Source organism: Rhodococcus sp. C26F, from assembly GCF_053345925.1.
In genome coordinates, this window is sequence record NZ_JBKFBA010000003.1 from 77053 (window position 1) to 134723 (window position 57671).

53 protein-coding genes and 1 riboswitch are annotated in these 57671 nt (G+C 69.2%); of the genes, 36 read left to right on the forward strand and 17 right to left on the reverse strand.

Features of this window, described 5'->3' with window-relative positions:
• The 7 genes from ACLBYD_RS05560 to tsaD form a co-directional block, all read left to right on the forward strand.
• On the forward strand, nt 1-994 hold a 994-nt coding region (locus ACLBYD_RS05560; protein ID WP_447815698.1), incomplete at its 5' end, for an NAD(P)H-hydrate dehydratase.
• A gap of 58 nt (nt 995-1052) precedes the next feature.
• Nucleotides 1053-2225, forward strand: coding sequence for an alanine racemase (gene alr, locus ACLBYD_RS05565; protein ID WP_277370032.1), 1173 nt, complete (start codon nt 1053-1055; stop codon nt 2223-2225).
• Nucleotides 2226-2229: 4 nt separating this feature from the next.
• Entirely contained in the window at nt 2230-3288 is a 1059-nt protein-coding gene (locus ACLBYD_RS05570; protein WP_447815699.1) for an alpha/beta fold hydrolase, read from the forward strand.
• A gap of 22 nt (nt 3289-3310) precedes the next feature.
• Entirely contained in the window at nt 3311-3769 is a 459-nt protein-coding gene (tsaE, locus tag ACLBYD_RS05575; protein WP_033097002.1) for a tRNA (adenosine(37)-N6)-threonylcarbamoyltransferase complex ATPase subunit type 1 TsaE, read from the forward strand.
• 79 nt (nt 3770-3848) lie between these two features.
• Nucleotides 3849-4517 (forward strand): tRNA (adenosine(37)-N6)-threonylcarbamoyltransferase complex dimerization subunit type 1 TsaB, encoded by a 669-nt coding sequence (gene tsaB / locus ACLBYD_RS05580; protein WP_006550066.1) that lies wholly within the window; start codon nt 3849-3851, stop codon nt 4515-4517.
• Nucleotides 4514-5044: a ribosomal protein S18-alanine N-acetyltransferase gene (gene rimI / locus ACLBYD_RS05585; protein ID WP_447815700.1), complete on the forward strand. Its 531-nt coding sequence runs from the start codon at nt 4514-4516 to the stop codon at nt 5042-5044. The genes tsaB and rimI overlap by 4 nt, the downstream gene beginning before the upstream one ends.
• A 44-nt stretch (nt 5045-5088) precedes the next feature.
• A complete protein-coding gene (gene tsaD / locus ACLBYD_RS05590) occupies nt 5089-6117 on the forward strand; it encodes a tRNA (adenosine(37)-N6)-threonylcarbamoyltransferase complex transferase subunit TsaD (RefSeq protein WP_447815861.1) in 1029 nt (342 codons plus the stop codon).
• A 39-nt stretch (nt 6118-6156) separates the two neighbouring features.
• Here the strand turns inward: tsaD and ACLBYD_RS05595 are convergent, their stop codons facing one another.
• Nucleotides 6157-7878, reverse strand: a complete 1722-nt coding sequence (locus ACLBYD_RS05595) for an Hsp70 family protein (protein ID WP_447815701.1) — start codon at nt 7876-7878, stop codon at nt 6157-6159.
• A gap of 311 nt (nt 7879-8189) precedes the next feature.
• Here ACLBYD_RS05595 and groES point away from each other — a divergent pair, with 311 nt between their 5' ends.
• Complete coding sequence (gene groES, locus ACLBYD_RS05600; protein WP_006550071.1) at nt 8190-8492, forward strand: co-chaperone GroES; 303 nt, start codon at nt 8190-8192, stop codon at nt 8490-8492.
• 87 nt (nt 8493-8579) lie between these two features.
• A complete protein-coding gene (gene groL, locus ACLBYD_RS05605; RefSeq protein WP_277370028.1) occupies nt 8580-10190 on the forward strand; it encodes a chaperonin GroEL in 1611 nt (536 codons plus the stop codon).
• Between the two features lie 258 nt (nt 10191-10448).
• Here groL and ACLBYD_RS05610 read toward each other — a convergent pair whose 3' ends face one another.
• Nucleotides 10449-10742, reverse strand: a complete 294-nt coding sequence (locus ACLBYD_RS05610) for a WhiB family transcriptional regulator (RefSeq protein ID WP_006550073.1) — start codon at nt 10740-10742, stop codon at nt 10449-10451.
• A gap of 523 nt (nt 10743-11265) precedes the next feature.
• Here ACLBYD_RS05610 and ACLBYD_RS05615 point away from each other — a divergent pair.
• The 3 genes from ACLBYD_RS05615 (at nt 11266) to ACLBYD_RS05625 (ending at nt 14038) form a co-directional block, all read left to right on the forward strand.
• Nucleotides 11266-12261: a hypothetical protein gene (locus tag ACLBYD_RS05615; RefSeq protein WP_447815702.1), complete on the forward strand. Its 996-nt coding sequence runs from the start codon at nt 11266-11268 to the stop codon at nt 12259-12261.
• Nucleotides 12262-12390: 129 nt separating this feature from the next.
• Nucleotides 12391-12969, forward strand: a complete 579-nt coding sequence (locus tag ACLBYD_RS05620; RefSeq protein ID WP_019288580.1) for a sigma-70 family RNA polymerase sigma factor — start codon at nt 12391-12393, stop codon at nt 12967-12969.
• Complete coding sequence (locus tag ACLBYD_RS05625) at nt 12962-14038, forward strand: anti-sigma-D factor RsdA (protein ID WP_447815703.1); 1077 nt, start codon at nt 12962-12964, stop codon at nt 14036-14038. Before ACLBYD_RS05620 ends, ACLBYD_RS05625 begins: the two co-directional genes overlap by 8 nt.
• Nucleotides 14039-14118: 80 nt before the next feature.
• Here the strand turns inward: ACLBYD_RS05625 and ACLBYD_RS05630 are convergent, their stop codons facing one another.
• Nucleotides 14119-14529, reverse strand: a complete 411-nt coding sequence (locus tag ACLBYD_RS05630) for a DUF5319 domain-containing protein (protein WP_006550077.1) — start codon at nt 14527-14529, stop codon at nt 14119-14121.
• A 260-nt stretch (nt 14530-14789) separates the two neighbouring features.
• Here ACLBYD_RS05630 and guaB point away from each other — a divergent pair, with 260 nt between their 5' ends.
• The 4 genes from guaB to guaA all read left to right on the forward strand — a co-directional run bounded on the left by guaB (nt 14790) and on the right by guaA (nt 21067).
• Nucleotides 14790-16313: an IMP dehydrogenase gene (gene guaB, locus ACLBYD_RS05635; RefSeq protein WP_447815704.1), complete on the forward strand. Its 1524-nt coding sequence runs from the start codon at nt 14790-14792 to the stop codon at nt 16311-16313.
• A 71-nt stretch (nt 16314-16384) separates the two neighbouring features.
• Entirely contained in the window at nt 16385-17518 is a 1134-nt protein-coding gene (locus ACLBYD_RS05640; protein ID WP_447815705.1) for a GuaB3 family IMP dehydrogenase-related protein, read from the forward strand.
• 182 nt (nt 17519-17700) lie between these two features.
• Nucleotides 17701-19425: a GMC oxidoreductase gene (locus tag ACLBYD_RS05645; protein WP_447815706.1), complete on the forward strand. Its 1725-nt coding sequence runs from the start codon at nt 17701-17703 to the stop codon at nt 19423-19425.
• A 67-nt stretch (nt 19426-19492) separates the two neighbouring features.
• Nucleotides 19493-21067 (forward strand): glutamine-hydrolyzing GMP synthase, encoded by a 1575-nt coding sequence (guaA, locus tag ACLBYD_RS05650; protein ID WP_024101587.1) that lies wholly within the window; start codon nt 19493-19495, stop codon nt 21065-21067.
• 67 nt (nt 21068-21134) lie between these two features.
• On the opposite strand, the gene ACLBYD_RS05655 is transcribed toward guaA, so the two are convergent.
• Both ACLBYD_RS05655 and ACLBYD_RS05660 read right to left on the reverse strand, forming a co-directional pair.
• A complete protein-coding gene (locus ACLBYD_RS05655; protein WP_006550082.1) occupies nt 21135-21368 on the reverse strand; it encodes a hypothetical protein in 234 nt (77 codons plus the stop codon).
• The gene (locus ACLBYD_RS05660) at nt 21361-22854 is read right to left on the reverse strand and encodes a PspC domain-containing protein (RefSeq protein ID WP_447815707.1); all 1494 of its coding nucleotides are present in this window, start codon (nt 22852-22854) and stop codon (nt 21361-21363) included. Before ACLBYD_RS05660 ends, ACLBYD_RS05655 begins: the two co-directional genes overlap by 8 nt.
• A 97-nt stretch (nt 22855-22951) precedes the next feature.
• Here ACLBYD_RS05660 and ACLBYD_RS05665 point away from each other — a divergent pair, with 97 nt between their 5' ends.
• Nucleotides 22952-24274 (forward strand): ATP-binding protein, encoded by a 1323-nt coding sequence (locus ACLBYD_RS05665; RefSeq protein ID WP_229565257.1) that lies wholly within the window; start codon nt 22952-22954, stop codon nt 24272-24274.
• Nucleotides 24271-24957: a response regulator gene (locus ACLBYD_RS05670; protein WP_120279934.1), complete on the forward strand. Its 687-nt coding sequence runs from the start codon at nt 24271-24273 to the stop codon at nt 24955-24957. Before ACLBYD_RS05665 ends, ACLBYD_RS05670 begins: the two co-directional genes overlap by 4 nt.
• A gap of 13 nt (nt 24958-24970) precedes the next feature.
• Here the strand turns inward: ACLBYD_RS05670 and ACLBYD_RS05675 are convergent, their stop codons facing one another.
• Nucleotides 24971-26119, reverse strand: coding sequence for a serine/threonine-protein kinase (locus ACLBYD_RS05675; RefSeq protein WP_447815862.1), 1149 nt, complete (start codon nt 26117-26119; stop codon nt 24971-24973).
• A 274-nt stretch (nt 26120-26393) separates the two neighbouring features.
• Here ACLBYD_RS05675 and ACLBYD_RS05680 point away from each other — a divergent pair, with 274 nt between their 5' ends.
• The 4 genes from ACLBYD_RS05680 to ACLBYD_RS05695 are packed head-to-tail and all read left to right on the forward strand — an operon-like array spanning nt 26394 to nt 30450.
• A complete protein-coding gene (locus tag ACLBYD_RS05680; protein WP_447815863.1) occupies nt 26394-27155 on the forward strand; it encodes a hypothetical protein in 762 nt (253 codons plus the stop codon).
• Nucleotides 27152-28732, forward strand: a complete 1581-nt coding sequence (locus ACLBYD_RS05685; protein WP_447815708.1) for a DNA polymerase Y family protein — start codon at nt 27152-27154, stop codon at nt 28730-28732. Before ACLBYD_RS05680 ends, ACLBYD_RS05685 begins: the two co-directional genes overlap by 4 nt.
• Nucleotides 28733-28747: 15 nt before the next feature.
• Complete coding sequence (locus ACLBYD_RS05690; protein WP_447815709.1) at nt 28748-29524, forward strand: alpha/beta fold hydrolase; 777 nt, start codon at nt 28748-28750, stop codon at nt 29522-29524.
• A gap of 11 nt (nt 29525-29535) precedes the next feature.
• A complete protein-coding gene (locus ACLBYD_RS05695; RefSeq protein ID WP_271036869.1) occupies nt 29536-30450 on the forward strand; it encodes an exodeoxyribonuclease III in 915 nt (304 codons plus the stop codon).
• Between the two features lie 76 nt (nt 30451-30526).
• Here the strand turns inward: ACLBYD_RS05695 and ACLBYD_RS05700 are convergent, their stop codons facing one another.
• Nucleotides 30527-31633 carry an alcohol dehydrogenase catalytic domain-containing protein gene (locus ACLBYD_RS05700; RefSeq protein ID WP_447815710.1) on the reverse strand — a complete coding sequence of 369 codons (1107 nt, stop codon included), beginning with the start codon at nt 31631-31633 and terminating at the stop codon, nt 30527-30529.
• A gap of 51 nt (nt 31634-31684) precedes the next feature.
• Between ACLBYD_RS05700 and ACLBYD_RS05705 the strand changes: the two genes are divergently transcribed.
• Both ACLBYD_RS05705 and ACLBYD_RS05710 read left to right on the forward strand, forming a co-directional pair.
• Entirely contained in the window at nt 31685-32242 is a 558-nt protein-coding gene (locus ACLBYD_RS05705; protein WP_447815711.1) for a hypothetical protein, read from the forward strand.
• 55 nt (nt 32243-32297) lie between these two features.
• Nucleotides 32298-33176 (forward strand): sucrase ferredoxin, encoded by an 879-nt coding sequence (locus ACLBYD_RS05710; protein WP_447815712.1) that lies wholly within the window; start codon nt 32298-32300, stop codon nt 33174-33176.
• 103 nt (nt 33177-33279) lie between these two features.
• On the opposite strand, the gene ACLBYD_RS05715 is transcribed toward ACLBYD_RS05710, so the two are convergent.
• The 4 genes from ACLBYD_RS05715 to ACLBYD_RS05730 form a co-directional block, all read right to left on the reverse strand.
• Nucleotides 33280-35403: an MMPL family transporter gene (locus ACLBYD_RS05715; protein WP_447815713.1), complete on the reverse strand. Its 2124-nt coding sequence runs from the start codon at nt 35401-35403 to the stop codon at nt 33280-33282.
• 285 nt (nt 35404-35688) lie between these two features.
• On the reverse strand, nt 35689-37218 hold the full coding sequence (locus ACLBYD_RS05720) for a multicopper oxidase family protein (protein WP_447815714.1): 1530 nt from the start codon (nt 37216-37218) through the stop codon (nt 35689-35691).
• A gap of 74 nt (nt 37219-37292) precedes the next feature.
• Entirely contained in the window at nt 37293-38432 is a 1140-nt protein-coding gene (locus tag ACLBYD_RS05725) for an RNA polymerase sigma factor (protein WP_447815715.1), read from the reverse strand.
• Nucleotides 38433-38434: 2 nt separating this feature from the next.
• Nucleotides 38435-38842 (reverse strand): YciI family protein, encoded by a 408-nt coding sequence (locus ACLBYD_RS05730; RefSeq protein ID WP_447815716.1) that lies wholly within the window; start codon nt 38840-38842, stop codon nt 38435-38437.
• Nucleotides 38843-38954: 112 nt separating this feature from the next.
• Between ACLBYD_RS05730 and ACLBYD_RS05735 the strand changes: the two genes are divergently transcribed.
• Nucleotides 38955-39860, forward strand: a complete 906-nt coding sequence (locus ACLBYD_RS05735) for a D-isomer specific 2-hydroxyacid dehydrogenase family protein (RefSeq protein ID WP_060651258.1) — start codon at nt 38955-38957, stop codon at nt 39858-39860.
• Here ACLBYD_RS05735 and ACLBYD_RS05740 read toward each other — a convergent pair.
• Together ACLBYD_RS05740 and ACLBYD_RS05745 are read right to left on the reverse strand one after the other, a co-directional pair.
• Nucleotides 39854-40186 (reverse strand): ArsR/SmtB family transcription factor, encoded by a 333-nt coding sequence (locus ACLBYD_RS05740; protein WP_006550100.1) that lies wholly within the window; start codon nt 40184-40186, stop codon nt 39854-39856. The genes ACLBYD_RS05735 and ACLBYD_RS05740 overlap by 7 nt on opposite strands.
• The gene (locus ACLBYD_RS05745) at nt 40173-40631 is read right to left on the reverse strand and encodes an ATPase (protein ID WP_447815717.1); all 459 of its coding nucleotides are present in this window, start codon (nt 40629-40631) and stop codon (nt 40173-40175) included. The genes ACLBYD_RS05740 and ACLBYD_RS05745 overlap by 14 nt, the downstream gene beginning before the upstream one ends.
• A 187-nt stretch (nt 40632-40818) precedes the next feature.
• Between ACLBYD_RS05745 and ACLBYD_RS05750 the strand changes: the two genes are divergently transcribed.
• Genes ACLBYD_RS05750 through ACLBYD_RS05760 form a run of 3 tightly spaced genes read left to right on the forward strand, consistent with a single transcriptional unit; the run spans nt 40819 to nt 45240 of the window.
• Complete coding sequence (locus ACLBYD_RS05750; protein WP_447815718.1) at nt 40819-44070, forward strand: error-prone DNA polymerase; 3252 nt, start codon at nt 40819-40821, stop codon at nt 44068-44070.
• Between the two features lie 11 nt (nt 44071-44081).
• Nucleotides 44082-44939, forward strand: coding sequence for a DUF4349 domain-containing protein (locus ACLBYD_RS05755; RefSeq protein WP_447815719.1), 858 nt, complete (start codon nt 44082-44084; stop codon nt 44937-44939).
• Complete coding sequence (locus ACLBYD_RS05760; RefSeq protein WP_447815720.1) at nt 44932-45240, forward strand: rhodanese-like domain-containing protein; 309 nt, start codon at nt 44932-44934, stop codon at nt 45238-45240. The genes ACLBYD_RS05755 and ACLBYD_RS05760 overlap by 8 nt, the downstream gene beginning before the upstream one ends.
• Before the next feature lie 57 nt (nt 45241-45297).
• On the opposite strand, the gene ACLBYD_RS05765 is transcribed toward ACLBYD_RS05760, so the two are convergent.
• Complete coding sequence (locus ACLBYD_RS05765) at nt 45298-46497, reverse strand: MFS transporter (protein WP_447815721.1); 1200 nt, start codon at nt 46495-46497, stop codon at nt 45298-45300.
• A 329-nt stretch (nt 46498-46826) separates the two neighbouring features.
• The gene (locus tag ACLBYD_RS05770; RefSeq protein WP_447815722.1) at nt 46827-47291 is read right to left on the reverse strand and encodes a tRNA (cytidine(34)-2'-O)-methyltransferase; all 465 of its coding nucleotides are present in this window, start codon (nt 47289-47291) and stop codon (nt 46827-46829) included.
• 148 nt (nt 47292-47439) lie between these two features.
• Here ACLBYD_RS05770 and ACLBYD_RS05775 point away from each other — a divergent pair, with 148 nt between their 5' ends.
• The 4 genes from ACLBYD_RS05775 (at nt 47440) to ACLBYD_RS05790 (ending at nt 50737) form a co-directional block, all read left to right on the forward strand.
• Nucleotides 47440-48144 (forward strand): excalibur calcium-binding domain-containing protein, encoded by a 705-nt coding sequence (locus ACLBYD_RS05775; protein ID WP_447815723.1) that lies wholly within the window; start codon nt 47440-47442, stop codon nt 48142-48144.
• Between the two features lie 155 nt (nt 48145-48299).
• Nucleotides 48300-49331 carry an aldo/keto reductase gene (locus tag ACLBYD_RS05780; RefSeq protein WP_447815724.1) on the forward strand — a complete coding sequence of 344 codons (1032 nt, stop codon included), beginning with the start codon at nt 48300-48302 and terminating at the stop codon, nt 49329-49331.
• 1 nt (nt 49332) lies between these two features.
• The gene (locus tag ACLBYD_RS05785; protein WP_447815725.1) at nt 49333-50061 is read left to right on the forward strand and encodes a GNAT family N-acetyltransferase; all 729 of its coding nucleotides are present in this window, start codon (nt 49333-49335) and stop codon (nt 50059-50061) included.
• Between the two features lie 61 nt (nt 50062-50122).
• Nucleotides 50123-50737, forward strand: coding sequence for a maleylpyruvate isomerase N-terminal domain-containing protein (locus tag ACLBYD_RS05790; RefSeq protein ID WP_447815726.1), 615 nt, complete (start codon nt 50123-50125; stop codon nt 50735-50737).
• 10 nt (nt 50738-50747) lie between these two features.
• Here ACLBYD_RS05790 and ACLBYD_RS05795 read toward each other — a convergent pair whose 3' ends face one another.
• Nucleotides 50748-51962 carry a glycosyltransferase gene (locus ACLBYD_RS05795; protein WP_447815727.1) on the reverse strand — a complete coding sequence of 405 codons (1215 nt, stop codon included), beginning with the start codon at nt 51960-51962 and terminating at the stop codon, nt 50748-50750.
• Between the two features lie 119 nt (nt 51963-52081).
• Here ACLBYD_RS05795 and ACLBYD_RS05800 point away from each other — a divergent pair, with 119 nt between their 5' ends.
• The 3 genes from ACLBYD_RS05800 to ACLBYD_RS05810 are packed head-to-tail and all read left to right on the forward strand — an operon-like array spanning nt 52082 to nt 54722.
• Complete coding sequence (locus ACLBYD_RS05800; RefSeq protein WP_447815728.1) at nt 52082-53557, forward strand: wax ester/triacylglycerol synthase domain-containing protein; 1476 nt, start codon at nt 52082-52084, stop codon at nt 53555-53557.
• A 5-nt stretch (nt 53558-53562) separates the two neighbouring features.
• Nucleotides 53563-54417: a bifunctional methylenetetrahydrofolate dehydrogenase/methenyltetrahydrofolate cyclohydrolase gene (locus ACLBYD_RS05805; RefSeq protein ID WP_271036854.1), complete on the forward strand. Its 855-nt coding sequence runs from the start codon at nt 53563-53565 to the stop codon at nt 54415-54417.
• A gap of 26 nt (nt 54418-54443) precedes the next feature.
• On the forward strand, nt 54444-54722 hold the full coding sequence (locus ACLBYD_RS05810; protein ID WP_447815729.1) for a DUF3017 domain-containing protein: 279 nt from the start codon (nt 54444-54446) through the stop codon (nt 54720-54722).
• On the opposite strand, the gene metX is transcribed toward ACLBYD_RS05810, so the two are convergent.
• Entirely contained in the window at nt 54719-55846 is a 1128-nt protein-coding gene (gene metX, locus ACLBYD_RS05815; protein ID WP_447815730.1) for a homoserine O-acetyltransferase MetX, read from the reverse strand. The genes ACLBYD_RS05810 and metX overlap by 4 nt on opposite strands.
• Before the next feature lie 134 nt (nt 55847-55980).
• Nucleotides 55981-56092, reverse strand: a riboswitch (SAM riboswitch).
• A 269-nt stretch (nt 56093-56361) separates the two neighbouring features.
• Here metX and ACLBYD_RS05820 point away from each other — a divergent pair.
• The gene (locus tag ACLBYD_RS05820) at nt 56362-57579 is read left to right on the forward strand and encodes an NADP-dependent isocitrate dehydrogenase (RefSeq protein WP_006550117.1); all 1218 of its coding nucleotides are present in this window, start codon (nt 56362-56364) and stop codon (nt 57577-57579) included.
• Nucleotides 57580-57671: the final 92 nt, after the last annotated feature.

The window sequence follows — 57671 nt, forward strand, 5'->3', positions numbered from 1 at the left end:
CCCGAGCGGTGTCGACCCCGATACCGGTGCCGTCGACGGACCGGCGATCACGGCCACGGTGACCGTCACCTTCGGCGCCTACAAGCCGGTCCATGCACTCGCCGCCGCGCGCTGCGGTCGCGTCGAACTCGTCGACATCGGACTCACACTCCCGGAGGCCGGGCTGGTCGCGGCGGAACCGTCCGAGATCGGCGCGATCTGGCCGGTGCCGGGCGCCGAGGACGACAAGTACTCCCAGGGTGTGGTGGGTATCCGTGCCGGCAGCGCCCGGTATCCGGGGGCGGGTGTGCTGTGCACGGGAGCGGCCGTCGCCGCGACCTCCGGCATGGTGCGCTACGCCGGGTCGGGTGCCTCCGAGGTGCTCGCGCGGTTCCCCGAGGTCGTCGTGTCGCCCTCGGTGGCCGAGACCGGGCGGGTGCAGGCCTGGGTCGTGGGGCCGGGTGCCGGTACCGACGATGAGGCCTGCGCGAACCTGCGCGACATCCTCGCCACCGACCTGCCGGTGCTCGTCGACGCCGACGGACTCACGCTCCTCGCCCGCGAACCCGGTCTCGTGCGGGGCCGGTCCGCGCACACCCTGCTCACCCCGCACGCCGGCGAGTTCGCACGCCTGACCGGGAACCGCCCCGAACCGGACCGGGTCGCGGCGGTACGTTCCCTCGCCGCCGACTGGGGAGTGCACGTGCTGCTCAAGGGGCGCGCGACGCTCGTGGCACGGCCCGACGGGCATGTCTTCGTCAATGATGCGGGCGGGTCGTGGGCGTCGACCGCGGGTGCCGGGGACGTGTTGGCCGGTGTCATCGGGTCGTTGCTCTCGTCGGGCATGCCGGTGGACCTGGCCGCGGCGGCCGGTGCTCGGGCCCACGCCCTCGCCGCGAACCTGGCCGCGCAGGACCCGGAGTCCCCCGGAGCGGCGCCGACCTCGGCGAGCGCGATCCTCTCGCGACTCGGCGACTCGATTCGTCTGCTGCGCACCCACATTGCCGAATCGTGACGTGGCACACGGGGACACGACGTCGGCGTCCGACGGCACAGTGGCAGGATCGACAGACGTGACCACGACCCAACGCACCCCGCGACCTGCACGTACCGTCCTTCCCCAAGCCGAAGCCGTCATCGATCTCGATGCCGTGGCGGAGAACGTACGAGCGCTCCGGGAGTACGCGGGTCCGGCTGCGGTCATGGCCGTCGTCAAGGCCGACGCCTACAACCACGGGGCCGTGCCGGTCGCGCGTGCCGCGCTCGCCGCAGGCGCCCGCGAACTGGGTGTGACGACGCTCGGCGAGGCCCTCGAACTCCGCGCCGCGGGTATCGAGGCTCCGATCCTGTCGTGGCTGCACACCGCCGACTCCGATTTCGCTCCCGCCGTCGAGGCCGGGGTCGAACTGGGCCTGTCCTCGCCGCGGCATCTCGCGGCCGTCGTCGAGGTGGCGCGGCAGGTCGGGGTCACCGCGACCGTCACGGTCAAGGTCGACACCGGCCTCAACCGCAACGGTGTCGCCGTCGACGAGTGGGACGACATGCTGCGCGACCTGGGCCGGGCACAGGCCGAAGGTGTCGTGCGCCTGCGTGGAGCCTTTTCGCACCTCGCCCACGGCGACGAACCCGAGCATCCGGGCAACGCCGAGCAGCGCGACCGGCTGAGCAAGGCCGTCGCGGATCTGCGGCGGCACCATCTGGCTCCCGAAGTGGTGCACCTGTCGAATTCCGCGGCCACCGTCACCCGTCCCGACCTGCGATTCGACATGGTTCGGCCCGGAATTGCGATGTACGGGTTGACACCGATCCCGGAACTCGGCGACCTGGGCTTCCGGCCGGTGATGACCGTGCGGGCGAGGGTGGTGCTGGTGAAGAAGGTGAAGGCGGGAGACGGCGTGTCCTACGGGCACACCTGGACTGCTCCCGCGGATACGACGGTGGCGCTGCTGCCCATGGGATATGCGGACGGGATCCGCCGCAATCTCAGCGGGCGCATCGAGGTGCAGCTCGGCGGGCGCCGGTGCCCGCAGATCGGGCGCGTGTGCATGGATCAGGTCGTCGTCGACCTCGGCCCCGATGGGGCAGGAGTAAGCGAGGGCGACGAGGCGTTGTTCTTCGGTGACGGGCGTCACGGAGAGCCGAACGCCCAGGACTGGGCCGACAAGCTGGACACGATCAACTACGAGATCGTGACCGGCATCGGCGGACGGACCGTCCGGACCTATGTCGGAGCGAAGGGAGCGTGACGTCATGTCCCTCGTGAACAGGATGGGACTCCTCGGTGCGAGCCTTGCGACGCTCGCATCGTCGGCGGGACTGTACGCGGTCAAGACCGCGGGCGCGCCCGCCCACGAGATCTATCAGAACGAGGACTTCGACGAGATCCTCCGGCTCCCGCGCCGCATCGTGACCACCGAGGGCGGTGTCCCGCTCGTGGTCCGCGAGTGCGGCTCGGCCCTGGCTCCGCTCACCGTCGTGTTCGTCCACGGCTACTGCCTGCGCATGCAGGCCTGGCATATGCAGTACCGCCACCTGCGCGAACAGTGGGGACGTGACGTGCGTGCCGTCTTCTACGACCAGCGTGGTCACGGCGAATCCGGTTTCTCCGGTGCCGCGACGTGCACCATCGCGCAGCTCGGCCGCGACCTGGGCCGGGTGATCGACGAGGTCGCGCCCACCGGTCCGGTGGTGGTGGTGGGCCACTCGATGGGCGGCATGACCGCGATCGCGCTCGCCTCCCAGCGACCCGACCTGTTCGGTGAACGCATCGTGGGCGTCGGTCTCCTGGCGACCACCGCGGCAGGGCTCAGCAAGACCGGTATCGGACGCAATCTCGAGAACCCGGTGATCGACGCGTTCCGGTACGCGGCGCGTACCGCACCGGGATTCGTGCAGTTCGCGCGCGGCGCGGCCCGTGCCGTCGTGACACCGATCCTGCGTGCGGCGTCCTACGGCACGGTCGTGAGCCCCCGCCTGGTGAAGTTGTCCGACCGGATGCTCGACGAGACGTCGGTGCTCACCATCGTCAACTTCCTCCGCACCCTCGAACTGCACGACGAGTCCGCGGCGCTTCCGGTCCTGGGCACCGTGCCCGTGCTGGTGCTGTCCGGCGACGCCGACATGGTCATCCCGTACGCGAGTTCCGAGGCGCTGGCGGAGGAACTGCCCGACGTCGAACTCAAGCGGGTACGTGGTGCCGGGCACCTCGTGCAGCTGGAGTTCCCCGAGGTGGTCGACCGTGCCCTCGATCGTCTGATCCAGCGGAGTTTCACGCAGGGAGTGAACGGAAGGCAGATCGCAATTGGGTGAGTCGCAATCGAGTGGGCCGCAGGTGGGGGAGCAGACCATCGAACTGCCGACCGTGGAGGACACCGAGGCGTTCGGGCGCAGGCTTGCAGCCGAGCTGCGGGCCGGCGACCTCGTCGTGCTCGACGGGCCGCTCGGCGCGGGAAAGACGGCACTGACCCGCGGAATCGCCGCCGGCCTCGGGGTGGAGGGACGCGTGACCTCCCCGACCTTCGTCATCGCCCGCGAACACCGTCCCGGTAGTCCGGAGGGACGCGAACCGGTCGGGCTCGTCCACGTCGACGCCTACCGTCTCGGCGACGGACCGAACGCCCTCGACGAACTCGACGCGCTCGACCTCGACACCGACCTGACCGACACCGTCGTGGTGGTCGAATGGGGCGGTGGCCTGGTCGAACAGCTCGCGGAACGGCATCTGAGGGTCCGGCTCCGGCGCGACCCGGGCACCGACGTCCGCCGTGCCTCGTGGGAATGGATCGGCTGAGCCACCGGCAGCCCGCATGCCGGTGGCTTCCGTCACTGCACACCGACCGGGCAGGTCGCGCGGGGTAAGCTGGTACATCGTGCTCGTGCTCGCTGTCGATACCGCCACCCCCGCCGTGACCTCGGGAGTCGTCCGTCTCGACCGTGGTCGGGACGATGCCCGACCCGAGACGGTCGCTGCGCGCGTGCTCGACAATCCGCGAGCGCACGCCGAAGTCCTCACCCCGCAGATCCTCGAATGCCTCGCCGAGGCCGGCGCTGCCCCCACCGATCTCGACGCGATCGTCGTCGGCATCGGACCCGGCCCGTTCACGGGTCTCCGCGTCGGCATGGCCACTGCTGCGGCCTTCGGTGATGCGCTCGGCATCCCCGTGCACGGTGTGTGCAGCCTCGACGCGATCGCCGCGGACGTCCACCGGGAACACGGTACGGACGACGATCTGCTCGTCGTCACCGACGCCCGTCGTCGCGAGATCTACTGGGCACGCTATTCCGGCGGCCGCCGCGTCGAAGGGCCCGAGGTGCGCAAGCCCGCCGACGTGCCCGCCGAGCCGTCGGTGCGGGTGGCGGGCTCGTCGTCGCACGTCGCGCTGTTCGACCTTCCGGCGGTGGACGTGCAGACGCCGTCCCCGGCGGGCCTGGTAACCGTCGCCGCCGACGCCCTGCGCGCGGGCGCCGAACCGGAGCCGCTCGTGCCCCTGTACCTGCGTCGTCCCGACGCGGTGGAGACCGCGAACCGCCGAGCATGAACGCCACACCCGACGAGAATCCGGCCGACGAGAATCCCGCCGCCGCGAACGCGGTCGTCATCGACGCACTGCGCCCCGAGGATGCACCCCGCTGCGCCGAACTCGAACAGATCCTGTTCCCCGGCGACGACCCGTGGAGCGCCGACGCCTTCCGTTCGGAGCTGGCCTCGCCCCACAACCGCTACTTCGCGGCACGCGACCCGCAGGGCCGGCTGATCGGTTACGCGGGACTCGCGCGACTCGGTACGGCCATCGAACCCGAATCCGAGGTGCACACCATCGGTGTGGACCCCGCGGCGCGCCGCCGGGGGATCGGCGGAGCCCTCCTGGGGGAGTTGCTGGCCGTCGCCGACCGCTGGGGAGGGCCGGTCTTCCTCGAGGTGCGCACCGACAACGACGCGGCGATCGCCCTGTACCGGCGCGAGGGCTTCGAGATCGTCGGAACCAGGAAGCGTTACTACCAGCCGAGCGGCGCGGACGCGTACACGATGCGTCGTCCGGATCCGCGAGAGGAGTCACCGGCGTGAGCACCACCAGCCCCCGATTCGAGCTGCCCGAGCGCCCCGTCGTGATGGGCATCGAGAGTTCGTGCGACGAGACCGGTGTCGGCATCGTCCGCTGGGTGGGTGACGGCACCCTCGAGCTGATGGCCGACGCCGTCGCGTCGAGCGTGGACGAGCACGCCCGCTTCGGTGGTGTGGTGCCGGAGATCGCATCCCGCGCCCACCTCGAAGCCATGGTGCCGACGATGCGGCGCACCCTCGACGAGGCCGGGATCGAGAAGCCGGACGCGGTGTGCGTGACCATCGGGCCGGGTCTCGCGGGAGCACTTCTCGTCGGTGTCGCCGCCGCCAAGGCCTACGCGGCAGCGTGGAACGTGCCGTTCTTCGCGATCAACCACCTCGCGGGCCACGTCGCGGTCGACACCCTCGAGCACGGACCGATGCCGCCCTGCGTGGCGCTGCTCGTCTCCGGTGGTCACACCCACCTGCTGCACGTCGAACATCTCGGCAAACCCATCGTCGAACTCGGCACCACCGTCGACGACGCCGCCGGGGAGGCCTTCGACAAGGTCGCGCGACTGCTGGGGCTCGGTTATCCGGGCGGTCCCGAGGTCGACAGGCTGGCCCGCCAGGGCGACCCCTCCGCGGTCGTCTTTCCGCGGGGTATGACCGGTCCGCGCGACGCGCGTCACGACTTCTCGTTCTCCGGTCTCAAGACCGCGGTGGCCCGCTTCGTCGAAGCGAAGGAACGTGCGGGCGAGCCGGTGCCGGTCGCCGATGTCGCCGCGGGCTTCCAGGAGGCGGTGGCGGACGTGCTCACCATGAAAGCTGTGCGGGCCGCCCAGGATCTCGGTGTCGACACGCTCGTCCTCGGTGGTGGAGCGACCGCCAACAGCCGGTTGCGCGCACTCGCCGAGGAACGGTGCACTGCCGCGGGTATCACCCTGCGCGTGCCGCGACCGAAGCTGTGCACCGACAACGGCGTCATGATCGCGTCGCTGGGCGCGCATCTCCTCGCCGCGGGGGCGCAGCCGTCCTCGCTGGGCGCTGCGACGGATCCGGGCCTGTCGGTGTCGGTGTCGCAGGTCGTGGCCTGACCGTCCCGACCGACCCCCACCCGAGGAGGGGCGCGCTGCCTAGGTGGGGGCGATCTCCGAGGTCCCGGATCCGGTGGTGGTCTCCCCGGTGGTCGTTTCCCCCGTCGTGGTCTGTCCGGTGGACGGCACGGTCGTGCCCTCCTCCGTGACGGACGCGATCGTGGAGGACACGTCGGTCGGATATGCGCCGGTGGACGACGCGGACGGCGTCTCGGTCGGCGATGTGGTCGACGGGGGTGTCGGGCTCACATCGGTGCTCGGTTCGGTCGTCTCCGGATCGGTGGGCGCAGGGCTCGTCGTCTCCGGCGGCGTGGTCGGCTCGGTGGTGTCGGGAGCCGTCGTGTCGGGAGCCGTGGTGTCCGGAGCGGTCGTGTCCGGAGCCGTGGTGTCCGGATCGGGCCTCGGTGCGGTCTCGGAATCCGGCGACGTGAACGGTCGGTCCGTGTCGGACTCTTCCTTCGCTGTCGACCCGGGGGTCGGCACCTGATCGATCGGCGTGGGTGTCACGGTGGTGCTCGATGACTCGGGCACAGTGGGCCACGGATCCTGGGTCGACGGAACGGTGTGCTCGACGGTCGGCAACGGCCAGGGAACCGTCGTCGGCGCGGGTGCGTCCTGGGTGCTCCGGGACGTCACGGGTTCGGGCGGCGGGTCGTGGGACGGGACGGCCGACTCGCTGGGACCGGCCTCCTGCGTGGGGACGTCGCCGCTCGTGAAACGCGGCGACACCTGGGCGTCGCTGCTGTCGCGTTCGGTGAAGTGCTGGGTGGCGAAGCCGGCCATGATCGCACTGAGCACCAGGAGCCCGGCGACCGCACCGGAGACACGACCCGAGGACCGGTTGCCGGTGCGCGACAGGGCGCCGACCACGGTGTATCCGACCGAGGACGGGGAATCGGCCGACAGCGCCGCACCGATCGCGGCAGCCGCTCCCGGTTCGGGGACGGTGACGATCTCGCCGTCGAACTCCGCCGAGATCGCCGCGGCGAGGACGGGGGAGGCGGCCGCGCCCCCGATGAGGGCCATGGTCTCGGGGACCGGATCGGTGCTCGAGCAGATGCGCCGCGTGAACGCCGCCGCTTCGTCGGCGAGATCGGTCGTCAGTTCGTCCAGTTGCGCTCGGGTGAGGGTGACCGTCGCGTCGGGACCGGCTTCGGCGATGTCGATGCGGGTCGTCGTCGCCGAGGAGAGTGCCTCCTGGGCGCCCTGGCACCGGGCCGCCAGCAGGCCGGGGTCGATCTGCCTCCGGGTGCGCATCCGCTCGGTGGCGTTGCGGACATGATCGAGCACACGTGCGGTCAGGGCGTCGCCGCCGACGGTCTCGGTACGTGCGGACCGCAGCAGGGTGCCGGTCTCGCGGTCGAGGACGGAGACGGTCGTGCCGGTGGCTCCGATGTCCACGAGCGCGATCGCGCCGGGTTCGCGACGGACCCCCACGGTGTAGAGGTATTCGAGGGCGGCGGTGGTCTCCGGAACGAGGCGGACCATGTGGCCCGTCCGCTCGGCGGCCGTGCGGATCTCGTTCGCCTGTTCCTCGGTGCGGTATGCGACCGTGATGATGTCGGGACTGTCGGCTCCGCGGGCGGTCCCGCGAGGAGACGTGAGCGAGACGGCGTCGAAGACGAGATCTCCGAGATCGCGCCCGGGCTGCGACTCGGAGGCGAGTCTGCGGAATTCCGTTGTGGGCGCGTGTGCAGCATCGACGCGCAGGGCCGAGCCGACGCCGGAGGCGCCGACGGAGATGCCGAGCGACGTGGGCATTGTTCACCTTCCGTGCGTGATCGACGACCAGGCGTCCAGGGCCTACCTCGGCTGAGGTCACCGAACGATCACGCTCATGGGTTTCCGTTATTCAACCGTAACATGACGTCGGGTTCCACGCAGGTCGGCGTGTTTGCACCCGTTGCTCTTGAGCGCTGGCACTCTCGTGTATAGAGTGCTAGTGACACCGAGCGCCGGCCCGGCACCCGCGACGACGGGACGCGTGCGGAGTCACCGTGATGACTGAACACACCCGTGTTCGAGAACACCGGTTCTCGGACCCCATTACCCCTGAAAGTGGAGGGCTCATCGTGGCGAGCGTGAATATCAAGCCGCTCGAGGACAAGATCCTCGTCCAGGCCAACGAGGCCGAGACGACGACTGCCTCCGGCCTGGTCATCCCGGACACGGCGAAGGAGAAGCCCCAGGAGGGCACCGTCGTCGCCGTCGGCCCCGGCCGCTGGGACGAAGATGGCGACAAGCGCATCCCGTTGGACGTCAAGGAAGGCGACGTCGTCATCTACAGCAAGTACGGCGGAACCGAGATCAAGTACGCCGGCGAGGAGTACCTGATCCTGTCTGCGCGCGACGTCCTGGCTGTCGTCGCCAAGTAGGCCGCTTGCATTCCGCCCCGGTGTCCCGTTTCGGACCCGGGGCGGAATACGTTGGGGAACATCCGAGTCCAGGAGTAGTCGCAGAACATGTCCAAGCAAATCGAGTTCAACGAGACCGCGCGGCGGGCTCTCGAGCGCGGTGTCGACCAGCTGGCCGACGCCGTCAAGGTGACGCTCGGCCCGCGTGGCCGGCACGTCGTGCTCGCCAAGGCCTTCGGTGGTCCCACCGTCACGAACGACGGTGTGAGCATCGCCCGTGAGATCGAGCTGGAGGATCCGTTCGAGAACCTCGGCGCCCAGCTCGTCAAGAGTGTCGCGACCAAGACCAACGACGTCGCGGGTGACGGCACCACCACCGCGACCGTTCTCGCCCAGGCGCTCGTCAAGGCCGGCCTGAAGAACGTTGCCGCAGGCGCCAATCCGATCGCGCTCGGTGCCGGTATCGCCCAGGGTGCCGACAAGGTGAGCGAGGCTCTGCTCGCTGCCGCAACTCCCGTCGAGGGCAAGACCGCCATCGCGCAGGTCGCCACCGTGTCCTCGCGCGACGAGGAGATCGGTGAGATGGTCGGCGAGGCGCTGACCCGAGTCGGGGAGAACGGTGTCGTCACCGTCGAGGAATCCTCCACGCTGAGCACCGAACTGGTCGTCACCGAGGGCGTGCAGTTCGACAAGGGCTTCCTGTCGCCCTACTTCATCACGGACATCGACGCGCAGGAAGCCGTCCTCGAGGACGCGCTCGTCCTGCTGTACCGCGAGAAGATCAGCTCGCTTCCCGACTTCCTCCCGCTCCTCGAGAAGATCGCAGAGTCCGGCAAGCCGGTCCTGATCATCGCCGAGGACATCGAGGGCGAGCCGCTGTCGACCCTGGTGGTCAACGCGATCCGCAAGACCCTCAAGGCCGTTGCCGTCAAGGCTCCGTACTTCGGTGATCGCCGGAAGGCCTTCCTCGAAGACCTCGCCGTCGTCACCGCGGGTACGGTCATCAACTCCGATCTGGGTCTGTCCCTCAAGGAGGCCGGACTCGACCTGCTCGGCTCGGCCCGCCGCGTCGTCGTCACGAAGGACAGCACCACGATCGTCGACGGTGCCGGTACCGCCGAGGACATCGAGGCGCGCGCCGCTCAGCTGCGTCGTGAGATCGAGGCCACCGAGTCCGACTGGGACCGCGAGAAGCTCGAAGAGCGCCTCGCGAAGCTCGCCGGTGGCGTCGCCGTCATCCGTGTGGGTGCGGCGACCGAGACGGACCTCAAGGAGCGCAAGTTCCGCGTCGAGGACGCAGTCAACGCCGCGAAGGCGGCCATCGAGGAGGGCATCGTCCCCGGTGGCGGGTCGGCTCTCGTGCAGGCCGCACGCTCGCTCGAGGAGCTCCAGGCGTCCCTTTCCGGCGACGCCGCCACGGGCGTCGCCGCGCTGCGCACCGCGCTCACCGCGCCGCTGTACTGGATCGCCACGAACGCCGGCATCGACGGTGCGGTGGTCGTGAGCAAGGTCGAGGAGAGCGGTCAGGGCTTCAACGCCGCGACCCTCTCCTACGGCGACCTCGTCGCCGAGGGCGTCGTCGACCCGGTGAAGGTGACGCGCTCCGCTGTCGTCAACGCCGCGTCGGTGGCACGCATGGTGCTCACCACCGAGAGCGCCGTCGTCGACAAGCCGGAGGAAGAGGCCGAGGCCGGGCACGGCCACGGTCACGCGCACTGAGCGACCGGTCAGGGCCGCGGACCCGCCGCCCGGCGGGTCCGTAGGTCGAGCCGGACGTGAAAGTCGTTCCGGACGGCACGAATACAGCGAGGCCCCGCAAGGAATGTTCGCATTCCCTGCGGGGCCTTCGTCGTATCGACGCATCTCCTCCAACCGGCCTCCCGGTCGTACCGTCACGGTCGTGTCGACATGGTCACGACCATGACGGTGTTGACATGGTCACGACCTGACGGCGTCATCACGGGGCGGGTGACCGCCTCACACAGCGACCTTCCGCCGTCGTTGCCTCGTGTACATCTCCCGCTCGGTCTCCGACATGCCACCCCAGATGCCGTACGGCTCGGCGACGGCGAGGGCGTGGTCGCGGCAACGGGCCAGCACGGGGCAGGTGCGGCACAGCTCCTTCGCGCGGTTCTCCCGCTGGGCGCGGGCACGACCGCGCTCTCCGTCGGGGTGGAAGAACACCGAGGAGTCCACACCACGACACTTACCGTGCATCTGCCAATCCCAGAGGTCCGCGTTGGGGCCGGGCAGTGTGTGTGGTGCAGGCATGTGGCACTCCTTTGCAGCAAGCTCGCGTGAGTTGTGCGAGCGGACCGTGGACACATCGGGATTCCCGCTGTGATCCGGATCAAACAAACTCACCGTAGGATCTGTATCGATTCGTCGTCAATATTTTCGATGAGTGGGATAGTCCATAACCGAACGGCCAAGATTTAACCGCGGAAATATTTACTTTCGTGAGGAGTCGTGCCTGTGCGCTGCGGGCGGGGGCGATCCGGGGTATTGTCCGCTCCCGACGTGGGTCGAAGGTCCCTTACTCGCTGGTAACCCGGCCTTTCGGCGGCCGGATGTGGCTCCGACCCGGGCTCGGAGGGCAGGGGCGGCACCCTACATGCACCACGCATGTTTTAACGCGATGTTTAACAAAATGTTCGGAAATGTCTTCTGTGCATCTCGCGTTCCAATCATCGAGACTATTTGCGCTCACGGTGATAATTTCTCTCCGACAAATGCCCGGCGTCGTCCCGGAGCCCCGCGTATCGCCGGTATCCGCTGGTGCGATGATTCCGCGATGGCACATTCCGACGCCCGCCGGCGCACGGCACCGACACCCTCCGACCGCCACGCGATCCTGGTCGCCGCGGCCTTCGGCCCGACCCCGGGGGCGCATCCGCTCCCTGCGGCGCACGGACCCGAACAGAACTGGTTGCGGGCCGTCGCGCTCGGTGGGCAGGGACGTTACGCCGCCGCGCGGGCCGAGCTGGCCCGAGTGCGTGGAACCGGAGGAGTGTGGTCGTCGTTCGGAGCGAGCACCGAGGCCTCCCTTCTCCGTCAGTTGGGCGGACATCGCGCGGCCGCCGTCCTGGACGGACGTGCTCTCGCCGAGGCGGGGTCGCTGCGAACCAGCTCCGGGAACACTGTCGCCGCACGGCGCGACGTCGACACTGTCGCCGCACGGCGCGACGTCGACACTGTCGCCGCACGGCGCGACGTCGACACTGTCGCCGCACGGCGCGACGCCGATACTGTCGCTGCATGGTGCGACGCCGCCACGGGATTGGCGGCCGATGCGCTCGGGCGGGGCCGTCTCGCGGTGTGCGGGTCGCTCCTCGACCGATGCGCAGCCGCTCTCGACGCCGCCGAATCGGAAGCGGGGGAGAAGGCCTTCGTGCGACAGTGGATCCGTCTCGCATGGGTCGGGGCCGAATCCGCTCTCGCGGCAGGCGACTTCACCCGCGCGCGCAGCCGGGCGGACCGCGCGGTGGAACTCGCGGACGGATTCGGATCGATCCGGCACTCCGTGAAGTCGGACCTCGTGCGGTCGGCCTCTCTCACCGGACTGCCCGATCACGGTCCGGCCATGGACCTGGCCGCCGACGTCCTCGCGCGCGCGGAGGAACACGGACTCATTCCGCTGCAATGGGCCGCGGCGATGCTCCTCGACGGGCTGGGGGCAGGGAGAGACGCGGGTCGCGTCCGTGATCTCGATGCGGGTCGCGTCCGTGACTTCTGCGCGACCGTGATCAGGGGGCGTGGGGGTCGCTTCGTGACCTCGTCTGCCTGTTGAGTTCCATTCGCGCGCGGGGGGTGACCCGACCGGTCGGTCGTTGTAGTTACTCTGGGGGTGTTCCACGGTCAGGTGGAAGCCCGCCCGGGGGGGGTGGTGCCGTCTGTAACGCCAGGACTTGCGCAATCGATGACTGTTATGGGTGAGGAGTTGGACTCCGCGGTTGCTGCGGCTGCGCAAGGCGACCGGGCGGCTCTCGCTCAGGTTCTTGCAAGTGTCCGGCCCCTCGTCGTGCGGTACTGCCGCGCACGGGTCGGATCTGCAGAGCGCGGCCAGCTCTCTGCAGACGACGTTGCACAGGAGGTGTGCCTGGCCGTGATGACCGCTTTGCCGAGATATCAGGACCAAGGCCGCCCCTTCATGGCGTTCGTGTACGGGATCGCTGCTCACAAGGTCGCCGACGCGCACCGCAGTGCGGCGCGCAACCGCGCGGAACCCGTGGCGGATGTGCCGGAGGTGATGTCGCTCGACGACAGCCCCGAGGAATACGCGATCAACTCCGAGGCGGGCCGGCAGATGAAGCAGCTGCTGGGCATCCTCCCTGAGAAGCAGCGCGAGATCCTCATCCTCCGTCTCGTCATGGGATTGTCGGCCGAGGAGACGGCCGCAGCAGTGGGTAGTACTGCAGGAGCGATCAGGGTGGCCCAGCACCGGGCCATCGCGAGACTCAAGAAGGAAGTCACGAGAGCAGGTGAGCGGAATGGGTAGGGGGCGTTTCTCGGGCGACGGCTTCGACGACGAGTTTCCCGACGACGAAACCTCCGTGGACCTCGCCGCCGTGCGTCGTGATGACGCGCTGATCGATGCGATCTCCGGTAACGGGCTCGTCGAGACGAAGGACAACGAGGAGTACGAACTCGCCACTCTGCTCGCCGACTGGCGTGCGGAGATCCTAGCCGAACCGATGCCCGCCGGCCCCGACCTCGACGAAGTGGTCGCCGCCGTCCACCGGGAACTGGGAACACGGGAAACGCTCGCTCGGGCCCCGGAGGTCACCCCTCTGCGCCCGAGATCGAAGGGGCAACTCCGGTTGCTCCGTCCGCTCGCAGGTGCAGCAGCGCTCGTCGCCGTCGCCGTCGGCAGCGCGACCGCCGTGTCCTACGGCGCCGAGCCCGGCGACCCGTTGTGGGGCGTCAAGCAGGTCGTGTTCAGTGAGCAGGCGCAATCTACCGAGGCCCGGATCGACACCACATCGACCCTGGAGCGTGCCGAACAACTCATCGCAGAGGGCAACACGGAGGAAGCACGCGAGTTGCTGACGTCCGCGGAGTCCCGTTCGGGCGACGTCCGGGACGCGGAGGAGCGCGATGCGCTCGGCGACTGGGTGCAACGCCTCGCCGAGGAACTCGGCCGGTTGGTGCCGCAGGTGCCTCCGCCGCCGGCAGCGCCGGTGGCACCCGAGGTACCGGTGGTTCCCGGTGCCGTCGTGCCCCCGCCGGTCACGACGCCCGGCACGGAAGGGCAGCAGCCTGCCCCGACGACCGGTGCGGAAACCGGCACGACCGTGCCGCCCACTTCCACGACGGTGGATCCGACCATCCTGCAAGCGCCGCCGCCTCCGGTTTCGAACACCACGACGCCGTCGCAGACCGCGCCACCGCCGCCACCGCCCCCGTCGAGCACGCCGGCTCCGTCGGTGCCCAGCGAGGCTCCTCCGTCGACCTCGGCTTCTCCGACTCCCGCTCCGACGACGACGGCATCGTCGCCGCGGTCGACGCAGGACGGACCGGGAGCAGATTTCGCTCCGGGGTCCGTGACCACTTCGGAAGGCGGCTAGAAGTACCGAACGACCCGGGNNNCGGGCCCGGGTCGTTCGTGGAAGTGACGTGATGCGTGGTCCGCGTGGGGAACGGTCGGTCAGGAATCCAGACCGTAGGGGTCGACGGGAAGAGCCTCGTTCATGGACGCGTCCGCGTAGCCGCGGCAGTAGTCCCAGGTGACGTAGGCGTCGGGGGACGGATCGAAGGCCGGCTCGTGCGGTCTGACGGTGCCGTCGACGAGCAGCTGCAGCAGGTTCGCCCGCAGCATGTCCCAGTCGTGGTAGTGGTCCTGGTGGCAGTCCTCGCAGCACACCACGAGTCCGCGGACGCCGCGGGGAGCCAGCAGCGCCTCGTAGACGGCCAGGTCTGCGAGGTCCTCTTCCACCGCGAGCCGCTCCGCAGGATCCAGGGGCTGGCCCGGCTCGATCGCGTCCAGTGCTGCGGACGGATCGTCGGGGTCTCCTGCGAACGGGTCCGGTGGGAGTCCGGGAGGCAACTGATCACGCACGACTCCACGGTACGCAGACCGAGGGGGTCTGCGCCAGCGGTCGCCAGGGGACACGCCGTGAAATCACACGGGGTGATGTGACGAACATCGGGGAACAGGGTGGGAGCCGAGCTTGTTCCCCCGAACAGATAACATGAATGGGTGCGTGCCGCTCTCCAACCGCCCGTCGGTGCGACGAGCGCGCACAGCCTTCATTCATTCCCGCTGCCGGACGGTTCTGCCGTCCGCTCCCATCGACTGTCACGGAGGGTCCGAACCGCATGAGTAGTACCGGAGGGCGCGTGCACACCGGCGGTGACGACCCGAACAAGGTCGCAATGCTGGGTCTGACCTTCGACGACGTGCTGCTGCTTCCCGCGGCTTCCGACGTCGTCCCGAGTCAGGTCGACACGTCGAGTCAGCTCACCCGCGAGATCCGCCTGCGGATCCCGCTGGTCAGCTCCGCGATGGACACCGTCACCGAGTCCCGCATGGCCATCGCGATGGCCCGGGCCGGTGGTATGGGCGTGCTGCACCGCAACATGCCCACCGAGGTGCAGGCCGCGCAGGTCGAGACCGTCAAGCGGTCGGAGGCCGGCATGGTCACCGATCCCGTCACCTGCAAGCCGACCGACACGCTGGCCGAGGTCGACGCGAAGTGTGCGCGATTCCGCATCTCGGGTCTGCCGGTCACCGACGACGAGGGTCAGCTCGTCGGCATCATCACCAACCGCGACATGCGGTTCGAGGTCGACCAGAACCGCCCGGTCGCCGAGGTCATGACGAAGGCTCCGCTGGTCACGGCCCGCGAAGGCGTCACCGCCGAGGCCGCGCTCGGTCTCCTGCGTCGCCACAAGATCGAGAAGCTGCCGATCGTCGACGGTCAGGGCAAGCTCACCGGCTTGATCACCGTCAAGGACTTCGTCAAGACCGAGCAGCACCCCAACGCCACGAAGGACCGCGACGGCCGTCTGCTCGTCGGTGCCGCCGTGGGCGTCGGCGACGACTCCTGGACCCGCGCCATGACGCTGGTCGATGCCGGAGCCGACGTTCTCGTCGTCGACAGCGCCCACGGCCACTCGGCCAACGTGCTGTCGATGATCTCGAAGCTCAAGAGCGAGGTCGGCGACCGCGTGCAGATCATCGGCGGCAACGTCGCGACCCGCGAGGGCACCGAGGCGCTCATCAACGCCGGCGTCGACGCGGTCAAGGTCGGTATCGGCCCCGGCTCGATCTGCACCACGCGTGTCGTTGCGGGTGTCGGCGCGCCGCAGATCACGGCGATCCTCGAGGCGTCCACGGTGGCGCGCGCCCACGGCGTGCCGGTCATCGCCGACGGCGGTATGCAGTTCTCCGGCGACGTCGCCAAGGCTCTGGCGGCCGGTGCGTCCACCGCGATGCTCGGTTCGCTGCTCGCCGGCACCACCGAGTCCCCGGGTGAGCTGATCCTGGTGAACGGCAAGCAGTTCAAGAGCTACCGCGGCATGGGCTCGCTCGGCGCGATGCAGAGCCGCGGCGAAGCCAAGTCGTACTCGAAGGACCGCTACTTCCAGGACGACGTGCTCTCCGAGGACAAGCTCGTGCCCGAGGGCATCGAGGGACGCGTGCCGTTCCGCGGCCCGCTGCAGCAGGTCACGCACCAGCTCATCGGTGGCCTGCGCGCAGCGATGGGCTACACCGGCGCGACGACGATCGAGCAACTGCAGGAGGCGCAGTTCGTGCAGATCACCGCCGCCGGCCTCAAGGAGAGCCACCCGCACGACATCACGATCACCGCCGAGGCACCGAACTACGTGGTCCGGTAGTTTTCGCGTTCGCAGCAGGGTCCCGTTCCGAATAGGACGGGAGCATCGTCCAAGAGGAGAAAGGGGCGCGCGTGCGCGACCTCGTTGAAATCGGCATGGGTCGCACGGCCCGACGTACGTACGAGCTGGGCGACGTCGACATCGTCCCGTCGCGCCGGACGCGTTCGTCGAAGGAGGTGTCGACGGCCTGGCAGATCGACGCCTACCGTTTCGACATCCCGGTGCTGGCGCACCCCACCGACGCGCTGGTGTCGCCCACCTTCGCGGTCGAGCTGGGCAAGGCCGGCGGTCTCGGTGTCATCAACGGCGAGGGCCTGTGGGGTCGTCATGCCGATGTCGACGCCGTCGTCACCCGTCTCGCGGAGATCGCGAGCACGGATCCGCGCGCAGCCGTCCGCTACCTGCAGGAACTGCACGCGGCTCCGCTGCAGGGCGATCTGCTGGCCGCGGCCGTCGCACAGGTGCGGGATGCCGGGGTGACCACCGCGGTCCGCGTCAGCCCGCAGAATGCGCGCGCCCTCACGCCCGAACTCGTGAAGGCGGGCATCGATCTCCTCGTCGTCCAGGGCACCATCATCTCGGCCGAGCATGTGGCCCACGGTGAGGACGAGCCGCTGAACCTCAAGACGTTCATCTCGGAGCTCGACGTGCCGGTCATCGCCGGTGGTGTCAGCGACCACCGCACCGCGCTGCATCTGATGCGCACGGGTGCGGCCGGTGTCATCGTCGGCTTCGGCTCCACGAAGCAGGCGACCACCACGTCCTCTTCGCTCGGTATCGGCATCCCGATGGCCACGGCCATCGCCGACGCCGCTGCGGCCCGGCGCGACTACCTCGACGAGACCGGGGGCCGTTACGTCCACGTGCTCGCCGACGGCGACATCGAGAACGCCGGCGACCTCGCGAAGGCGATCGCGTGCGGCGCCGACGCGGTGGTGCTCGGCGCGCCCCTGGCTCTCGCCGAGGAGGCCGCGGGCAAGGGCTGGTACTGGCCGTCCGTGGCCGGGCATCCGTCGATGCCGCGCGGCGCTGCGGTCCGGATCGCCGAGGACGGACGACCGGGCCTCGGCCGGGTGCTGTTCGGCCCGTCCGATGACCCCTCCGGTTCGCTCAATCTCGTGGGCGGCCTGCGTCGATCCATGGCGAAGGCCGGATACTCCGATCTGAAGGAATTCCAGAAGGTCGGTCTGTCGGTCCGCGGATAAGGACCTTCCCGGTACATCCCGATGGCCGGTCACAGCGTCGCAGGACGCGGTGACCGGCCATCGATTTTTCTCACACTTCGTTTTCGTGCAACTCCGCGTAACGGGTAGAGTCGGGGCTGTGCCTGTAGTCACACCGCCGAAGTGCATACTGGCCGGTAACAACTCTCGTCGCTGGAGGTTCCATGGGTAAGCAACGGGTCACGGACTACGACGTCCTGATCGTCGGATCGGGTTTCGGTGGGAGCGTCACGGCGTTGCGCCTCGTGGAGAAGGGCTACAAGGTCGGCGTTCTCGAGGCCGGTCGCCGCTACGCCGACGCCGACTTCGCGAAGACCAGCTGGGACCTGCGCCGCTTCCTCTGGGCGCCCAAGCTCGGCTGCTTCGGCATCCAGCGCGTGCACCTGCTGCGCGACTGCCTGATCCTCGCCGGTGCCGGCGTGGGCGGCGGGTCGCTGAACTACGCGAACACCCTGTACAAGCCTCCGGCGCCGTTCTTCGAGGACCGCCAGTGGGCGCACATCACCGACTGGCAGGACGAACTGAGCCCGTACTACAACCAGGCGAAGCGGATGCTCGGCGTGGTGCAGTACGGCCGGATGACCGACGCCGACAAGGTGATCAAGTCGGTGGCCGACGACATGGGCGTCGGCGAGACCTTCATCCAGACGCCCGTGGGCGTGTTCTTCGGCGAACCCGGCCGCACGGTCGCCGATCCCTACTTCGGTGGCGTGGGCCCCGACCGCACCGGCTGCATCGAGTGCGGTGAGTGCATGACGGGATGCCGCCACGGTGCCAAGAACACCCTCGTGAAGAACTATCTGGGTCTCGCCGAGCGGGCGGGAGCCGAGATCGTCCCGCTGACCACCGTCACCGATCTCCGTCAGGCCGCCGACGGCACCTGGGACGTGATCACCGAACGCACCGGCGCGTGGGTCCGCAAGCGGCGGCGCACCTACACGGCCGCGCACGTCGTCCTCGCGGCCGGAACGTGGGGCACGCAGCACCTGCTGCACCACCTCAAGGACACCGGTGCGCTGCCCGAACTGTCCGACAAGGTCGGCGAACTGACCCGCACCAACTCCGAATCGATCGTCGGCGCCGGGAAGATGCGGATCGATCCCGATCTGAAGCTCACCGAGGGTGTCGCGATCACCTCGTCGTTCCACCCCACCCCCGACACGCACATCGAACCCGTGCGGTACGGCAAGGGATCGAACGCGATGGGCTTGCTGCAGACCCTCATGACCGACGGCGACGGACGCACCCCGCGCTGGGTGAAGTTCCTCGGGCAGGTCGTGCGGAACCCCGTGAAGATGCTGCGGATGCTCTCGGTGCACCGGTGGAGCGAGCGCACCATCATCGCGCTGGTGATGCAGAACCTCGACAACTCCATCACCACCTACACGACCAAGGGTCTGTTCGGCCGCCGCAAGGTCACGAGCAAACAGGGCCACGGGCAGCCGAATCCCACCTGGATCCCGGCCGGCAACGAGGCCACGCGCCGCATCGCCGAGAAGATCGACGGTGTCGCGGGCGGCACGTGGGGTGAGATCTTCAACATTCCGCTCACCGCACACTTCCTCGGTGGCGCCGTGATCGGATCCGATCGCGACCACGGGGTCATCGATCCGTACCACCGCGTCCACGGCTACCCGACGCTGAGCGTCGTCGACGGCGCCGCGGTCTCCGCGAACCTCGGTGTGAACCCCTCGCTCACCATCGCAGCGCAGGCCGAACGCGCTGCGTCGTTGTGGCCCAACAAGGGTGAGGACGACCAGCGTCCCGAGCAGGGACAGCCCTACCGTCGTATCGCGCCGATCGAACCGAAGAACCCCGTGGTGCCCGTCGACGCACCCGGTGCGTTGCGACTGCCGGTCGTCGAGGTCAAGCACAGCGGCGTCGCGTAGCGACCCGGAAGTGATCGGATGAGCGGCCGCGTCGGGAACACCCGGCGCGGCCGCTTAGACTGTTCGGGTGTCGTCGCAAAGCCAGCAGTCCAGACCGGTCGTCGTCGTCGATTTCGGAGCTCAGTACGCGCAGCTGATCGCTCGGCGCGTTCGTGAGGCCAACGTCTACTCGGAGGTCGTGCCCCACACGGCCGGTGTCGAGGAGATCGCGGCGAAGAACCCGCGCGCGGTGGTGCTGTCCGGTGGCCCCGCCAGCGTGTACGAGGAGGGCGCACCGCGTCTCGATCCCACGCTGTTCGATCTCGACGTCCCCGTCTTCGGCATCTGCTACGGCTTCCAGGCGATGGCGCAGGCGCTCGGCGGCACGGTCGCGCACACCGGCTCGCGCGAGTACGGCCGCACCGAGTTGTCGGTCTCCGGCGGTGTGCTGCACGACGGCCTGCCCGAGACGCAGCCCGTCTGGATGAGCCACGGCGACGGCGTCACCGAGGCCCCCGAGGGCTTCGAGGTCACGGCGACCAGCGCCGGTGCCCCGGTCGCGGCGTTCGAGGACCGCGCCCGTCGCCTCGCCGGTGTTCAGTACCACCCCGAGGTGCTGCACTCGCCCCACGGCCAGCAGGTGCTGAGCCGGTTCCTGCACGACATCGCCGGAATCCCGGGCGACTGGACCGCAGCGAACATCGCCGACGCGCTCGTCGAGCAGGTCCGCGAGCAGATCGGCGACGGTCGTGCCATCTGCGGCCTGTCCGGCGGCGTTGACTCCGCCGTGGCGGCCGCGCTGGTGCAGCGCGCCATCGGCGACCGCCTGACCTGTGTGTTCGTCGACCACGGCCTCATGCGCGAGGGCGAACGGCAGCAGGTCGAGAAGGACTTCGTCGCCGCGACGGGTGCCCGTCTGGTCACCGTCGACGCGTCCGAGACCTTCCTGCGCGAGCTCGCCGGCGTCACCGACCCCGAGACCAAGCGCAAGATCATCGGCCGCGAGTTCATCCGTTCCTTCGAGGGCGCGGTCTCCGAGGTGCTCGGCGAGGGTGCCGACAAGGGCGAGACCGTGAAGTTCCTCGTGCAGGGCACCCTGTACCCGGACGTCGTGGAGTCCGGCGGCGGTTCCGGCACCGCGAACATCAAGAGCCACCACAACGTCGGTGGACTTCCCGAGGACCTCGAGTTCGAGCTCGTCGAGCCGCTGCGCCTGCTGTTCAAGGACGAGGTGCGCGCGGTCGGACGTCAGCTCGGTCTGCCCGAGGAGATCGTCGGCCGCCAGCCGTTCCCCGGCCCCGGCCTCGGCATCCGCATCATCGGTGAGGTCACCCGCGAACGCCTCGAAATCCTGCGCCGCGCCGACTCGATCGCCCGCGAGGAGCTCACCTCCGCCGGCCTCGACGGACAGATCTGGCAGTGCCCGGTCGTGCTGCTCGCCGACGTCCGCAGCGTGGGCGTGCAGGGCGACGGCCGCACCTACGGACACCCGATCGTGCTGCGTCCGGTCTCCAGCGAGGACGCGATGACCGCCGACTGGACGCGCCTGCCCTACGAGACCCTCGAGCGGATCTCCACCCGCATCACCAACGAGGTGGCGGAGGTCAACCGAGTGGTGCTCGACGTGACGAGCAAGCCCCCGGGAACGATCGAGTGGGAGTGATTTTCGCTCGCCGTAAGCGGTGAGACGACGTCCCCCGGNCCGGGGGACGTCGCGTAGGTGGGGGTGGTTATCTCCGGCGGTTGGGGAGGAAGACCAGCACCGCTCCGATCAGCAGGGCCGCGCCCACCAGGACCCACCCGAGGTCGACGGCGGCGAGGAACTCGACCGAGAACGGTCCGATCATGGCCCATCCGCTCACGACCAGCGCTGCCAGTGCGGCGAGCAGGAGCAGGAGCGACGGTCCCTTGCGGGTGCGCTCGGTCCGATCCTCGGTGTGTGTTCCGGTTTCGTGATCAGCCACGACGCACCTCCAGAGATCCGAATTCCATGTTCGCGTTCAGGTCCAGGACCGGCCCGTCGTCGACTCCGTCGGCACCACCGTCGATGCCGGGGGCGGGGCATCCCCTGATCTCACCGGGACCGACCGTGCAGTCGGCGCGGACGTCCAGGTTCTCCGGCAACAGCACCTCGACGCTGCCGAACCGGCCGTCGACCTGCACCGTGCGGTCCTCGGTGAGTTCGAGTCCCCGCAGATCGAGGGTCATCGCCCCGAACTGGAAGCTGTACTCGGACTCGAGTTGATCGGTACTGGTCGGAGCCCAGGTTCGGTCGCCCCAGTTGGAGGTGTCGACCGGGCCGGCGATCGAGGCGAGGACGACGAATCCCAGGAGGGGGCCGGTGACGACGAGCAGTCCGTGCCCGCGGTGCAGGAACGCGCCGATCAGCAGGCCCAGACCGACGACCGCGAGAGCCACGGCACCCACCCGGGCGGGGGTCACCCAGGCCAGGTCGGCGGCGGCACCGAGCGCGCCGGTCACCGCAGCGGCGATCACGGCCAGTCCGAGAACCGTCGTGGTCAGGCGCGAGCGTCGATTCGTGACGATCGCGGGTTCGTGCTTCGGTGCCGGTTCGGGCAGATCCCATGCGAACGGGGCGACCCCGAGGGGATCCCATGCCGGCGGTGCCGAACGGTGGGGGGAGAGCGCGTCGACATCCGGGAGCGGAACGTCGGTGTCCTTGCGGTCGGTGTCCTTGCGTAGGTCGGGCATCGGGGACGTCTTCCTCTCCGTCGTCTCGGTGGGCGCTGTGGAATCGGTGCCCGAAGCAGGGGTGTCCGAGGCGTCGGTGGTGCTCAGGACCTCCGTCGCGTCGGTGGTCTGCGCAGGCGGGGTTGCCGCTGTGCTGGTTGTCTCCGTGCCGGCTGCCTCTCCGCTCGGTGTCGTCGTGGCCGCCGGACCCGCCTGCATGTGCCATGCACCGGTGTGTGCGCCCCACGGGGAGCAGTACGCGTTCGTCACCGGAGGCTGAGGAAAGGCCGCCTGGGTGGGGAAGGAGGTTCCCTCGGGCGCCGGCAGCACCGGCGGTTCGGGACGCCGCTGATAGAGCAGCCACCAACCGCCGAGCAGCAGGAGCGTTCCGATGAATCCGGAACCGCCCGAACCCGCACCCACCGGACCGATGGCACCCGCCGCGATCGCCAGGGCCACGAGGAGTACGACGACCTTGGTGGTCGAGTCCGAGCTCGCACCCCGCCCGACGAGCGATTCGAGCGAGGAGACCTGGTCGCCGTGACGGGGGAACATCAGCCAGGCGGCCAGATAGAGGACGAGACCGCCACCGCCGAACAGCGCCGACGCGACGAAGACGACACGGATCAGCACGGGATCGACGCCGTAGCGCACTCCGATACCCGAGCACACACCCGCGATGTGCCCCTCCTTCGGCAGACGCACCGGGCGGGTCCGCCACATGTCCGCCACCTGGTCCTGAAAGCTCCTCGTGTCCATGGCACCCATCCTGCTGGGCTTCCGCGCGCGGCACATCAGGGACCAACCCTGATTTCCGAGGGCCCGATCGGAACCCGGACATCAGGGTTCGTCCCCGATGCCGGGCCGGCGATCTCCGTGCCAGTATCGAGGTGTGCAACCGGTACCTGGATTACCCGTGACCGTTCCCCGCCTCGAACGGCGGGTGGGCGGTCGCATCGTGGGCGGTGTGGCCGGCGGTGTCGCCGACCATCTCGGCATCGACGCCACCAAGGTGCGGGTCGCGTTCACAGTGCTCGCCGCCCTCGGCGGGTTCGGGATCGCGGCCTACGGCCTGCTGTGGATGTTCGTGCCCCCGGGCTCCGACACCGATCGTCCCACCGGCCCCGAACGGCGCCGCGCCATCGGCCTCGCCTTCATGGGTATCGGCCTGGCGGTGGGTCTTTCGTGGCTGTTCAGTGGTGGTGCCGCCGGTGTGGTGCTGCCGATCGTCGTGGTGGTCGTCGGTGCAGCGCTCGTATGGCGTGAATTCGACGTCGAAGGCCCCCGATCGGTACTCGGTCTGCCCGCACATCCGACGGTCCTCACATGGGCCCGCGTACTCGGCGGCCTGACCCTCGTCGTCACCGGACTCGGAGTGATGGTCATCGCGCAGGTCGACGTCGCGGCGTTGCGCTCGTCGCTGGTCGCCGTGGTGGTCACGCTGGTCGGTGCCGCCCTGCTGTCGGTGCCGCTGTGGATCCGGATGTGGCGTGCCCTCGAGACCGAGCGTGCGGCCCGGGTGCGCAACGAGGAGCGCGAGGAGATCGCGTCGCACCTGCACGACTCGGTGCTCCAGACCCTCGCGCTCATCCAGAAGCAGGCCGGCGACCAGCAGGAGGTCGTGCGACTGGCGCGCAGCCAGGAACGCGAACTGCGCCGCTGGCTGTTCGGTGGGGACGAGACGCCGAGCACCTCGCTCGCCGAGACGCTGCGCACCATCGCCGGTGAGGTGGAGGACCAGTACGGTCTGTCCGTCCAACCCGTCATCGTCGGCGACGTCGCGCCCGACGACAGCGATCTGACCCCCGAGGCCGCGACCGCCGTGCTCGGCGCGACCCGCGAGGCTCTCGTCAACGCCGCCAAGCACGCCGGGGTGGACAGCGTCGACCTCTTCGCGGAGGTGGAACCGCATCAGGTGAGCGTGTTCGTGCGCGATCGCGGCGTCGGATTCGATCCCGACGAGGTGCCGGCCGATCGGCAGGGTCTGGCCAAGTCCATCCGGGCGCGCATCGAACGTCGCGGCGGCCGGACGGTCGTGAAGTCGAGTCCCGGAAAGGGAACCGAGGTGCGCATCCATGTGCCGCGCGCCGGCCGGACGGAGACCGAACGCGAACAGGACACCGAGTCGACCTTAGAGTGGGGGGTGAACGACCCCCACCCCGAGGAGCAGACACAGTGACTTCGATTCCGGCGACATCGTCCGATGCCACCGAGAACAACCGTCCCTATCGTGTCTTCCTGGTGGACGACCATGCGGTCTTCCGCTCCGGAGTGCGCACCGAACTGGGGCGCGAGGCCGACATGGAGATCGTCGGCGAGGCCGGGGGAGTCGCCGAGGCCGTCGCCGGGATCGAGGCGACCAAGCCGGATGTCGTGCTCCTCGACGTCCACATGCCCGACGGCGGCGGCGTCGCCGTCCTCCAGCGGATCCCGGACGGGCCGGTCTGCCTGGCGCTCAGCGTGTCCGACGCGGCCGAGGACGTCATCGCCGTCATCCGCGCCGGCGCCCGCGGGTACGTGACGAAGACGATCTCCGGTCCGGATCTGGCCGACGCCGTCCGGCGGGTCGCCGGGGGAGACGCCGTGTTCAGTCCGCGTCTGGCCGGTTTCGTGCTCGACTCGTTCACCGGCCGGTCGGCTGCGCCGGAACCGCCCCTCGATCCCGAGCTCGACTCGCTGACGCCGCGGGAACTCGAGGTACTGCGCCTGCTCGCTCGCGGCTACACCTACCGCGAGATCGCCGAGGAACTCGTGATCTCGGTGAAGACCGTCGAGACCCACGCGTCGAACGTGCTGCGCAAGACGCAGCAGTCGAACCGCAACGCGCTGACTCGTTGGGCACACCGCCGCCGCATCGACTGAGCGTGACGTCGGATCAGACGACCAGCGCGATGATGACGGCGACGAGCAGCGCCACCACGATCACCGCGACCATCGCCGCCATCGCCAGGGGTGCATAGGCGACGATGCGGTCCTGCGGGTTGTCGGGCACGGGACCCTTCGGGAGCAGGCGGTCGAGCAGATCCGCCGGGGCGAAACCCTTCGCCGACTTCTTCGGACCACCGGTGGCCTGCGTCGCGGCACCGAGGGGGCGGTCGACGAAGGAACCACGGGGGCGTGCGGGTTCGGCGAAGTGCGCGGAACGCTGTGCCCACGACGGGATCGTGCCGTCCTCGTTCTGGATGGGACGGCCGCGCAGGGCCGCCGCCGATCCGCCCGGTCCGAGGACCACGCGGGCGAGGAGATCGCGCGCCTGCGCCATCGTCGGGCGTCGCGCCGGATCGGGCTGGAGCATCTCGAGCAGGGGCTCGGTGAGCGGACCGGTGTGCGTGGGCATGATGATCTCCGCCCGCGCGACCCGGTGCAGCAACGCGATCGAGTCGGTCTCGAAGCCGAAGGGCGGTTGCCCCTCCACCGCGGTGTAGAGGGTGGCGCCGAGCGAGAAGACGTCGCTGGCCTCGGTGGGATCGTTGCCGCGCGCGACCTCGGGTGCGAAATAGGCGGGGGTGCCGATGATCACGCCGTCGGGGTCGTTGTCGCCCTTCGCGCGAGCGATGCCGAAGTCGCTGATCTTCACGATGCCGGCGTCGCGGCCGCGTTCGGCGATGAGGATGTTGCCGGGCTTGACGTCGCGGTGGACGATCCCGGCGGCGTGCGCGGCGGTGAGGGCGTCGGCGACGTTCGCGCCGATCTGCGCCACCACGTACGGCGGGAGGGCGTCGACGACGTTCATCACCTGCGCCAGGCTGCGGGACGGCAAGTGCTCCATGACGAGCCACGGTTCGCCGTAGTGCAGAGCCATGTCGTACATCGAGATGGCGTGCTCGTGGGCGAGCTGGGCGGCGGCCCGGCCCTCCCGGAGCGCGCGGCGGCGAAGATCCTCGGCCTCGTCGGGATCGAGGTCTGCGGTGGAGATCACCTGCTTGACGGCGACGTCGCGACCCAGACGGTTGTCGCGGGCGAGCCAGACGGCACCCATGCCGCCACCGCCGAGCTTGGAGTCGAGCCGATATCGACCGGCCACCAAGTGATCCGGCCCTACGGCCCGTCCTGCCCACGCCTGCTCCGCCACTCGATCGAGAGTAGCCGATCGGAGGTGTTCGCCCCGGCCGAAAAACGTGTGAGCTGCACTGTAGTCACCGTCGGGGGCGGTGCTCCCGGCTTGACGGGAAGGATTCGGGTCGGTTCTACTTGATGAAGATCGAAAGTATGTTCGAATAGAGTGCGAGCCGGGCCACGACTTCCCCGTGGTCGGCCGGTCGTGTGTGTCAGGCGGCAGGCGGATGACAGGGGTGACAGTGGGCGAGGTGGCCGAATTTCCGGTGGACGACGAGGAAGCGGGTCGCGCGGAGCGGATCGAGGCGCTGCGACGTCGGATCGCGGCGGTGCCGGCGCGGGGCGAGGTCCAGTCCGTCGCGCGAGGCCGGGTCGAGGCCCCCTCCGACCGCATCCTGCCCGTCCCGGCTCCGCTCGCGGAACTGTTGCCGCAGGGCGGATTGGTGCGCGGCAGCGTCGTCTCGGTGTCCGGCGCCACCTCCCTTCTCCTCGGGATGCTCGCGTCCGTGACGGCCTCCGGCGGGTACGCCGCCGTGATCGGCCAGCACCGGCTGGGTCTGCTCGCCGCCGCAGAGATGGGAGCCCGTCTGCACCGGTTGGCTGTGATCCCCGATCCCGGACCGGATCCCGTGGAGATCGCCGCGGTGCTGCTCGACGGGATCGACCTGGTGGTGTTGGGGCTCGGTGGGGCATCGGTGCCGCCGTCCCGCGCTCGTGCGGTCGCCGCCCGGGCGCGGAGCAAGCAGTCCGTCCTCGTGGTCACGGACGGTCGCTGGGAGGGTGCCCACGTGCGACTGGAGGCGCGGGTCGACGGTTATCGGGGTGTGGACGGTCCCGGCCGGGACCGGCTGTGCGCGACCCGCTTGTCGGTCCGGGCGCACGGGCGTGCGTTTCCTCCGCGCGCCACCCGCGTGGAGGTGTGCGCCGGCCGCAGTGCCGTCGAGTGGGCGAGTGAGGAGCGGAATCGGCTGGAGGACGGGCATTTCCGTAAAGCGGTCCGGTGAACGACCCGTCCTCTCGACGGGCGCCCGCGCGGGTCGTGGCCCTCTGGTGCCCCGACTGGCCCGCGGTCGCCGCCGCCACCGCCGCGGAGTTGCCCGCGACCGTCCCGGTGGCGGTGGTCTCGGCGAATCGTGTCGTCGCCTGCTCGGCCTCGGCGCGGGCCGCGGGTGTCCGGCGCGGCCTGAGACGACGTGAGGCGCAGGCACGCTGCCCGGAACTGTATGTGGCCCGCTCGGATCCCGACCTGGAAGCGCGGACGTTCGAGGCGGTGGTGGCCGCAATCGATGCGGTGGCCCCGGGCGTGGAGGTGCTGCGCCCGGGTCTGGTGATCCTCGCCGCGCGCGGTGCGGTCCGGTGGTTCGGCTCGGAGGGGGCCGCCGCGGAGGCCCTGATCGACGCGGTCGCCGCGACCGGCGTGGAATGCCAGGTCGGTGTCGCCGACGAGTTGTCCACCGCGGTCCTCGCCGCGCGCCGGAACGCGCTGGTCCCGACGGGGAGGGGCGCCGAGTTCCTGGCGCCGCTGCCCGTCTCGTATCTCGCGGTGGAACCGGCGCTGGCGGCTCCTCGGCGGGCCGACACGGTGGATCTGTTGCGCCGTCTCGGTATCCGCACCATCGGAGCGTTCGCCGCGTTGTCCTCGATCGATGTGGCCTCACGCTTCGACGCGGACGTCGTTGCTGCGCATCGGAGCGCACGGGGCCTGCCGGAACGTCCCCCGTCGGGACGGCCGATCCCTCCGGACCTGACGGTCGAGCAGCCCTGCGACCCGCCGGTGGAGCGGGTCGACGCCGCGGCCTTCGCCGGTCGCGCACTGGCCGAACTGCTCCACACCAGGCTCGCGGCAGCGGGAGTCGCATGCACGCGACTGCTCGTGACGGCACGCACCGGGGCCGGGGAGGAACTCGCGCGCACCTGGCGCTGCGCCGAGCCGCTCACCCCCGAGGGCACGGCCGATCGTGTGCGATGGCAGCTCGACGGATGGCTCACCGGCCGCAACACCAACCGGCCCACGGCGGGAATCGTGCTGCTGCGCCTCGAACCGGTCGAGGTCGTGGCCGCAGGTGCGCTGCAACTCGGGTTGTGGGGCGGTGTCGGCGACGAGGACGAACGGGCACGTCGGGCGCTCGTCCGGGTGCAGGGCCTGCTCGGTGGGGACGCCGTCCGGATCGGAGTCCTCGGTGGTGGCCGGGGACCCACCGAACGGATCGTCCTCGTGCCCGTCGGCGACGAGGCGATCCCGCACTCCGACCCGGACGCACCGTGGCCGGGCCGGCTCCCGCCCCCCGCTCCCGCGCTGGTGTTGCACACACCTCCTGCGATCCGGCTGGACGACGACGTGGGGAATCCGGTCTCGGTGACCGAGCGCGGACTGCTCAGCGGGTCACCTGCTCGGCTGCGATGGGGAAGTCGCAGCTGGACGGTGATCGGATGGGCCGGTCCGTGGCCGGTGGACGAGTACTGGTGGGACCCGGCCGCCGCCCGGTGCGCCGCCCGTCTGCAGGTGCTGCTCGAGGAATCACGGGCCCTGCTGGTGTTCTTCGGTGCCGACGGCTGGCGGGTGGAGGGCGTCTACGACTGAGTAGGCTCGAGCATCATGAGATCTCCGGTCCTCACCGCCGCGCCGAACGGGGTCGCCCTCGCATATCGCGAGTTCGCACCGTCCGCTGCCGCCGCCCGTTCCGTGCCCGTACTGCTGGTGCACGGGATGGGTGGCGACGGGCGCACGTGGACCCGGTTCACCGGAGCCCTGGTGAAGGCGGGCCGACGGGTGATCATCGTCGACCTGCGCGGACACGGACGCAGTGGCCGGGCCGCCTCGTACCGTTTCGGTGAGTTCGCCGCCGACGTCGCCGGCCTGTGCGCCCATCTCGGTGTCGAGGCCGTCGATCTCGTCGGGCACTCGCTCGGCGGGCACGTGGGATCGCTGGTCGCGCAACAGAATCCCGGCCTCGTCCGGCGACTCGTCCTCGAGGAGACACCTCTGCCGTTGCGGGAGGGGGATCCGGTTCCGGAGATGCCGGCCCACCGCCCGACTCCCGCGGAGTTGTGGCACGCCGCGACCAGCATGGCGCTCAACCCTCGCGCGGTCACCGCCTTCGACCGCTCGATGACGCCGTCGGTCGTCGCCCAGTTCCACACGCCGAATCCGGTGTGGTGGCAACAACTTCCGTCCCTCGCCGCCCCGACCCTGCTGTTGCGCGGAGTGCGGCGCGGCAGCATGGTCGACCCGCAACTGCTGACGGCGGCAGTCGAGGCACTGCCTTCGGCCTCCGTGCGGGAGATCGGCTGCGGGCACAGCATCCACCGCGACCGTGCCCGCGATTTCGCGGCGGCCGTCGTCCCGTTCCTCACGGATCGATCGGTTGCCTAGACTGGACGATCGTGCGCATCGCGACCTTCAACATCAACGGAATCCGCGCCGCACAGCGCCGCGGATTCGAGGACTGGCTGCGTGAACGCAACCCCGACGTGGTGGCCCTGCAGGAGGTACGCGCTCCGGCGGCTGCGATCCCGCAGGGTGTCTTCGGCAAGTACCACCTCGCCTACGACGAGGGCACCCTTCCCGGCCGCAACGGCGTCGGAATCCTGACCCTGCACGAACCTGCCGCCGTGCGCACCTGGAGCGGCACCGCACTGCTGCGACTTCCCGGTGAGGAACACGTCGACCGGATCGAGTTCGATCGGGGAGCGCTGGCACGCGGACTGTCCGAATTCGCCCACGAGGGGCGGTACGTCGAGGTGGATCTCGCCGACGCACCGATCACCGTGGCGTCGCTGTACCTGCCGAAGGGCGGGCTCCCGGCGCACCTCCAGAAACCCGGGCGCATGCGCGACGAACCGGACGGTGGGGTGCGCTACCAACGCAAGATGCGGTTCCTGTCGGCCTTCGCCCGGCAGCTGACCCGTAGCCGACTCGCGGCGCGCGCCCAGGGGCGGGAGTTCCTGATCATGGGTGATTTCAATGTCGCCCACACGCGCTACGACGTGCGCAACTGGCGGCGTCGCGGGCAGGCCGAGGGTTTCCTGCCCGAGGAACGCGCCTGGTTCGATTCGCTGCTGTCGCCGCGCACGCTCGTCGACGTCGTCCGCCGGCACCATCCCGAGGTCGACGGTCCCTACTCGTGGTGGTCGTGGCTGGGGGAGTCGTTCGCCTCCGATTCCGGGTGGCGGATCGACTACCACCTCGCCACACCGCGACTGGCCCGGACCGCGATCTCCGCAGGGACCGACCGCGATCCGGCGCCGGACCGGAGGATCAGCGATCACGCGCCGGTCGTCGTGGACTACGACATCTGAGTCACCGTCGTGGACTACGACATCTGAGTCACCGTCGTGGACTACGACATCTGAGCCTGATGTATGGGGCTCGTGGTCAGTCCATGGTGAGGATCTGACGGAGGGCGGTTCCGTCGGCCAGGGCGTCCATCGCCTCGTTGATCCGACCCAGCGGCAGACGGTCGGTGACGAGTCGCTCGACCGGCAGTCGCCCCTCGCGCCACATGTCCACGAAGCGGGGGATGTCGCGGGCCGGGACGGCGGATCCGAGGTAGCTGCCCACCAGTGAGCGGCCCTCGCCGACGAGAGCGGTGGGCGAGATCTCGAGCCGGGCGTCGGGGGTGGGCAGGCCGACAGTGATCGTAGTGCCTCCCGGTCCGGTGAGCGCGACCGCCGTGGCGAGCGCGGGCACGCTCCCCGCGGCCTCGATGACCAGCCGTGCCTTCACGCCCTGCTCGACGGCCTCGTCCGGTGAGAGGACGTCTCGGGCTCCCAGCGAACGGGCCGTGTCGCGCTTGTCGGGAGAGGTGTCGACGGCGATCACGGTGACGTCGTCGTGGGCCAGCGCCACGAGCAGCGCGGCCATCCCCACTCCGCCGAGACCGACGACGACCAGCGTGTCCCCGGCCTGAGGACGAGCAGCATTGACGACCGCACCGCCACCGGTCAGCACGGCGCACCCCATCAGCGCGGCGACCTCGGCGGGGACGTCGTCGCCGACACCGACGAGCGACCGCGTGTCGACGACGGCGTGGGTCGCGAAGGCCGATGCTCCCAGATGGTGGTGGACGTCGTTCCCGTCGCGGTGCAGCCGTCGGGCGCCCGACAGCAGGGTTCCCGCCGCGTTCGCGGCCGATCCCGGGATGCAGGGGCGGATGCCGTTGCTCGCGCAGCCCTCGCACTCACCGCAGCGGGGCATGAAGGTCATGACGACCCGCTCGCCGACGGAGAATCCGGTGGTGTCGTCGCCGAGTTCGACGATGCGTCCGGCCGCTTCGTGCCCGAGCAGCATGGGAACCGGGCGAGGCCGGTTGCCGTCGACCACGGACAGATCGGAGTGGCACACACCGGCGCATTCGATCTCGACCAGCGCCTCACCCGGTCCCGGTGGGTCGAGTTCGAGAAGGTCCACGCTGAGCGGGGTGGACTCCTCGTACCGCCGTCGACGTCCGATCTCCTCCAGGACTGCTCCGGTGATCTGCACGGGTCTCCCTTCCGTAGAGTCGCGGATTCATCTACCCCTAGCATCACGAGCATGACACTCACCCGGGCCGACCGCTTCCTCATCGGTGCTACCGCAGTCTTCCTCGTGTCCCAGGCGAACATCGGTCGGGTTCTCGGCTCCACGGCTCCGACGGTGGGCACCCTCCAGACCACCTTCTCGGCCGCGAAGTACCGAAAGATCCTCGACAATCTCGGTCCTGAGGAGATCGAGCGCTACCGGCAGCACTACTACTGGGACATGGTCCATCCGGCGACCTTCGCGATCGCATTGCGGGCCGGTGCACGATCGCTCGACGAACACCGCCCGCTGTCGCCGAGCACGCGTCGGATCCTGATGGCGGCGCCCGTCGTCGCCGCGGCGGGGGACTACGTCGAGAACGTCGTCGGCCTGTACCTGCTGGATCACCGCACCCGGATCGACGATCGGACGGTCCGGGCCACCTCGACCGTCAGTGTCACCAAGTGGGTGCTGGCGCTGGGCAGTTTCGCGTACCTGTCGCAGGGATTCCTGCGGATGTGGAGTGGTGTGGCACTGCAGCGTCTGCGCCGCGGCCGACCGGTCACCGCAGGGTGCCTGCGCCGCGGCTGACCCGTCACCACGGGGTGCCGAGCCGCGGCGAGGGTGTCCGGGCCACAATGTCCGCGTGACCACCATCTCCGCCCCCACCTGTTCCGCACTGTCCGCGCTCGACGAACCGCTGCCCGGTACGGCAGCCACCGCGCCCGGCTACGTGTGCCTCGAGGTGCCGACGGGCTGGGGCCGCGACGTGCTCGACGGCACCGCCCTCGGCGCCGAGTTGTCGGACGAATTGTCCGTCCGGGCGAAGGCTGCGGACGTGCGGATCCTGTTCATCCGGAGACCCGGCCGCGACGTGGTGCGGGAGACCCGGACCGTCCTGCTGGCCCGCACCGAACCGGAGAACACCTGGTGCGAGCGGCTCGAGATCACCGAGTCGGCGGAGCTGCTCGACATCGTCCCCCGTGTGGTCGCAGGTCCGGCCCCCGGTCTCGGCACCGCCGTGCAGGACCCGATCGCCCTGGTGTGCGCTCACGGAAAGCGGGACCGGTGCTGCGCTGTGCTGGGGCGCCCGATCGCGGCCGCTCTGACCGCCGAGTTCGGGCAGGACATGTGGGAGTGCTCGCACACCGGCGGACACCGTTTCGCGCCGTCGATGATCATACTGCCCACCGGGTACACCTACGGGCGGCTCGACGAGGACGACAGTCTCGCCGCGGTCCGCGACGCCCGGAACGGGTATGTCCACGCGGGTGGCCTGCGGGGTCGCAGCACCTGGGGTGCGGCCGGGCAGGCCGCCGAGATCGCGGTGCGCGAGGCGATCGACGAGTTCGCGATCGACGGCGTGACGGTCGAGGGCGGGGACGAGCCGATCGTGCGTCATCGCGACGGCCGGGCATGGCGGGTCGGGGTGGAGACCTCGGAACTACCGGCCCGTCCGGCGAGCTGCGGTGCCGCGGCCAAGCCGGCGCGTCCCGTCGTCACGACGACGATCACGCCGCTGTAGCGACACCCCGACCACTCGGCCGCTCTGCGGTCCGGTGCCCCGGCCGCTCTGCGGTCTGATGACCCCGCCGCTCTGCGGTCTAGTGACCCCGCCGCTCTGCGGTCTAGTGACCCAGTCCGACCTTCGCGTGCACGCGCTTCATCCACGCCGGTGCCCACCAGTTGGCCTCGCCCATGAGCTTGACCAGTGACGGCACGAGCAGCATGCGCACGATCGTCGCGTCGATGATCAGCGCGACGATCATGCCGACGCCGAGGAACCGCATGATCGACAGGCCGGAGATGGTGAAGGCCCCGGTGACCACGATCAGCAGCAGTGCAGCGGCGGTGACGACACGTCCGGTGCGGGCGATGCCGTACTCGACGGCTTCTACCGTCGTCGCTCCGGCCGCGCGGGCCTCCATCATGCGCGACATGAGGAACACCTCGTAGTCGGTCGACAGGCCGAACACCACGGCGAGGATGAGGACGACGAAGGTCGGCTCCATCGCCGCGGGAACGACGTGCAGCCACGAAGCACCGTGGCCCAGCTGGAACACCCAGGTCAGCACGCCGAAGGTCGCGGCGAGACTCAGTGCCGCCATGAGCACCGCCTTGATCGGCAGTGCCACCGACCCGAATGCCAGGAACAGCAGCACCAGGGTCGAGAGCACCATGATCGTGATCATCCAGGGGAGCGAATCCGAGACGGCCTGGTTGGCGTCGTCGACGAGAGCCCGGCCGCCGCCGACGAGCAGGTCGGTGCCGTCCGGCACGTCCAGGGCGCGCAGTTCGCCGGTGATCTCGCTTGCCCGTGCGGTGCCGTCCACGCCCTGCGCGTAGAGGCCCTGCAGGACCACCACGTCGGACTCCTGCCCGACGATGACGGTCTGCGAGATGCCGTCGACCTTGGCGACCTCGGTGGACACCGTGCGCACGGCAGTGCTGTCCGGGGCCTGTCCGTTCTCACCGCGCAGGACGAGCGTGGCGCCGTTGCCGGTGCTCGGAAACTCGTCGAGCAGGGTCTGGGTGGCCGCGCGGGCCTGGCTGTCCTCGGGCAGGGCGGTGTATTCGATCTCCCCGAACCGTGCTTCGAACACGGGCGACGCGAGTACGAGGAGACCGCCGGTGATCACCACCGCGATCAGGGCGGGACGGCGCACGACCTTGCGGACGACCCCACCCCAGAAACGACGTGCCCGCGCTTCGGCGCGCGTGAAGGTCTCACGGTCCCAGGTCCACGCGTTGATGCGGTGGCCGAGCATCGTCAGCAGCGCGGGAACCGCAGTCAGCGACAGGACGGCGGCACCGAGGACGGCGGCCATGGCACCGAGGCCGAGCGACCGCAGCACCGTCTGCGGGAAGACGAGCATGCCCGCGAAGGCGCAGATCAGCAGGGCAGCGGAGAACATCACGGTGTGACCGGCGGTGGACATCGTCCGTTTGACCGCCGAGGTGACGTCCGAACCGGCCGCGAGTTCCTCACGGTAGCGGCTGACGATGAACAGGCCGTAGTCGATCGCCAGGCCCAGACCGATCAGCGACGTGATGTTCAGCGCGTACGACGACACCTCGGTGAAGTTCGACAGCAGACGCAGGGTGGCGAGGGACGAGAAGATCGCGAGCACACCCACGAAGACGGGGACCGCGGCGGCGATCACCCCGCCGAAGATGAACACCAGCAGCACCAGCGTGATGGGCACCGCGATGAGCTCGGACCGGACGAGATCGCTCTCGAGAGTGTCGGTGAACTCGATCGCGACCACGGTGTTGCCGGCGAACTGTGATTCCACACCGGGCACCTCGAGCAGGTCGAGGGCTTCGGGGAAGCTCGCGGCGGTGAGTCCGGAGTTCGCGCCGAGCGTGATGGAGGCAGCGACGCTGCGCTGGTCGGTGGACAGCAGCAGCTGGTTCATCGGCGGGGGAGCGGTCCAGTAGGTCCGGATCGACTCGGCGGGGACGGCGTCCTGGAACTCGGCGAGGGTTCTCTCGATGTCGGGACGGATGTCGTCGACCGTGCGTCCCTCGGGTGCGGTGTAGAGCGCGATGATGTCCGCGGCCTGCGACCCGAAGTTCTCGTAGATGATCTGCTCGACCTCGACGGCCTCGCTGTTCGGGTCGTAGTAGCCCGTGCCGGTCAGCTTGCCGAAGATCCCGACGCCCCAGGCGCCGGCGAAGAGCACGACGAGCAGCACGATCGCCAGTACCCATCGGCTCCTGGTGACGACGATCTCGGCCCAGCGACTCATGCCCACTCCCGGTTCCGCTGACGATTGTGACGATCGGCAACTGTACTGGCGTGGAGTGGGAGGGCTTCACCCTGCTCGGCCGGAACGGCCGCGAGATCAGGGGAGGAAGAAGGTGGACCGACGCGCCGGATGCCTCACGGCACGGTGCGCAACGTGGCTCCAGCCGGACGGTATTCCACGAAGGCGGTTTCTCATTGGCTCCGGGGCGTACGCGACGCGCCGATCCACACTCCTCAACAGGGGTGGGCAAGGATCCATTCCCGGCCCTGCCGGACGTGACCGGGTTCACCCGCCGTCGTGGGCATGGTGGGCCGTGCCGGCCGCCTGCGTCACGTCGTGCACCTCGTCGGCGCCGACCACCACGAACTGTCCCATCATGCCGCTGTCCTCGTGTTCGAGCAGGTGACAGTGGTACATGTACGGCATCGCCGGATCGGTGTGGCGACCGAACGGAACGAGCAGCCGCACGGTCGCCGCCGGCGGGACGAAGACGGTGTCCTTGCGACCGGCCAGGGACGGATGGTCGGGACTCACCCCGGTCATGCCGAGGATCTCGAACTGCACGTCGTGGATGTGGAAGTTGTGGATCGTGCCGCTGACGTTGCGCACCTCCCACAGTTCGGTGGTGCCGGCGACGACCACCTCGTCGATCCGGCCCATGTCCATCTCGCGATCGTTGATGGTCGTCGACGAGGTCAGGTCGATGCGGCGGGTGCTGCTCGGTTCCCCGAGCTCCGGAAGGGTGGTCAGCCTCTCCGGGATCGCGGCCGACGACCCGAGGACGGGTGCCGCCCGCAGCTCGAGGACGTCCATGCGGTCGTCGCCACCGGAGAAGCGGTCCTGCCAGAAGCCGGCCTTCAGCTCGGGCGGGGTGCTGCGCAGCACGTGCCTCGAACCTGCTTCCGGCCGGACGACGATCTCGGCGCGCTCACCCGGCGACAGCCGGAGACTGCGGACGGCCCGCGGCTCCTCGAGCAGACCACCGTCGCTGCCGACGACGAGGAACGGCATCCCGGTGTCGAACGAGAAGTTGTAGACGCGCGCGTTCGACGCGTTGAGCACCCGGAGCCGGACCGTCTCGGTGCCGACGTCCAGGAACGGCCGCGGTGTGCCGTTGACGAGGATCTCGTCGCCGAGCGCGCCGACGTCGGCGAAGATCGCGTTGCTGTCGTCGAGCTGGTCGCCGTCGAACTTCCGGTCCTGGACGACGAGGGGGATGTCGTCGACCCCGTAGTCGTGGGGGAGCGGCGACGTGCCGGGCTCGTCGATCAGGAACATGCCCGCGACGCCCCGGTACACGTGCGCGGCGGTGGAACCGTGCAGGTGCGGGTGGTACCAGAGGGTCGCGGCCGGCTGATCGACGGTCCAGTACGGCGACCATGTCGTTCCCGGCTCGATCGGCTGGTGCGGTCCGCCGTCCATCGCCGCGGGCAGGTGCATGCCGTGCCAGTGCATCGTGCTCGTCTCGCCGAGTTCGTTCGTGACGTTCACGCGCACGTTCTCGCCGCGCACGGCGCGGAGAGTGGGTCCGAGGTAGCTGCCGTTCACGCCCCACGTCCGGGTGTCGGGGCCGTGCCCGAGGTCGGTCGTGCCGCGCTGCATGGTCAGGTCGAACACGCGCGTGCCGTCGGCGTCGACGGTGCCCGACTCCGCGGGAGGGATGCGCAGGGCGGTGTCGAAGTCGACGCGTCCGGTGGTGTCGAGCGCGCGCGTGGTCCATGCGTGGACGGCCAGGCCGCCGATGATCGCCACGAACGCGATGAAGAGCACGAAGGGTATGGCGAGCAGACGCACCAGGAGTTTCACGACACCCATGCTCGTTCTCCCGCACCGTCGGCACATCCGGCGTGGCACCGGATTTCGTGGTGGGGGAGAACCCTGACGGAACCTCAGGACGCCCTGTGCAGACGCGCGGCCTGCCGCACGAGATGGTCGCGTTCGGGCACGCTGGTCGCCAGGTGCGCGGCCTCCGCGTAGAGCCGGGCCGCCGTGGCGGTGTCGCCGGCGCGTTCGTGGAGATACGCCGCGGCCGCCGTGTACCGGGGCAGGGTGGGATCGAGTTCGGCCAGTGTCGCGAGACCGGCGTGGGGTCCGTCGGCCTCACCGACCGCGACGGCACGGTTGAGGCGGGCCACCGGGTTGTCGGTGAACTGCAGGAGCTCGTCGTACCACTCGACGATCTGCACCCAGTCGGTCTCCTCCGCGGTGCGCGCGTCGGCGTGCAGGGCGGCGACGGCGGCCTGCGCCTGGAACTCGCCGAGCCGGTCGCGGGCGAGTGCGGCCTGCAGGATGTCCACGCCCTCCGAGATCATGCGCGTGTCCCACAGGGCGCGGTCCTGTTCGGCGAGCGGGACGAGAGCGCCGTCCGGCCGGATGCGCGCCGCTCGCCGGGCGTGATGGAGCAGCATCAGCGCGAGCAGACCCGACACCTCGGGGTGGTCGATCACCGCTGCCAGCCGGCGCGTGAGGCGGACGGCCTCGGTGGCCAGGTCGACGTCACCCGAATAGCCCTCGTTGAACACGAGATAGAGCACCCTCAGCACCGTCGCGACATCGCCCGGCCGATCCAGCCGGACGTCCGCGATCGTGCGCTTGGCCCGGCTGATGCGTTGGGCCATCGTCGCTTCCGGAACGAGATAGGCCTGCGCGATCTGCCGGGTCGTCAACCCGCCGACGGCACGCAGGGTGAGCGCGACCGCCGAGCCGGGCGTGAGCGACGGGTGGGCGCACAGGAAGTACAACGCGAGCGTGTCGTCCACCGGTGTGCCCGGACCGGGCCGAGGCTCGGCGTCGACGAGGATCTCGCGGCGTCTGCGGGACGCGTCGGCGCGCACGGTGTCGAGGAATCTGCGCCACGCCACCGCGACCAGCCAGCCCTTCGGGTCGCGCGGCGGATCCTCCGGCCACACCCGCAGGGCTTCGACGAGCGCGTCCTGCACGGCATCCTCGGCCGACGCGAAATCCGCTCCGCGGCGGACGAGGATGCCGATCACGGTGGGGACGAGCGTGCGCAGCAACGCCTCGTCCACGTCTACTCCGTGACGGTCGGCGGCTCGGACATGAACGGGCGCACCTCGAGCCATTCGTGGATCGGCTTCCCACCGGCTCCCGGCGCGGCCGACAGTTCGGCGGCCAACTCCAGTGCCCGGTCGTAGCCGTCGACGTCGATCACCATCCACCCGGCGATGAGATCCTTCGTCTCCGGGAACGGCCCGTCGGTGGCCGGGGGACGCCCTTCGCCGTCGTAGCGGACGAAGGTGCCCTCCGGGGAGAGCGCCTGCGCGTCGACGAACTCGCCGGTGCTCTCGAGACGGGCGGCGAAATCCTGCATGTACCGGATGTGGGCCGACACCTCCTCCGGCTCCCACTGATCCATGGGGACGTCGTTCACCGCTGCCGGGGCGCCGCGGTAATGCTTGAGCAGCAGGTACTTGGCCATGATGTTCTCCTCCGTGCGGTACGGCCCATTGTGGCCGCGTTCATGGAGGAGACGGAGCCGCTTCCGGATTCTCGACATCCCTCCGCGAACGATTCGAGGTTAGGGTCGCGGCATGCGTATTCATCTCGGACCCGGCCACGACGAACACCTCGCCGCCGCGATCGTCTCCGGCGGTGGAACCCTCTCCGAACTGGACGAGGCCGATGCCCTGGTGTGGGACGGCAGCGCCGAGGAGTTCCCGGATCTGCCCGACCGGGTGCGCTGGGTGCAGCTCACCTACGCGGGTATCGAACCGTTCTTCCGGGCGGGCGTGATCGACGACCGCCGGCTGTGGGCGAATGCGTCCGGTGTGTACGCCGACAACGTGGCCGAGTACGCGGTGGGAGCGCTGCTCGTGGGGTTGCGGCAATTCCATGCCTCGGTTGCCGCGAAGCGGTGGACCAAGGACGTTCTCGACCCGCGGGTGCGGACCCTCCACGGCTCGACCGTGGCCATCGTCGGATGCGGCGGTATCGGCCGGGCGATGATCCCGCGCCTGCATGCCCTCGGCGCGTCCGTCGTCGCGGTCAATCGTTCGGGCCGACCCGTCGACGGTGCGAAGGTCACGCTGCCGGCCGACCGCACGTCGGAGGTGTGGTCGATGGCCGATCACTTCGTCGTCGCCGCACCTGCGACCGCCGAGACCGATCATCTCGTCGACGCCGCCGCGCTCGCGGCGATGCCCGGGTCGGCGTGGCTCGTGAACGTCGCGCGGGGCAACCTCGTCGACACCGACGCGCTGGTGAAGGCGCTCGAGGACGGTGCGATCGCCGGGGCGGTCCTCGACGTGACCGATCCCGAACCGTTGCCCGAGGGTCATCCGCTGTGGGATCTCGACAATGCCGTGATCACACCGCACATCGCCAACACGCGCAGCCGGCTGACGCAGACGTTCGCGCCGACCCTCGAGGAGAACGTGCGCCGGTTCGTCGCGGGCGAGGAGTTGATCGCCCGGGTCGATCCGAACGCGGGTTACTGAGGCCGTTCGGCCGCCTTCTTGATTGCGGACAGGCGACGGTCCCAGCCTGCCCCCACGGCGTCGATCGCACGTCCGACCGCGCTCAGCCGAGATCCGACGGCGGAGAAGCGGATCTCCCGTCCGGCGCGCTCGGAGGTCACGAGACCGCACCGTTCGAGCACCGCCAGATGCTTGGCGATGGCCTGACGGGAGACCGTGAACTCGGCCGCGAGCCCGGACGCCGACGCCGGAGACCGGCCCAGTCGCTGCAGGATGCGCCATCGGGTGTCGTCGGCCAGGGCCGCGAAGACGGGATGCAGATCGGCGGAGAACTCAGCGTCGGGCAACGCTTCCGTCCTTCTCGAGATGGTGCTTGGCGATCTCCAGTTCGGCCGTCCAGCCGCGGGAGTTCTCCTCGAAGCGGGTGCGGCGTTCGCTCGCGTCGCCGGGCAGGGAGTCGAATCCGCTTTCCGTGACTCGTAATTCGGTTGTGCTGGTGTCGAGCGCGGTGAGCCGGAACTCGACGAGGGTCGACGGACTGTCGGGATCGGTGTGGTCGGCGAGCCAGCGGAAGGCCGCGTAGTGCGGTTCGTCGAGGGTCACGGTGCGGAAGACGAAGGCGCCGTGGACCGGATCGTGCACGGTGGTGAGATCTCCGTCGTGTTCGAGGCGGTGCTCGGTCCACTCGTTGTCGTTGATGTACCAGCCGGGTTCGGCCACGAGTGTCCACACCCGGTCCACGGGGGCGTCGATGGTGATGTCGCGTTCGATGTGGTCGAGTTCGTCGGTCATGATTGCTTCCTTCGATGGGAATGCAACTCCAGGGTTGCACCTGCTCGCCCATGATGCAACTCCCTGGTTGCAGTCGATCGTGCAGTTCTCGTCGACGACTCCCGGTGTGTCGCGACGAGAACTGCGCGCGTTCGAACGTGTCGTTCGAACACATGTGCGATACTGGACCGGTCGAGGAGGTGTCGGAGTGGGATGGGGAAACGGTCCGCCGACCTGGTCGGAGATGGAACGTGTGCTCTCGGGACGACCCGGCACTTCCCGCCGCGATACCGAACATCCCGGCGACGGGGGTGACAGCCCGGCGTGGTCGCGCACCCGCACCGAGTACGAGGCGCGGGTCCGACGTCCCGAGGGGCCGGTCGTGCCCTACGCCGAACTGCACACCCACTCCGCGTTCAGCTTCCTCGACGGTGCCTCCACGCCGGAGGAACTCGCCGAGGAGGCGGCACGACTCGGACTCGAGGCCCTCGCGGTGACCGACCACGACGGACTGTACGGAGCGGTGCGATTCGCCGAAGCCGCACGCGAACTCGACATCCGCACCGTCTTCGGAGCCGAGCTGGGCCTCGACGATGCGCACCTGCTCGTCCTCGCCCGCGGTCAGGAGGGCTATCGACGCCTGTCGCGGCAGATCGCCGACGCCCACCTCGCAGGAGGGGAGAAGAACAACCCGACGTACGACTACGACGCGCTCACCGACGCCGCCGGTGGGCACTGGCAGATCCTCACCGGTTGTCGTCGGGGGCACCTGCGACAAGCGTTCGCCACGGGCGGGATCCCCGCCACCGAAGCGGCATTGCTCGATCTCGTCGACCGGTTCGGCGCCGACCGCGTGACCGTCGAACTCACCCGTCACGGATATCCCGACGACCACGAACGCAACGCAGCCCTCTTCGAACTTGCCGGGCGACACGGAATTCCGTGCATCGCGAGCACGGCAGCGCACTTCGCGCACCCCCGTCGGCGACGCCTGGCAATGGCCGTGGCGGCGATCTCCGACCGGCAGAGCCTCGACGACGCCGTCGGCCGGATCCCGCCGACCGGAGGCGGACACCTGCGGTCGGGGGAGGAGATGGCGCGGCTGTTCGAGGCCTTTCCGGGTGTCGTGCACCATGCCGCCGAACTGGGTCGTGAATGCGCCTTCGACCTGCGTCTCGTCGCCCCGAAACTGCCGCCCTTCGATGTTCCAGACGGGCACACCGAATTCACCTGGCTGCGCGAACTCACCTACGACGGGGCGCATCGCCGCTACGGTCCGGTCGAGCGCCGCCCCGACGCCTATCAGCAGATCGAACACGAACTCGATGTCGTCGGCCGGCTGGGATTCCCGGGATACTTCCTCGTCGTCCACGACATCGTCGACTTCTGCAAGCGGAACGACATCCTGTGCCAGGGAAGAGGATCGGCCGCCAACTCGGCGGTCTGCTACGCGATCGGCATCACCAACGTCGACCCCGTCGGCAACAAGCTGCTGTTCGAACGCTTCCTGTCGCCCGAACGCGACGGCCCACCCGACATCGACCTCGACATCGAATCCGACCGGCGCGAGGAGGCGATCCAGTACGTCTACCGCAAGTACGGGCGGATCAATGCCGCGCAGGTCGCGAACGTCATCACCTACCGCGGTCGCTCCGCCGTCCGCGACATGGCCCGTGCCCTCGGATACTCGCAGGGACAGCAGGACGCGTGGAGCAAGCTCATCGGCCGGTGGGGTGGGGTGCGGGTCGAGACCGACGAACGGATCCCGGAGACGGTTCTCGATCTCGCCGAACAGATCGAAGGTCTCCCACGGCATCTCGGCATCCACTCGGGCGGCATGGTGATCTGCGACCGGCCCGTCGCCGACGTGTGCCCCGTCGAATGGGCGCGGATGGAAGGGCGCACCGTCCTGCAGTGGGACAAGGACGACTGCGCTGCAGCGGGTCTCGTGAAGTTCGATCTGCTCGGCCTCGGCATGCTCTCCGCGTTGCACTACATGATCGACCTAGTCGACGAACACGAAAGCGTCCGAGTCGACCTCGCACACCTCGATCTCTCCGAGCCGGGGGTCTACGAGATGTTGTGCCGCGCCGACTCGGTGGGGGTCTTCCAGGTGGAGTCGCGGGCGCAGATGGCCACTCTGCCGCGGTTGAAGCCGCGATGCTTCTACGATCTGGTCATCGAGGTGGCCATCATCCGGCCCGGCCCCATCCAGGGCGGTTCGGTGCACCCCTACATCCGGCGGCGCAACGGTCTCGAACCCGTCACCTACGACCATCCGTGCCTCGAGAAGGCCCTCGAACGCACCCTCGGCGTTCCGCTCTTCCAGGAGCAACTCATGCAGATGGCCGTCGACGCCGCGGGATTCACCGCGGCGGAGGCCGATCGATTACGTCGCGCCATGGGATCGAAACGCTCGACGGAGAAGATGGAACGTCTGCGGGGACGCCTCTATCAGGGCATGCGGGACCTGCACGGCATCACGGGGGACGTCGCCGACCGCATCTACGAGAAGCTCTACGCCTTCGCGAATTTCGGTTTCCCCGAAAGTCATTCGCAGAGCTTCGCCTCGCTGGTGTTCTATTCGGCGTGGTTCAAACTGCACCATCCCGCAGCGTTCTGCGCGGGTCTGCTGCGTGCTCAGCCGATGGGTTTCTACTCGCCGCAATCGCTGGTCGCCGATGCCCGACGTCACGGTGTGGTCGTCCACGGCCCCGACATCGCGGCGAGCCTCGCGCACGTCACCCTCGAGAACGAGGGGAAGGAGGTCCGGCTCGGCCTGGCCACGGTGCGGCACATCGGCGACGATCTCGCCGAACGCATCGTGACCGAACGCAGTGCCCACGGCCCGTACACCTCGCCCGCAGACCTCGCCGCCCGCGTCGGTCTCACCACCACGCAGGTCGAGGCGCTGGCCACTGCAGGAGCATTCTCCTCGTTCGGCGTCACCCGCCGCGAAGCCCTCTGGGGTGCGGCCCCGGCCGCGGCGCAACGCCCCGGACGGCTCCCCGGGATCGGGACGGTGCCGACTCCGGCCCTGCCGGGGATGAGCGCTCTCGAACTCGCTGCCGCCGACGTCTGGGCCACGGGAATCTCGCCCGACAGCTACCCGACGCAGTTCCTGCGCGAGCGGCTCGACGAACTCGGGGTGATCCCGGCCGCGGAGCTACTGCAGGTCCCCGACGGGACGCGCATCCTCGTCGGCGGGGCCGTGACCCACCGGCAGCGACCGGCGACCGCCGCCGGTGTCACCTTCCTCAACCTCGAGGACGAGACCGGAATGGTGAACGTGGTGTGCTCGGTCGGTCTGTGGGCGCGCTACCGGACCGTGGCCCACACGGCTCCCGCCCTGCTCGTCCGCGGCCGGCTCCAGAACGCCGAGGGGGTGGTCACGCTCCTCGCCGACCATCTCGAAACCATGGATCTGCGAATGCCGAGCAGATCACGCGACTTTCGCTAGCATCGCCGAGTGTGAAACGCCTGTGGTCGGTCTCGTTGGCTCTGTTCGCGCTGGTCGTCACCGGCTGCGACGAGGGTGGGGGAGGCGAGGGCTCCTCTGCGTCCGCGCCTGCGATCTCGGCACCGGCGATCGTCGACGGCGGTCTCCGCGAGTCGCAACCCGTCGAGGAGTCCGACCGCAAGGAGGTCGTCACCGGCTACCTCGAGATGGATGCCGGCGATCCCGTGGCGACGGGCCGCCGGGTCGTGACGGTCGTCGAGGAAGCCGGTGGGCGCGTCGACTCGCTCACCGAACAACCCGAGGCGAGCAGCGTGCTCACGGTGCGGGTGCCCGCCGACCGGCTCGACGAGGTCGTCGACGAGATCCGCACACTCGGCCGTGTCACCAGCCTGAGCACTACCCGCGACGACGTGACGATGCAGTACACCGACCTCGAAGCCCGGCTGGGTGCGTTGCGGGCCTCGGTGGACCGCCTGCGGGCACTGCTCGAGTCGTCGGCCGACGTCGAGGCGCTGATCGCTGCAGAGACCGCGCTGGCCGAACGACAGGCCGAACTCGACAGCCTCGAGGCGCAGCGACGGCAGCTGGGCGACCGGATCGAACTGTCCACGCTCACCGTCGACATCACCACCGACCGCCTTCCCTCCGAGCAGGACAGTTTCTGGGACGGGCTGGTCGCAGGATGGAACAGCCTGTGGGCCGCGCTGGGGGCAGCGGTGGTCGGTATCGGCGCCGCGCTACCGTGGGTGGCGTTCCTGTTCGTGTGTGCAGGTGTCCTCTACCTGGTCATCCGGCTCATCACCCGACGGGGACGTTCGTCCGGAACCACCGGGACGCCCGATACCGAGAGGACCGACAGCGATGCGTGAGGTCGACCTGGCCGCACTCGAATCCGCGCTCACCGACGGGGCGACCGTCATCGACGTGCGTGAACGCGACGAATACGCCCAAGTGCGCGTACCCGGCGTCACGAACATCCCGCTCAGCGAGTTCGTCGCGCGGATCGACGAGATCCCCACCGAGGGCACCGTCTACGTCGTCTGCGCCGTGGGTGGCCGCAGCCTGCAGGCCGCGCAGTATCTCGCCGGTCGCGGTGTCGACGCCGTGTCCGTCGCGGGTGGCACCGACGAATGGGCCCGCTCGGGTCGTCCGGTGGAGAGCGGCGCCTAGAAGGAAGTCCGGTTCGAGGCGTCGCCGCCGGCGGCCAGGGGTATCGCGACGAACTCGTCACGGATCCCGGTGCGGAGGTGCACTCGACCGACGTCGACGACCCGTGAACATGGCGGCGGGCGCGAGAGCGGTCAGTGCGGCGAGCGTGGCGTACCCCGCAGCCAGGGTTGCTGTAGCTGCGACGCCGGCGACCAGCAGCGGCCCACCGGCGTCGCCGAGTTCACGACCGAGTTCTGCTGCGCCCATCGTCTGGCCGATACGGTTCTCGGGCGTCGAGGCCGCCAGGGAGGCGAAACCGATCGGGTTGATCATCCCGGTTCCGACCCCGATACCGACCGCGGCAGCAATCACACCGGTGGGGCCCGGAATCAGGGCGCAGACGAGTCCCGCCGCAGTGAGCACGAGTCCTGCGGCCGATCCGATATCGGCGCGGAGACGACCGGAGTCGAGCGCGCGCCCGGCGCGCGGCTGGGTGATCGCGGCGCCCGCGGCCAGGATCGAGACGGCAGCGCCGGTTGCGACCGGACCGAGCCCGGCGGCAGCACCGGACACGGGCAGGAATCCGACACCGACGGACAACGCGGCAGTCGCCAGCGCCAAGGCCAGCGTCGGACGGAGAAAGGCGCCGTCGGTCAATCGCCGGGCAAGATCGACGATCGTCTGACGGGACCTCGGAAGTGGCGCGAGCGCAGGCACGACCGCCACCACCCACACGGCCACGCATGCGGACAGGACAGCGAGCACCGCGAACAAGGTGATCAGACCGCCCGCCCAGACGAGTGCGCCGCCGAGAAGCGGACCGAGGGTGTAGCCGAGACTCTTGTAGAAGCCGTAGGTGCCGAACGCCCGACCGTGTGAGGCGACCGGATTCATTCGGGCGACGAGCGCGCCGGCGGCAGGCGAGAAGGCGGACGCCGCAGCACCCTGCCCCAGGCGTGCGAACCACAGCCATGCCGGATCGTTCACCAGCGTGAATGCTGCTGAGAACAAGCAGAATCCGATCAATCCACCGATGAGCACGGGGCGGGCCCCGATACGATCGGCGAGGGTACCGAAGATCGGTTTGAGGAGTACTTCGGCGCCGTCGTACAGCGCCAGCAACACACCGAGATAGAGCAGTGAGGTGTGCAGATCCGAACCTTCGGCGCCGAGATTGGCGGCGATACCGTGGGCACCGAAGGCCGTGGTGAACCCTGCTGCGTACAGGGGCCACATCCGATACCGCTCCGCCGGCATCGAGGCGCTGTCGACCGTCATGTGATTTCCCCCTGTCGGGAGCGGCATGTGGTGCGGTAATCACCTGCACGGCGTAGTCCTCGAACCGCGCTCCGACCGTGTCGATCGGTCCTGGCGCGCTGATGGGGAGGACCTCCATCAGCGCGAGCGGTCGGCTCGGCCTCCCGGCTCGGGCCGGTCCGAAGACCGGAACATCCGGGACCGCCCACACTCTTCGGCCACACGCGAGAATGTAGCAGCAGTGACAACGCCTCGTAGGCCGATGATCACGGCGGCGTCGTATCCCGGGCATTCCTCCGGTGTCGACCGGGCAGGGCACTGCCCGGACAGGAAGACGTGTCGGACGTACCTCAGACCGCTCCGGGGAAACCGTGCTGCCGCCACGCCTCGTAGCAGGCGACGGCTGCGGCGTTCGACAGATTCAGCGAACGACGCCCGGGCAGCATGGGGATACGGATCTGTTCGGTGATGTGCGGGTCGGCGAGCACCTCGGGCGACAGCCCGGTCGGTTCGGGTCCGAACAACAGCACGTCGCCGGCCCGGTACTCGATCTCCGCATAACTCGACGTGCCGTGCGCGGTGAACGCGAGCACCCGCTCGGGGACCAGCGCCGCCCACGCGGCCTCGAGGCTGCTGTGCACGGTGACCGACGCGAGGTCGTGGTAGTCCAGGCCCGCGCGGCGCAGCTTCGGCTCGGACAGGTCGAAGCCCAGGGGTTCCACCAGGTGCAGTTCCGCGCCGGTCGCGGCGACCATGCGTATGGCATTGCCGGTGTTGGGGGGAATGCGCGGCTCGTGGAACATCACTCTGAACACGATGCAGGTTAACAAGTCGGCACTGTGTGGCCCGGCTCGCACACCCCACCCGCCCACCTGCCTCGGTGAGGTTTCCGAATCGTCGGTGTAACACACCGATCGGTACCGGCGACGTTCTGCGGAACGTATTCCTCAGAACGGATCGAGCATGAATCCTCCTGCCGGTTGGCATCCCGACCCCTACGACCCGTCCATCGATCGCTACTGGGACGGTCAGCAGTGGACGAACCAGACCAGGCCCAAGGGCAGTGGCGACCCCACACAGGTGTTCGGGGCTGTCGGCCAGGGTGGCAATCCTCCTGCTGGAGGCGGGCGGAAGCGACGCAAGTGGCCGTGGGTGCTCGGCGCCGGCCTCGTCGGACTCGTGGCGCTCGGCGCCGCTGTCGGTGAAGAGGAACCGAAGACGGAAACCTCCTCGGTGGTGTCCACGACGAGCAGTTCGGTGGCTCCGACCACGACGACGGTGAAGCCCACCACGACGACGCCTCGGACGACGACACCGCCCACCACGACCTCCGACTCGCCTGCCGTGGTGCCGTTGGTTCCCCAGGTCGGAACGACCGTCGTGGAAACGACGACGGAGTACACCCCGCCGCCCGCTCCCGCGTACACCCCGCCGGCGACGACGGAGTACACGCCGCCCCCGACGCCCGAGTACACCCCGCCGCCGGTGACGCAGTACACGCCGCCGCCTGCGCCTGTGTACACGCCGCCACCGGTTCAGCAACCGTCGGTGTCGTACAAGAACTGTTCCCAGGTCAGGGCAGCAGGTGCCGCCCCGATTCTGCGCGGGGAACCCGGATACGCGCCACACCTCGATGGGGACAACGACGGCATCGCCTGCGACAAGTAGTGCGCGCTGCGGTGTTCGGATGTGCCTGTCACATCCGAACACCGGTGACGGTGCATTGTGCGCAGCCTGAGCGGAACCGGTGACAGTCCGGAAGTGCCCGTGATCGAGTGTCGTGGACCCGAATTCCGCTGGAACCGAAAGGCGAACCCCGCCCGATGTCGCACGGCACCGTCGAAACCCCGTACACCGCAGCCGAGAACCGTTACGAGACGATTCCCTACCGTCGCTCGGGGCGGTCCGGGCTCGACCTACCGGCCTTCTCGTTCGGGCTGTGGCAGAAATTCGGCACCGACTACCCCTTCGAGACGCAGCGGGAGATCATCCTCCACGCCTTCGACCTCGGAATCACCCACTTCGACAACGCCGACCGGTACGGTCCGCCGCACCGTGCCGCGCAGAAGAACCTCGGCCGGATCCTCGGCAAGGACCTCGCGCCCTACCGGGACGAGATCATCCTGTCGACGAAGGCCGGCAACCCGATCGGTCCCGGTCCCTACCAGAAGGGCGGGTCGCGCAAGTCGCTGCTGGGCTCGCTCGAGCACAGCCTGCGTGACCTCGGCACCGACTACGTCGACATCTTCTACAGCCACAGCCCCGACCTGTCGACCCCACTCGAGGAGACCGTCGGGGCACTCGTCTCCGCCGTCGAGCAGGGGAAGGCGCTCTACGTCGGCATCTCGAACTACCAACCGGATCGTGCGCATGAGGCCGCGACACTTCTGCGGGAAGCCGGTGTCCCGCTGCTCGTCCACCAGCCGCGCTACTCGATCTTCGACCGCAGCATCGAGCAGAACGGTCTGCTCGACGCGGCCGAGCAGGACGGCTTCGGACTCGTCGTGTATTCGCCGCTCGCACAGGGACTTCTGACGGACAAGTATCTCGAGGCCATCCCGGACGGTGCGCGAGCGGTGGACAGTGCGTTCCTGTCTCCGGACGTGATCGACGAGACCTACCGGCAGCGCGTCACCGAACTCGACAAGCTCGCCCGGTCGCGTGGGCAGTCGCTGGCCCAGCTGGCGCTGCAGTGGGTGCTCCGGCAGCCCGCCGTGACCTCGGCGCTCGTCGGCGCGAGTTCGACCTGGCAGCTCGACCACAATCTCGAGGCGCTGAACTTCCCGCCGCTCACCGACGACGAGCTCGCCGTCATCGATGAATACGGCGTCCACGGCACCGGACTCGGTCTCTGACGTGACCGCGGACGCTTCGCCGGCGATCGATGTCGTCGAGGTGGACGAGGATATCCATCCGCTCGACGATCCGATCCGGCAGTCGCTGCGCGGAGTGCACACGCACTTCGCGCGCTGGTCGGGCCGCATCGGCGGTTACCACCCCGACGTCGCGGGGCACATCGGACATCCGGCGGTGATGACCGACGACGATTGGGTGCACCTGGCCGCGCTCGTAGGGCCGGCAGCCGAGGTGGCCGTGCGCGGACCGGGGCACACACCACCACCCGGCTGGGAGGTGCTCGGCTCGTTCGGGCTCGTCCAGATGGACGGGACGAACCTGGTCGTCGAACCCGATCCGGACCTCGTGGTCCTCGGCCCCACGGATGTCCCGGAGATCCTCGAACTCGTAGCCCGCACCCGGCCGGGACCGTATCTGCCGCGAACCGTCGAGATGGGCACCTATCTGGGTATCAGGGTGAACGGGCGTCTCGTCGCGATGGCGGGGGAGCGTCTGCATCCGCCGGGATGGACCGAGATCAGTGCCGTGTGCACGGACGCCGAGTTCCGGGGATGCGGATTCGGCACGCGCCTGGTCAAGGCTGTCGGTGCCGGTATCCGCGCACGCGGCGAGATCCCGTTCCTCCACGCGTCGGCCGCGAACACGACCGCCATCCGGCTATACGAGGACCTAGGATTCACGCTGCGCAAGCGATCCGTGCTGACCCGCGTGCGCACACCGACGGTGTAGCCGGGAGACGCGTGCTTTCATTCTCGTGTCGGGTTCGATCCGGTCGGCCGCGGGAGATGTCATGGAATCACCGGTAGCGACGTATGTCTCGGCGGTACGCAGCTTCGCGGAGTTGGTCCGTGCCGTGCCGATCGACCGCTGGGACGGCCCCGGCCTGGGTGAGTGGGACCTCCGAGCGCTGATCGGCCACACCTCGCGCTCGTTGACGACCGTCACGACCTATCTGGACGGTCCCGCCGACACCGAGGACCTCGCGAGCGCGGAGCAGTATTACGTCCACGTCAAGGAACTCACTTCGGTTCTCGGCGCGGAGGACATCGTCGAACGCGGACGCCGTGCCGGTGCCGACCTCGGCGGCAACCCGGTGGCGACGATCGACGCCCTGTCGACCGCGGTGATCGAGCGGCTCGGTGCCGGCGAGGATCGATTGATCAAGGTGATCGGAGACAAGGGGATCCGGTTGCACTCCTATCTGCCGACGCGCACCTTCGAGCTCGCCGTCCACGGTCTCGACATCGCGGCTGCCGCGGAGGTCCCCTTCACGCCTCCGGCCGATGTCCTCGAACATGCGACCCTGCTCGCCACGAGGATCGCGTTGGCGTTCGGTGACGGTACGACCGTGCTGCGGGCCCTGACCGGTCGGACGGGGCTGCCATGTGGTTATTCCGTCGTGTGAGCGGAGACGTTCAGCGCAGCCGGGACCGGAACATCCGATCCTCCAGCAACGCGAGCACGGATGCCGGGGAAGGCAATCGTGCGATCTCGTCGCGCAATTGCTCGGCACCGCGGCGGAGAGAGCGCGAGGACAGCGCGTCGAGGGCGATCCCTCCGATCTCCACCGAGGTTACGGTGACGGGATCGACCGTGGTCCCTGCGCCCAGCGCGACCAGCCGCCGGGCGTTGAGTTCCTGGTCCGCGCCCATCGGAAGCGCGACGACCGGAACGCCGTGGGTGAGCGCACCGATCACGCTGCCCGATCCGCCGTGATTGACGACGAGATCGACGTGCGGGAGCACGGTCGACTGCGGCACGAACCGCTCGATGTGGACGTTGCCGCCCGGTGAGGGCAGGGTGGCGGGGTCGACGTCGCGGCCGACGGTGACGAGCACGCGCGCAGGTAGTCGATGCAGCCCCCGGACGAGGCGGACGAAGAGATCACCGGACTCGGTGTTGAAGACGGTACCCAGCGTGACGTACACGCGGTGGGGCTTCTCGCCGCTACGAAGCCAGTCGATCGCAGGGTGTCCGTGGGATGCGAGCGACGGGCCCGGCCCTATCGAGACAGCTGTGGGAGGCAACGGGAAGTCGGGATCGCGGAACGACGGCGGGAACGGTGAGATGACGAGATCCCGTTTCAGGAAGGAGAACTCGGGATCCGAGGGGAGTCCGTGGGTCGCCCGTAGTCGTCCCAGTGGCTCACGGATGCGGTCGATCCGGGTGAGTGCTCCGGACGCGATGACGTCGACCACCACGCGGGGAACGGCGGCGTGTTCGGCCGCCGTCATCGCACCGAAGTCCATCTCGTCGCAGATCACCAGATCCGGATGCCAGCGGTCGATGACCTCGCGGACCAGGTCGAATCGTCGCGCCGCGAGCACACCGGCGAAGTGGGTGCCGATCACCGAGTACTCGTGGTCGAGGTCGGGAGGAGCGAGCGTGCCCGTGGACCGACCGGAAGGAGATGTCGTGTCCCCCTCGGGGAAGTGCGCGTCGAAGCCTTCGGTGCCTGCGAGGACGTCCGCCTCCCCGCACACGCCGAGACGGTGGCCGGCCCCGCGCAGGACGTCGGCGATCGGGAGCATGGGTGCGAGATGGCCGAGGCCGCCTGCGAACGAGAACAGGACGCGACGCACGGCCCGGCCTCGTGTACTGCCGGTCGTCGATCCGACTCGGTGCGCCATGGCCGAATTACACCGCTCCGCGCTCGTGTACGCGAATCGCCGACCGGGTGTGGCCCCGAGCGGTAACTGGTTCAATCGAGAGGCACGAGCAGCGGGCGACCCGGGAGAGAACCATCGCGATGACACGCCGACGCGGAATCAGACTGGCCGCGCGGGACGCGCTCCACGTCTTCGTGGGGGACACCGACCCCAAAGCTCCGCCGCCGACCATGGTGAGCTTCTACGTGTTCGACGCCCGGGGAGGCGAGGCCCCCATCCGCACACGTGGGGACGCCGTCACCTGGATCGGGGAGCGCCTGCATCGCACACCGGCGCTCACCCGACGCCTGCACCGCGTGCCGGCGAACCTCGACTTCCCGTACTGGGTCGAGACCGGCGTCGATCCGGACGATCACGTCCGGTACGAGACGATCGGACCGACCTCGCGCAGCGGGTTGCATCGGCTGCTCGCGTCGATGAAGGAACGCTGTCTCGATCTGTCCGCACCGCCGTGGGAAGTGCACGTCCTGACCGACATCCGCGGTGTCGAGGACCTTCCCGAGGGCGCCACCATCGTCGCGTTGCTCCTGCACCACTCGGTGACCGACGGGCTCGGAGCCGTCGAGATCGCTCGTGCACTGCTCGACGATCCGGCTGCCGCCCCTTCGACGGGAGGACGCGTCGTCGCCGTGCCGGGACCGGTCCGCGCGGCGGTCTCGCTGCCCTTCCGGTACGCGAGGATGCTCCCGGCTCTGGTCGCAGCACGTCGCGCTCGACGAGCACTGGGTGATCTCACCGCATCGGGGGAGATCACCGCCCCCCGGCCGCAGCGTCCCCGCACCCGCTTCGACACCGACGCCGGCGGCGCCTGGCAGCTCGGCGTCGTCCGTATGCCGTTGCCGGAGGTGCGTGCCGTCGCGCGCGCCACGGATACCTCGGTGAACGACGTGATCCTGACGGTCGTCTCGGGCGGACTACGCGCCTACCTCGCATCCTACGAGGAAATTCCCGCCGACTCACCGGCGGCGATCGTTCCGGGATCCCTCCGGGACGGAGCGGGAGCGGAGTCGGAGAACAAGGTCACGCTCATGTATGTCGACCTGCACCTCGATCGGGCTGATCCGCGCGAGCGACTCCGCCGAGTTCACGAGTCGGCCGCTCTCGAGAAACAGCGCATCCGGCGTCCGGAGTCGGCTGCCTGCGTTGCGGCGGTGGATGCATCGCCCGCGTTCGACCTGGCGATCTCGATCCGGCGAGCGCACCGCGGGCGGGTGGGGCCCACGGGAGACGTGGTGCCACTGGCCAACACCACCGTGACGAATGTGCCCCGCGGGCCGGTCGAGGGTCTCCGATTCGGTGACAGTCCCGTAATCGAGGCGATCGGTACTCCGATGCTCAACCGGAACTACGGTCTCGTCCACTCCGTGACATCGCTCGGCGAGGTTCTCACCTTGTCTTTTCTGGTCTCGGACTCCTGCATGCCCGACCCCGGGCAGTACGAGCGGCATCTCGCCGAGGCCTTCGCGGAACTGTCCCGGGAGTGCCTGCCTCCGGGCACCCGGACGGTTTTCGGTACCGGCCGCGATTCGACGCCGGACGGGCGCCTGGAAGAATGAACGACGTGACTGCGACGATCCTGGACGGCAAAGCAACCCGCGACGAAATCTTCGAGGACCTGAAGGTCCGCGTGGATGCGCTGAAGGACAAGGGCGTCACGCCCGGCCTCGGCACGATCCTCGTCGGCGACGATCCGGGATCCGCGGCCTACGTGCGCGGCAAGCACAACGACTGCGCGAAGGTCGGCATCACGTCGATCCGCAAGGATCTGCCCGCCGACATCACCCAGGAACAGCTGTTCGAGGCGATCGACGAGCTCAACGCCGATCCCGCCTGCACCGGCTACATCGTCCAGCTCCCGCTGCCGAAGCATCTCGACGAGAACGCGGCGCTCGAGCGCATGGATCCGGGCAAGGACGCCGACGGACTGCACCCGGTCAACCTCGGCCGGCTCGTGCTCGGCAAGGAGGCTCCGCTGCCCTGCACGCCGCGCGGCATCATCCACCTGCTGCGCCGCTACGACGTGGAGATCGCCGGCGCGCACGTGGTGGTGGTCGGTCGTGGCGTCACCGTCGGTCGCCCGATCGGTCTGCTGCTGACCCGTCGTTCGGAGAACGCGACGGTCACCCTCTGCCACACCGGCACCCGTGATCTCGCTGCAGAGGTGCGTCGCGCCGACATCATCGTCGCAGCCGCAGGTGTTCCCGGGCTGGTGACGGCGGACATGGTCAAGCCCGGCGCCGCTGTGCTGGACGTGGGTGTCTCCCGCACCGAGGACGGACTGCGCGGCGACGTCGCCGCGGACGTGCGCGAGGTCGCGGGCTTCGTGTCCCCGAACCCCGGTGGCGTCGGACCGCTCACCCGCGCCTTCCTGCTGACCAACGTCGTGGAGCGGGCCGAGCTGCTCGCGTCCCGATAAGCGGGTCGACGACCCCGGGAGACGAGATGGCTCAGGCTCTGCGATTCACGCGTCTGAACCTGCCGCTGCTCGCGGTCACCNTCGCGGCAGCGGTGATCCTGGTGATCGCCGATCGGTGGCGACGCGGAGCGTTCGTCTTCGGTGGCGCCACCATCCTCGCCGGCCTGTTCCGCTGGGCTCTCGACGAGGACAAGGTCGGTGTCCTCGCGGTACGCGGCAAGACGTTCGACGTCGCCTCGATGATGGTCGTCGGCGGAATCGTCGTGGCGCTCGCCGCGTCGATCGACCCGCTGGGAACCGACTAGCCCTCGGCGAGCTTCATCAGTTCGACGAGGAGCTTCGCGACCTCGTCGGCCTCGGTGAGGAATCCGTCGTGCCCGTCGCGGGAGACGAGCACTCGCAGGTCGTCCGACCCCGGGAGCAGATCGGCGATCTCCTGCTGCAGGCGCAGGGGGTACAGGCGGTCGGAGTCGACGCCGGCGACGATCGTCGGGACCGGGGTGGACGCGAGTGCGGCCTCGACGCCGCCGCGTCCGCGCCCGACGTCGTGCCGGTTCATCACGTCGGACAACACCACGTAGGTACCGGGATCGAAACGCGCGACGAGCTTGCGCGCCTGGTGCTCGAGATAGCTCTGCACGGCGTACCGGCCGCCGCGCCACGGGTCCTCGTCGTCCTGGGGGAGATTCCCGAAGCGCGTGTCGAGTTCGAGTTCGGTCCGGTAGGTGAGGTGCGCGATGGTCCGGGCGATGGCGAGTCCGGCTTCGGGACGCCGCCCCGTGCCGTAGTAGTCGCCGCCATGCCAGTCGGGGTCGGCCGTGATGGCAGCCATCTGCGCGGTCTGGGTGCCGATCTGGTCGGCGGTCGCGCGGGCACCGGTGGCGAGGACGAGCGACGCTCGCACCCGCTCCGGGTACGCGATGATCCACTCGAGGGTGCGCATGCCACCCATCGATCCGCCGGTCACGGCGGCGAGGACGTCGATGCCGAGCCTGTCGAGCAGCGCCACCTCGGCCGCCACCTGGTCGCGCACGGTGATCAGCGGGAAGCGGGATCCCCATGCCTTGCCGTCGGGTGCGGTGCTGCCGGGGCCGGTGGTGCCGCGGCACCCGCCGAGGATGTTCGTCGAGACCACGCACCAGCGGTCGGTGTCGATCGGAGCACCGGGGCCGACCATGCCCGACCACCAGCCGGGGGACGGATGGTCCGGTCCGGCGGGGCCGGTGACGTGCGAGTCGCCGGTGAGGGCGTGTTCGACGAGCACCACGTTGTCGCGGGCGGGGGACAGTTCGCCCCACCTCTGCACGGCGACGGTGACGTTCGGCAGCGTCTCGCCGCTCTCGAGCGCGAGATCGCCGATGTCGATGGTGTCGAGGCGTCCGTCCGCCGGGGGCAGTTCGACGCGACGCCGCTCGGTGCCCGCCGTCAAGAGATGACCGCCTCGAGGCTCGCGGTGGGCTGGCAGCGCCGGCTGCGGATGTCGGTCATCGTGTCCTTCCGGCGGTGATGGGAGGTGTGATCGTGGCTTGCGTGCGACAGCACATCATCATCTCAGTCCTCCCGACAACAGGCTTGTCGGTGGGGTTCCACCGACCGTGTCATCACCCGGAGCACCCCACCCCGGTCGGAGGGTTGCCGGCCAGCAAGCCGGGGCTTGACGCTGGCACTCATGACTTTCCCGGCAGTCTAGCGACTCTCCGTTGCAGGGTCTTGTGCACCCTCTGAACATCCCTGACCAGCAGGAAAGTTACCGGTCGGTAGGGCGTGGGGGTGGGACGAGGCGCTTTGCGGTCGTCGGCAATAGCAGTACGCTTGTCATGTTTGGCCGCGGTCCAGGACGTGGACACGGCCATGCTCGCTGCTCGCGAGCCGACGGCGACCGCACCCACAAAGTGCGGTCGATTGGGGACCTACAGAAACGTCCTAGGAGGACACGAAGCGCATATGTCCAAGATCAAGGTTGAAGGTAAGGTCGTCGAGCTCGACGGCGACGAGATGACCCGCATCATCTGGCAGTTCATCAAGGACAAGCTGATCCACCCGTACCTGGACGTGGATCTCGAGTACTACGACCTCGGCGTGGAGAACCGCGACGCCACCGACGACCAGGTGACGGTCGATGCGGCGAACGCCATCAAGAAGCACAACGTCGGCGTCAAGTGCGCCACCATCACCCCCGACGAAGCGCGTGTCGAGGAGTTCGGCCTGAAGAAGATGTGGCGGTCGCCCAACGGCACCATCCGTAACATCCTCGGCGGCACCATCTTCCGCGCGCCCATCATCATCTCGAACGTGCCGCGTCTGGTGCCGGGCTGGACCAAGCCCGTCATCGTCGGCCGTCACGCGTTCGGCGATCAGTACCGCGCCACCGACTTCAAGGTCGACCGCCCGGGCACCGTCACCATCACCTTCACGCCCGAGGACGGCAGCGAGCCGATCCAGCACGAGGTCTGCCAGATCCCCGAGGACGGCGGCGTCGTGATGGGTATGTACAACTACAAGAAGTCCATCCAGGACTTCGCGCGCGCCTCGCTCTCGTACGGCCTGCAGCGCAACTACCCGGTCTACCTGTCGACCAAGAACACGATCCTGAAGGCCTACGACGGCATGTTCAAGGACGAGTTCCAGCGGATCTACGAGGAAGAGTTCAAGGCGGAGTTCGACGCCGCCGGTCTCACCTACGAGCACCGCCTCATCGACGACATGGTCGCATCGTCCCTCAAGTGGGAGGGCGGCTACGTCTGGGCCTGCAAGAACTACGACGGCGACGTCCAGTCCGACACCGTCGCGCAGGGCTACGGCTCGCTGGGGCTGATGACCTCCGTCCTGATGACCCCGGATGGCAAGACCGTCGAGGCGGAGGCCGCACACGGCACCGTCACCCGGCACTACCGTCAGCACCAGCAGGGCAAGCCGACGTCGACCAACCCGATCGCGTCGATCTTCGCCTGGACCCGTGGCCTCGAGCACCGCGGCAAGCTGGACAACACCCCCGAGGTCATCGAGTTCGCGCAGCAGCTCGAGGACGTCGTCATCAAGACCGTCGAAGCCGGTCAGATGACCAAGGACCTCGCACTACTCGTCGGCCCCGAGCAGGGCTGGCTGACCACCGAGGAGTTCCTCGCCGCACTCGACGAGAACCTGCAGAAGGCTCGCGCCTGATCTTCCGCTCCGTTCTCGACAGCACGTACACGGGACGCCCCAATCGGGCGTCCCGTGTCGTGTTCCCGAGCACTCACGGCACCGGCTACCGT

What these genes read in the sequence shown, in the direction of transcription:
- ACLBYD_RS05570 (WP_447815699.1), top strand. Translation starts at nt 2,230, where the DNA reads ATGTCCCTCGTGAACAGGATGGGACTCCTCGGTGCGAGCCTTGCGACG.
- rimI (WP_447815700.1), top strand. Translation starts at nt 4,514, where the DNA reads ATGAACGCCACACCCGACGAGAATCCGGCCGACGAGAATCCCGCCGCC.
- tsaD (WP_447815861.1), top strand. Translation starts at nt 5,089, where the DNA reads ATGGGCATCGAGAGTTCGTGCGACGAGACCGGTGTCGGCATCGTCCGC.
- ACLBYD_RS05595 (WP_447815701.1), bottom strand. Translation starts at nt 7,878, where the DNA reads ATGCCCACGTCGCTCGGCATCTCCGTCGGCGCCTCCGGCGTCGGCTCG.
- groL (WP_277370028.1), top strand. Translation starts at nt 8,580, where the DNA reads ATGTCCAAGCAAATCGAGTTCAACGAGACCGCGCGGCGGGCTCTCGAG.
- ACLBYD_RS05610 (WP_006550073.1), bottom strand. Translation starts at nt 10,742, where the DNA reads ATGCCTGCACCACACACACTGCCCGGCCCCAACGCGGACCTCTGGGAT.
- ACLBYD_RS05615 (WP_447815702.1), top strand. Translation starts at nt 11,266, where the DNA reads ATGGCACATTCCGACGCCCGCCGGCGCACGGCACCGACACCCTCCGAC.
- ACLBYD_RS05620 (WP_019288580.1), top strand. Translation starts at nt 12,391, where the DNA reads ATGACTGTTATGGGTGAGGAGTTGGACTCCGCGGTTGCTGCGGCTGCG.
- ACLBYD_RS05625 (WP_447815703.1), top strand. Translation starts at nt 12,962, where the DNA reads ATGGGTAGGGGGCGTTTCTCGGGCGACGGCTTCGACGACGAGTTTCCC.
- guaB (WP_447815704.1), top strand. Translation starts at nt 14,790, where the DNA reads ATGAGTAGTACCGGAGGGCGCGTGCACACCGGCGGTGACGACCCGAAC.
- ACLBYD_RS05645 (WP_447815706.1), top strand. Translation starts at nt 17,701, where the DNA reads ATGGGTAAGCAACGGGTCACGGACTACGACGTCCTGATCGTCGGATCG.
- ACLBYD_RS05660 (WP_447815707.1), bottom strand. Translation starts at nt 22,854, where the DNA reads ATGGACACGAGGAGCTTTCAGGACCAGGTGGCGGACATGTGGCGGACC.
- ACLBYD_RS05665 (WP_229565257.1), top strand. Translation starts at nt 22,952, where the DNA reads ATGCCGGGCCGGCGATCTCCGTGCCAGTATCGAGGTGTGCAACCGGTA.
- ACLBYD_RS05690 (WP_447815709.1), top strand. Translation starts at nt 28,748, where the DNA reads ATGAGATCTCCGGTCCTCACCGCCGCGCCGAACGGGGTCGCCCTCGCA.
- ACLBYD_RS05705 (WP_447815711.1), top strand. Translation starts at nt 31,685, where the DNA reads ATGACACTCACCCGGGCCGACCGCTTCCTCATCGGTGCTACCGCAGTC.
- ACLBYD_RS05715 (WP_447815713.1), bottom strand. Translation starts at nt 35,403, where the DNA reads ATGAGTCGCTGGGCCGAGATCGTCGTCACCAGGAGCCGATGGGTACTG.
- ACLBYD_RS05720 (WP_447815714.1), bottom strand. Translation starts at nt 37,218, where the DNA reads ATGGGTGTCGTGAAACTCCTGGTGCGTCTGCTCGCCATACCCTTCGTG.
- ACLBYD_RS05730 (WP_447815716.1), bottom strand. Translation starts at nt 38,842, where the DNA reads ATGGCCAAGTACCTGCTGCTCAAGCATTACCGCGGCGCCCCGGCAGCG.
- ACLBYD_RS05735 (WP_060651258.1), top strand. Translation starts at nt 38,955, where the DNA reads ATGCGTATTCATCTCGGACCCGGCCACGACGAACACCTCGCCGCCGCG.
- ACLBYD_RS05745 (WP_447815717.1), bottom strand. Translation starts at nt 40,631, where the DNA reads ATGACCGACGAACTCGACCACATCGAACGCGACATCACCATCGACGCC.
- ACLBYD_RS05760 (WP_447815720.1), top strand. Translation starts at nt 44,932, where the DNA reads ATGCGTGAGGTCGACCTGGCCGCACTCGAATCCGCGCTCACCGACGGG.
- ACLBYD_RS05765 (WP_447815721.1), bottom strand. Translation starts at nt 46,497, where the DNA reads ATGACGGTCGACAGCGCCTCGATGCCGGCGGAGCGGTATCGGATGTGG.
- ACLBYD_RS05775 (WP_447815723.1), top strand. Translation starts at nt 47,440, where the DNA reads ATGAATCCTCCTGCCGGTTGGCATCCCGACCCCTACGACCCGTCCATC.
- ACLBYD_RS05780 (WP_447815724.1), top strand. Translation starts at nt 48,300, where the DNA reads ATGTCGCACGGCACCGTCGAAACCCCGTACACCGCAGCCGAGAACCGT.
- ACLBYD_RS05790 (WP_447815726.1), top strand. Translation starts at nt 50,123, where the DNA reads ATGGAATCACCGGTAGCGACGTATGTCTCGGCGGTACGCAGCTTCGCG.
- ACLBYD_RS05795 (WP_447815727.1), bottom strand. Translation starts at nt 51,962, where the DNA reads ATGGCGCACCGAGTCGGATCGACGACCGGCAGTACACGAGGCCGGGCC.
- ACLBYD_RS05800 (WP_447815728.1), top strand. Translation starts at nt 52,082, where the DNA reads ATGACACGCCGACGCGGAATCAGACTGGCCGCGCGGGACGCGCTCCAC.
- ACLBYD_RS05820 (WP_006550117.1), top strand. Translation starts at nt 56,362, where the DNA reads ATGTCCAAGATCAAGGTTGAAGGTAAGGTCGTCGAGCTCGACGGCGAC.